Source organism: Mariprofundus erugo (genome assembly GCF_005818865.1).
Classification (GTDB): domain Bacteria; phylum Pseudomonadota; class Zetaproteobacteria; order Mariprofundales; family Mariprofundaceae; genus Mariprofundus; species Mariprofundus erugo.
This window is the reverse complement of record NZ_VBRY01000001.1, coordinates 345,736-403,406: the sequence shown is the minus strand read 5'-3', so window position 1 is coordinate 403,406 and position 57,671 is coordinate 345,736. Positions and strand designations below refer to the sequence as shown.

Sequence of the window (57,671 nt, the reverse complement as noted above, 5' to 3'; positions counted from 1 at the left end):
ATTAATACCGAGAATCGGCGTATTCGATCCGATAAAATGACGGGCGGCGTGCAACAGCGTGCCATCCCCTCCCAGTACAATCAACAGCTCGACCTGATCAGACATCTGCCTGAGCGGCACCCACTCACCAACGACAGCACAGCCGATACAGTGTTCCAGATGTTCATCGATGTAGACGGTGCATTGCCGCTCGGTCAGCCAGCGGTGCAGGTCGCACATCAACTGACAGGCGCGCTTGTCATGCGGCTTGACGGTAATCCCGATCCGGTTCAAGGCTTTCCTCCCGTCCAGCCCCTGGGCTGAGTATGACACTGAAAGCACTGCCCGCCCTGAATATGACCGGCCGGCTGCGGACGAACGCCTTCAGCCCCGTGGCAACTCATACATTGATCGCGCGAAGTCACCGTCCGGTGCGTCTCATCATCCGGCACGGCTTTGGTGGTGCGTTCACTGGTGCCATACACCAGCAACAGAATGACAGCGGCAACAATCGCCAGGAATACGGCATCACGCTTACCCGGACGCCACGCATTTGTCTTCCCGCCATTCATATCACCACCCCGACATTCGTGATTGCAACAGGCCAATACCCGCATGCATCGGCCAATGATGAACGAATTCCCGAAGGGATGCCAACAGCAGGCATATAGTGGTTAAAAAAGATCGTGTCAGCCCGGCGTACAACAGCTAGGGTGGTGCACAGCAACCTTGCCACACAACCTCAACTTGAGATGAAGGGGAATGCAAAAGTAATCATGACAGAACAGATCAGCCTCTTCGGTGTTTACCTCGTTCACATCCATCATTTCGACGAACAGCTGATTGATGAGGCCCTCGAGATCCAGAGACAGCAGCAGATTCCTTTCGGCAAGCTTGCACTGGAAACAGGCCTGATGCGCATGAAAGGCATTGTTCAGGTGCTGGCCATGCAGGCGGATCGAAGCGCTCACGGCTCCAGGTGCTACTTTGGTGAGCTGGCTGTTGAGGCCGGTCTGATTACCGACAAGGACAGGGAGCTACTGTTGGGCATCCAGATGGACCGGCGCAAAAAGCTGGGAGAAATTCTTGTCGACATGGGCGTCATCAATGAGCAGGAGCGCACCTCATTGCTGGAGCAGTATCACCTGTTTTTATCGCAGCCCTCATAAACAGCCAACCATTGCTGTACTTCCGGCCCAATCGCCCCGCCGGGCTGCCACAGCCCATTTATTTATTGACACACTTCGACACAATACTTGCACCAGTGGCCACTCATCACTACCATGCCGCGCCACTGCATACTGTGCAGTAACATAACCTTGCTCCGGACGCGCACATGGGTGCCGGGGCGTACACTGGTACACCAAGAGGAGCGCCGTTTGTATTACGAGACAATTTTTATCGTTAACCCTGACATCTCTCAGGAAAACACCGAAGCCATGATCGACGAGTTGATCGGCAAGGTGGAAAAATCCGGTGGTCGCATTGTAAAACGCGAAAACTGGGGTTCCCGCCCGCTGGCATACTCCATTGCCAACCGCAAACGCGGCAACTACATCCTGCTGGTCACCGACGGTGAACCGGAAGCCATCAAAACACTTGAGCATGCAATCAGCCTGGAAGAGCGCATTATCCGTACTCTGACCACCAAACTGAACGAGCTTTCCGACGAGCCATCTCCGCTGGCACGCCGCAAGAAGCCTGCAGAACCTGAAGCTGCTGCAGCTGCAGCAGGTGAAGAGACCGCTGCGGACAATGATGGAGCCGAAGCAGCCGCCTGATTTCAACCGCGCCCGCGTCAGCGGTCGACTGCAACAGCTGCGCAAACGCTGGACACCCGATGGTAGTCTCGCACTCATTGCAGAGCTGGTAACAGAAAGACCAAGACTCGGACCGGTTCGGGCAGGCGTTCAGGATGAACAACCCCTGCCACTTCGTGCAAGTGGCGACATCGTAAATCACATTGCCTCGCTCGAGGGGCAACAGGTCGTGATAGAGGGGTGCCTGCGCAGGCGCTTTTACAGCAGGGATGGACAACCTTGCTGGGGCCAGATGGAAATTTGGGTGGATCTTTGCAGGGCTGTTGAATCAGCCGGCGAATCCCACCGGACTAGAGATTGAGGAGATATCATGAGTGAAGAAGTAAAAGCAACAACCCGCCCGCAGGGCGCACGCCCACAGGGTCCTCGCCCGCAGGGTGACCGTCCGCAGGGTGACCGTCCGCGTCGTCCACAGGGTGACCGTCCGCAGGGTGACCGTCCACAGGGCGGCGCAGGAGCCGGCGGCCGTTTTCAGCGTCGTCGCAAGTTCTGCAAGTTCTGTGCAGACAAGAGCCTGAAGATCGATCATAAAGATCCTGACATGCTGCGCAGCTTTATTACCGAGCGTTACAAGATTCTGCCATCACGCGTCACCGGTACCTGCTCTGCACATCAGCGCAGCATCACCACCGCAGTCAAGCGTGCCCGTGTGATTGCACTGCTGGCATTCACCCCGCTTCACCACGACTGATCACATATCACTGGTGATCTGATGCAGGAGCCAACGCCATTACCAGCAGTGGCATCTCTGCTACTGACCCGGCGTCTGCCCTGTGCAGCGCTGCTACTGGTGATGTTGTCATCAGCCATCTGGCTGCCGGAGCTGATGCAGGGTGCTCCGACATTCCTGATCATGGTATCCACCCTGATTGGTCTGTCGCTGCATGTGCTGACCCCGGCCCTGGTTGCTGTGATCACCATCGGTGGTGGTGTCATGTTTGCAGGCCACGTGGTCGCATTGACAGCAATTGGAGCAACACTGCTGTCCGGCTTCTCGTTGCTGACCGGTTTTGTGACGTTAACGGTTTATGGCTTGCTGCCGCTGCTGGCGGCGGCAAGCCTGACAAAAGAACGTGGCATCCAGTCCAGTGCGAGAATACTGGCAACGGGTCTTGGGCTGGCGGTACTGATCGCAGTCACTGTTGGTGCGATCACGCACGACAGCGGTGTACGTGAGTTTGTCACCCAACTGATGGCCCCGATCTTTGACGAAGCGCAAAGACAGGTGCCGGCAGGAGAGCCCGATGCTGCACAGGTGGTGTCGCAAACCCAGCAGATGATGGTTTCCATCCTGCCCGGGCTTGTTGGCTTAAGCCTGTGGTTTGCCTGGTGGGGAAATATTGTACTGGCAAGAAACTTTGCCCGTCGATACAACTTCTATCAGGGGGACGACAGCAATACGCTGGAGCTCAGCTTTGGCAAACCGGTAGCTTACCTGTTTCTGCTAATGCTGGTGCTGGCCAACCTGGCATCAGGGGATATGCAGTATATTGGTATCAATGCTGCAATAATGGTCGGTGGACTACTCGCCGCCCAGGGAATCGCGGTCGGGCATTGCTGGCTGAAAGCCAAAGGCATGCTGCTGTCGATTTCAATGATGTATTTGATGTTATTTTTATGGTCGTTCATGATCGTCCCGTTCGTGATTATCGGCTTGATGGATATTTGGTTTGATTATCGCCGGAAGATTCCGGCTTCTGGAGGATAAAATGCAATTGATTCTACTGGAACGCGTAGAAGGTCTGGGAAATGTCGGTGATGAAGTCACTGTTCGCCCTGGCTATGGCCGCAACTATCTGGTTCCTAAAGGCAAAGCAACTCAGGCAACTGAAGGCAACCGTCGTGTATTCGAGCGTCGCCGCGCAGTACTTGAGCAGAAACAGCAGGAAGCCCTTGCTCTGGCAAAGGTCGAAGCTGGCAAGCTCGAAGGTCTGAGCCTGGAAGTGGTACGTGCCACCTCCGACAGCAAGCACCTGTACGGCTCTGTAGGCAGCACTGAAATCGCTGCTCTGCTGAGTGACAACGGCTTTGCTGTTGAGCGCCGCAACATTCTGCTGGATCAGCCGATCAAAGAGGTTGGTGAGCACTCATTCCGTGTTCGCCTGCATCCGGATGTGACCGCTGAGGTCGCTATTCAGGTTAAGTCTGAGCAGCATTGAGCCAACAAGTCCCCCCGCGCACCGACACGCTCAGAGAGCGCATTCCGCCACACGCCCGTGATGCGGAACTGGCGGTGCTCGGGGGGATTATGCTTGACCCTGAGGCCCTTGAACGACTGGAGGGCTCGTTAAGACCCGAGCATTTTTATGCTGAGGCCAACAGTCGGATTTTTCATGCCGTCCTTGACCTTTCATCCAAAGGTCAGCCGATTGATGCTCTGACCGTCAAGGATTACCTTGAACGGCGCGATGAGCTTGCTTCATGTGGCGGTGAAAGCTATCTGGTTGAACTGATCAGTACGGTCCCCACCTCTGCCAATGTACGTCACTACGCTGATATCGTCCGCGAACGGTCGGTACTGCGTGATCTTCTTTCTGTCTGCAGCAAAGTCAGCCGCGAGGTATATGAGGAAGCCGGACGCGATGTAAACGAGCATCTCGACCGCGCCGAAAAAGATATTCTTGCTGTTGCGGAAACATTCAACCGCTCCCGCCCCGCCTTCAACAAAATGAATGACCTGATGGTGGCCAGCTATAAGGAGCTGGAAGCCCGTTACGCCGAGAAGAAAGCTGTCACCGGTGTTCCCTCCGGCTTTGATGACCTTGATAAAATGCTCTCGGGCATGCAGCGCGGCGACCTGATTGTGGTGGCTGGACGTCCCAGTATGGGTAAAACCGCATTCTCCATGAACCTGGCGCAGAACGCCTCGATTCGATCGGATGATACGGGCGTGGTAGCTATTTTCTCCCTGGAAATGTCAGCTCAGCAAATTGCCATGCGTATGCTTGCTGTGGAGGCACGCGTCGACATGCAGCTGTTGCGTACAGGCAGCTTCACCTCCAGTGACTGGAGCCGACTTGCCGGTGCCAGTGGTGCGCTGGCTGATTCGGCCATTTTTGTCGATGACACCCCCTCCATTTCGGTGATGGAGGTGCGCTCCAAATGCCGCCGCCTCAAGCGTGAGGAGAAGCGACTGGACCTGGTTGTGATCGACTACCTGCAGCTGATGAGTGGCCGTTCGGACTCCGAGCGCCGTGAGCAGGAAATTTCAGAGATCACCCGTGCACTGAAAGGTCTGGCCAAAGAGCTGAATGTACCGGTGATTGTGCTCTCCCAGCTGAACCGCTCACTTGAAGCGCGTGCAGATAAACGTCCAATGATGTCCGACCTGCGTGAGTCCGGCGCGATTGAGCAGGATGCCGACGTCATCATGTTCATCTATCGTGACTGGGTGTATAACAAGAAACCTGAAAACGAGGGCATCGCTGAAATCATCATTGCCAAACAACGTAATGGCCCGACAGGCACCGTTAAACTGGCGTTCCTGAATCGCTACACGCGCTTTGAGAACTATGCCGGCAATGACTTTGACAGTTGATCGGCGCGCCCTGCAGCCATTGATTAAATTTTATTAAGAAACTGTTTGACCCCCTTCTATAACACCGTTAGAAAGCAACTGTTTCATCGCAAGACAATGCAAATTTCAATGGGAAGGGGAATCTCTTGAACGCAGCAGGCATCGATTACAGCAAACAGAACGAGCAGGCAGAATCAACACCACGGCAGAATAACAGCGATCAGGGCCAGTTCCTGATTCCTGAAATGAAACGTGACGGATGCTTTCTCATTCCGCACAAATAATAAAAAAAGGGAGCTTTAAGCTCCCTTTTTTTATGGCCGTTTAAATGTGCTTTTCTCCTGACAACCGTTCCCCGCCGCTCATTTCATCACCAGCAGCCTCCCGCTGCCCTGACTCATCGCTCATCCCGGCCACAATCAACTGTTTCAGTGTCATCTCGCCCATCACCCGCTTCACTGCTTCATCGCGCGCCAGCATCAACTGCTCAAGATGCTCGACCCGGGGCAGCGGCCACGCTGCAGATTGACTGCCCTGATGGAGCACCTCAATCAGCTGTGCGATATGCATCGTCTCCATATCCCGCGACGGCACAAATGGTGCAGGCTCATCCCTTGTTTGCATGATAAAGCCGGCGGCATGCAGCTTATCAACAATCTTTTCAGCCATATTCACCGGCACCCCCAGCCAGCGGGCCAGCGCATCCATCTGCCACTCGCAATGCTGATAGTAGTGACGCCCGATAAAGGTCATCGCCAACAGCGAAAGTTTCTCCTGCATCCCCGCACTTAACAGCGCCTGTTCAGGGCGCAGCAGCAAATGCTCCGGATGCTGACAATAGAAGGCGATACTTGTACCCAGCAGCAAAATCAGCCAGCTGACAAACAACCAGATCATAAACATGATCAGAATGGCAAAGCCGGAATAGATTGCCGTGTAGTTGCCTGAATTCACAACGAATGCGCCGAATGCCCAGCCAGCCGTCTCCCATGATATACCGGCGACAAGCCCGCCAATCAGTGCCGGACCAATCCGTACACGTGTATTCGGCATAAAGATATAGATAAAGGTAAAGGCGATCGTCACCAGCGCGTAGGGAATCAGCTTACCGATAGAGTGAACAATCATACCAAGCAGTGGTGTATCGGAGAGAGCCTGCACCACCGTGGAGCTCATCAGGGATGCCGTCATACCAAGAGCCGAGAACACCAGCAGCGGCCCGACCAGAATCACACTCAGATACTCACTGAAACGCTGACCGATCGGCCTTGCCTCTGCCACATGCCAGATATAATTAAAGGATACCTCGATCTTGTGCAGCAGTGAGATCACCGTATAGATCAACATGCCAAGCCCCAGTGAACCGAGTACGCCCACCTTGATATTATCGACAAAGCTGACGATCTGGCGGGCGACATCCTCCCCCTTGTCGCCCAGCGCTGACAGGGTATTCACCAGCAATGGCTCCAGCTGATTCTGGACACCGAAACCCTTGAGTACAGAAAACGTCAGTGCCAGCAGCGGCACCAGCGAGAGCAGCGTCGTATAAACCAGACTCATGGCCCGCAACGTCAGTTGACCCTCGAGAAAATCGCGTACAATCGCAAAGGAGACCTGCAACATCCGCGTCAGCACCAGCTTCCAGCCGGGACGGGATTCCATCTCCTGCGGCCAGAGCATATGCTGAAACGCAGCATTCACTTTCATCATCAGCTCATTCATAAGCCCCTCGCAGGAAACAATCAGTAAAGCGGGTCATGCTTGCTGCCGGGTAGAGTGAGACCATCATGGCCGGCATGAGAGCAGCAGATCTGCACCTCCCTCAATGTAGCAGAAGCACAGACCGCATGCATCATCAAGCGGCAATCCGCGCCAGTGACCGGCACTTACGAGCAACCGCGGGAGGCCCGCTTATCAGAGCTCAGGAAAGCTCATCCGTACCGGGCTGATCACGCCATGTTAACAGCTTGAGCGGCGTGCATGTCCAGCCAAGCCGATGTAGTTTTTTCAGAAACCAGCGGGCTTTCCGTTCACAATAGCCCTGTTTGTTATTCGCCCGCCACAGCACCTCAGTCTGCCCGTCTTTCTGATATTGCACTTCGCATGGCACCAGCTGGCCCGCATTCAGATAGACAACCTCGACAATTCTCTCATGCTCAGCCATCGTACAGAGATAAGCCGTTGGCTCTTCACTGCCCCCCGGCTGCACCCCCCCGGCATCATCGCTTACATTTTCCGCCACAGCGGAAAACGTCCCGATGGAACATAACAAACATAGTAATAACATTGATCGTATGATTTTCACTCCCCCCCTTCCATGGCGGAACATCCTGCCAATAGAGCATCGGCCGGCTCTACGCACTGATATCGATCCGGATCCGGCCACAGCGACAATATGACGTGCCCCGTCACGCCGACGAATGATGTCCATCACAGATCACGCCAGCGCTGATGTGTCAGTGCTTCCGCGCGGCCATCGACGGACGCCATCATCCGGTAGCATAGCCGGATTGGACGGCTTTGCCGCCGCCCGGTGAGCTGCAGGATACAGCGTATCAAATCAGACATGTAAGTGTTTGATTTGTAAGCAAAGGAAAAATGACTCGGGCATCATGCCCTCGCCCTGCGGGCAGCCTTTGGCCGTTCAATCGGCTTCCTGCCTCTTTGTCACGCTTTTGTCTTTGCGAACTGATTTTGCCAAGAGGGCAATCAATCAGCATCTCCCCGGATTATCGCGCGGAAAAAGCCCTCAGCAGCCCCTCCACCTTATGCTCTGTTTCAACCAGTTCATGCTCGGGATCCGAGTCAGCCACAATCCCGGCGCCGGCAGCCCAGCAAAGAGCACCCTGATGATGCCAGAATGTACGAATCAGAATATTCATATCAGCCGAGCCATCCCATGCCACATAGCCCACACCACCGGTGTAGGGACCACGGGCATGACCCTCAAGCTCATGAATAATCTCCATGCAGCGCACCTTCGGACAGCCGGTGATCGTTCCACCCGGAAACATGGCCCTGAATAGATCAACCACATCACAGCCTTCCTGCAATCGGCCACGCACATTTGAAACGATATGCTGAACGGTGGCATATTGCTCGACCACCATACGCTCATTCACTTCTACCGTACCGGCCCGGCAAACCCGGCCCAGATCATTGCGCTCCAGATCGACCAGCATAATGTGCTCGGCCCGTTCCTTCTCCGAAAGCAGCAGCTCGGCCCGGAGCGAATCATCCATCTCCCCCTCTGCCCGCCTTCTGGTACCGGCTATCGGCCTTGTATCCACCTCACCATCGGCATACATGCGGAAGAGCCGCTCCGGTGATGCCGATATCAGGGTTAATCCATCCATGCGGACAAACGAGGCAAAAGGAGCCGGGTTAACCTGGCGCAGCTGGTGATAAAGTGACAATAGCGCATGATCATCAAAGGGCATCGACCAGAAACGGGCGATATTGGCCTGGAAGATATCACCGGCTCCGATATATGCCTTCACCCGCTCCACAGCCTGTTTGTATGTATCTGCACCGGTGACCGTATCATCCGCCCGATAAACTGGAGTCAGGGCAGGAGACTTCTGCTCCACCTGATCCAATAGCGCCAGTACGGCTTGCAATACGGCCTCATCACAGGCGGCCAGATGAATGACGTCATCATCAAAACAGAGTGAAAACTCAGGATAAAAGGTCCACAACAGCGGACCTGGCAAGGCTGATTTCGCAGCCGGAAGCGACTCAATAAGCGACGCCGCCTCATAGGCCGCATAAAAAAGACAGCGAATGGCCGGTGAATCAAGCCGCTCTGCCTGTAACGCCAGCTTCCAGTGCTGAAAAAAGAGTGCTGACTGCTCATCATTGGCATGCTCATCCAGCGCTGCCGAATGGCCATGCGCGGACACAAGAAACTGTCGCCCGGCCCCGGACGGGTGCTCAAGAATCGCGGAGAATTGATCCGGAAAAGAAGAAAAAAGGCCGTAAGCGGTTAACTTACGGCCCTGGTTTGATATGACGCGGATATGCACGTCGCCTCACTATTACGCGTTTTGAATCAGTTGAACTTTCGAACGATCACAGATGCGTTTGTACCACCGAAACCGAACGAGTTGGAGACTGCGACATTGATGTTCGCCTGACGCGCCTCATGCGGCACATAATCAAGATCACATTCAGGGTCCTGATGATCAAGATTAATGGTTGGAGGAACCACACCATGATGCACAGCAAGCACCGAGAAAGCTGCCTCGATACCACCGGCTGCACCCAGCAGATGACCTGTCATGGACTTGGTCGAAGAGACCATCAGCTTGCTGGCATGATCACCGAATACAGCCTTGATTCCCTGCGTTTCCGCAACGTCACCGGCCGGAGTCGATGTACCATGGGCATTGATATAGTCCACATCCTCAGGATTTAGCTTTGCACGTGACAGTGCTGCACGCATACAACGGGCACCGCCTTCTCCGCCCGGAGATGGAGAGGTCATATGATATGCATCACCGCTCATGCCATAGCCGATCACCTCGGCCAGAATCACCGCACCACGTGCCTTTGCAGAATCAAGCGATTCAAGCATCAGCACACCAGCTCCCTCACCCATCACGAAACCGTCACGATCCTTATCCCACGGACGGGACGCACGTTCAGGTTCATCATTGCGGGTCGAAAGAGCCCTGGCTGCAGAGAAGCCGCCCACGCCCAGCTCGCAAATGCACGCTTCCGAACCACCTGCGATCATGGCATCCGCATCACCACGGGCGATCACTTCAAAAGCGTCACCAATCGCATGCGTACCGGTTGCACAGGCCGTTACAGTCGCCACATTCGGTCCCTTGGCACCAGTCATCATCGACACCCATCCGGATGTCATATTGATGATGGTCTGAGGGATAAAGAACGGGGAGATTTTGCGCGCACCACCGGCCATATAGGCACGCATGGTGTTTTCAATCGTCACCAGGCCACCGATACCGGCACCGACAGCAACACCGACACGCTCGGCATTGCTCTCATCGATCACCAGCCCGGACTGCTCCAGAGCCATCAGCGATGCAGCCACGCCAAACTGGATAAAATTATCCATTTTGCGTGCATCCTTGCGGTTAATGAAGTTCTCAACTGAAAAGTCAGGAACTTCACCGGCGATGGTACAGGCCATTGCCGTCGCCTCTGCATCGAAATGAGAGATACGACGGATGCCCGATTTACCGGCGATCAGGTTATTCCACGTGACATCAGTCCCGGTGCCCAGCGGCGTAACGAGGCCAACACCGGTGACGACTACTCGTCTGGTCATAGCTTATTCGGCTTTGGCAGCGATATAATCGATAGCGTTCTGTACGCTCTGGATGCCTTCAGCATCTTCGTCAGGGATTTCTACACCGAATTCCTCTTCGAAGGCCATGACCAGCTCAACGGTATCCAGTGAATCTGCACCCAGATCATCGACGAATGAAGAGTCAGGATTGATTTCGCTCTCATCCACATTCAACTGATCAGCAACGATTTTGATGATTTTAGCTTCGATTTCTGCAGACATAACGTCCTCCCGAAATAATAAATAAGGTGCGGCTTCTATCATATGGCCCGGAGCCGCACAAGTCCGGGACACATCCTGTTTGCCGGGTGGCAGCATACAGAATCTTTTACGAACAACCAGAAAACAATATACCGCTGTTTTCCATTCGAATGAGACTGAAACACCGCCTCATTTAATGCACCGGCTGCAACCGCTCGCACAGTTACGCCGGGCCCTTCCTGCTACGCCAGTCCCCCCTTCATCGGGGCACTGCCACAGCCTGATTTACATATACATGCCGCCGTTCACATGCAGTACCTGACCGGTGATATAGCCGGCTCCTTCACTCGCAAGGAAAAGAACAGCTGCCGCGATATCCTCCGGCTGCCCGAGGCGCCCCAGAGGAATCTGCTCGCTCAGGCGGGCGTGGGCTTCATCGCCCAGTCCTGCCGTCATATCTGTTGCAATAAAACCGGGTGCCACAGCATTGACCGTGATCCCGCGCGAAGCAACTTCACGCGCCAGCGATCGCGTCATCGCCTCTACACCGCCCTTGCTGGCGCAGTAATTCAGCTGACCGGGATTGCCCATACCGGCAACAACCGATGAAATATTGATAATCCGGCCGCTGCGGGCCCGCATCATCGGCTTCAGCGCTGCCTGCATCGCATTGAATACAGAGGTGAGATTGGTATCAATCACCGCATGCCACTCATCCTGCTTCATGCGCATGGCAAGGTTATCGCGGGTAATACCGGCATTGTTGACCAGCACATCCAGACGTCCGAAATGTTTGGCCGCCTCCTGTACAAAACCCTGCATCTGCTCACTGTTTGATACATCCACGGCCCGGGCCAATACCTCGACACCACAGGCAGCGCGAATTTTTTCTGCCGCCTGATCTACCGTAGCCTGACTGGTCGAACAGATCGCCAGGTTAAACCCTGCTTCCGCAAGCCTGGTCGCCACCACAAAACCGATACCACGACTCGCACCAGTCACCAGTGCAACTTTCACATCACTCATTTCTCTCAACCTCACGCGCCGGCAATCAGGGCCAGACTTGCATCAAGCTGATCCGGACTGACACTGACACCAACGTTCATTTGACGATCAATGCGTTTCACAAGACCGGACAACACCTTACCAGGACCCATTTCCACACCGGCAGTGACACCCGCTGCAGCAAGCTTCTGGACCGTTTCAGTCCAGCGCACCGGAGAAACAAGCTGCGCCACCAGCGCCTGACGAATATTGCTGACATCCTGCTCGGGGCTAGCCGATGCATTGCCCCAGACCGGGCAGGCAGGCACATTCAGTGTTATTTCCTGCAAACGCACCGCCATCTGTTCAGCCGCCGGCTGCATCAGAGGGGTATGTGAAGGGGCACTGACTGCCAGCGGCAGGGCACGCTTGGCACCTGCTGCCTTCGCAGCCTCCATCATACGCTCAACTGCTGCCGCATGACCTGCGACCACCAGCTGTCCGGGACAGTTGTAGTTTGCAGCCCATACCTTTTCCTGATCCCTGGAGGAGGAAAGACAGAGCTCTTCGATTACGTGGTCGTCCAGCCCGAGAATGGCTGCCATACTACCGACACCGGCAGCTACTGCCCCGGTCATCGCGCGCCCGCGAAATGCCACCAGCTGCACGGCATCGGCAAAGCTGATCGTACCGGCAGCCACAAGAGCCGAATATTCACCGAGCGAATGGCCTGCCACATGAGCCGGCGCACCACCACCGCGCTGCTGCCACAAACGCAGCATGGCGGCAGAAGCCGTCAACAGCGCCGGCTGAGTGTACTCGGTCTGACCCAGCTTGTTCTCTGCATCATCACGAATCAGCGCAGCCATATCATAGCCTAATGCATCCGATGCCTCTTCCAGGGTACGGCTGACCACATCGATACCATCAAACGCATCCAGCATACCTTTGGACTGGGAGCCCTGACCTGGAAACAGAAACACAAATTCAGCCATTTTACATCCTATCAAACAAACATTTCGGTAAAGAGGAATAACACTGCGAACAAAACACAACAGCCGTTTCCTTCATGAAAAGCATGACATCCACATCTTTCTGCTTGCCGACCTTTCTGCCGTTACCTGCGTCACACTTCATGCTGTACGGTGAATGCGCTTGCAGCCTTTATTTGGACCAGCGCACGAGGTTGGCACCCCAGGCAAAGCCGCCGGCAAATGCCTCAAGCAGAATCAACTGGCCCTTCTCAAGGCGGCCATTGATATAAAGGTCGTTCAATGCCAGCGGCACACTGGCTGAAGAGGTATTACCATGACGGGCAACGGTCAGAGCCACACGATCAAGATCCATTTTCAGTTTTTTTGCCGTAGCCTGAATAATTCGGATATTGGCCTGGTGCGGAACCAGCCAGTCAATGTCGCAATCGTTCAACTCATATCGGAGCAGAATCTCCCGGACCACATCACCCAGCTTGGTGACGGCCACACGAAACACCTCATTGCCTTTCATCTCAACCGCCGCAGCACCTGCAGAGTCAATGGCAAAATCGACCGCCTCATGGTGCAACTCGGGACTTGATGGCGGATGCGGGTGGTGCGCCTTGAGCAGGTCACGGAATGCACCATCAGCATGCAGCACCGAACCGATCATACCGTTTTCCGCATCTGACGGCCCCGCTTCGAGCACGACAGCACCGGCACCATCACCAAACAGGATACAGGTTCCGCGATCCTTCCAGTCAACAATGCGGCTCATCGCTTCCGCACCGATCAGCAGTACGCGCCTGAACATCCCCGCACGCATCATACCTTCGGCCTGGGCAAGTCCGTAGACAAAACCGGAACAGACAGCCTGAATATCCCAGGCCGGAAAATCCCTGCCACCCAGCTTGCTTTGCACAACCGTGGCAGTCGAAGGAAAAATAAGATCAGGTGTGGTCGTTGCCACGATCAAAGCATCAATATCATCAATGGTAATGCCGGCATCGGCCAGAGCGATACGGGCCGCTTCAACGGCAAGGTCAGAGGTCATCTGATCCGGCGCAATAATATGGCGCTGCTCGATACCTGTGCGTTCACGGATCCAGGCATCCGTCGTGTCCACCAGCTTTTCCAGCTCGGCGTTGGTCATGATACGTTCGGGCAGATAACCACCAATACCCGTGATATGAACTGAGGCCAGACTCATGCTTCCATCAGCTCCTGTACCGATTCGGTAATCCGATCGGTGAGATTTTCGCTCACTTCCCTGCAGGCGACAGCAATGGCGCTGGAAAAACTTTCAGCATCCGCACCACCATGGCTTTTCACCACAATACCGTTAAGCCCCAGCAACGGGGCCCCGTTATACTTGCCAGGATTCACCCGGTCCTTGAAACGCCTGAGCGCACTGCTTGCCAGCAGCGCACCGGCTTTGGCCACCACACCGGAGGTCAGCTCCGCCCTCATCGCCTGTGCGAGAAAACGGGCCGTTCCTTCCATGGTCTTGAGCGCCACGTTGCCAACAAAGCCGTCACAGACAACCACGTCGACATCATCGCCGAACAGATCCGTACCTTCCACATTACCGATATAGTTCAGTCCGCTTTCAGCAAGCCTTGCAGAGGTCAGTTTGATCACATCTGTGCCCTTGATCTCTTCACTGCCGATATTCAGCAACCCGACACGGGGAGCCTCGATACCTTCAGCCGCCTGCATATAGCAGGAGCCCATGACAGCGAACTGAACCAGATGCTCGGAGGTACACTCGGAGTTGGCACCGGCATCCAGCATCAGCGTCCGCCCGCCATTTACAGCGGGGATCATCGATGCAATGGCAGGGCGATCGATTCCGGGCAGTGTTTTCAGCACCAGCCGGGATACCGCCATCAGCGCCCCTGTGTTACCGGCACTGACAAATGCGTCCCAGTAACCGTCACGAACCATGCGTGCACCGACATGCATGGAGGAATCCTTCTTCCGGCGCAGGGCCTGGGAAGGACTGTCACACATGCCGATCACCTCGCTGGCCGGCACAATCGTCACCTTATCGACAATTCCACGCTGCTCCAGCAGCGGGCGCAACAAATCCTCCTGCCCGACAACCCCGAGAGTGAGGCTGCCGGTATAGCAGGATGAAAAAGCCGATGAAAGGGCAATTACAAGGGCATCAAGGACCATGGTCGGGGCATCATCGCCACCATGACCATCGACCAGAATGCGGATCCCCCGCCCGGCAACGTGCTGTTCGGACAACTGGCTCAAGAGCGCACCGGATACAGCGCGTCACAACTGCCTATGACGGGGAAAAACATGCAGATTACTCTTCTACAGAGATAACTTCACGACCCTTATAGGTACCGCAGTGTGGGCAAGCGTGATGCGGACGCATCATTTCGCCGCACTCCGGGCACTCGGACATGCCGGCAGGCACAATACGATCATGGGCACGGCGCATATTACGCTTGGATGCACTGGTCTTTCTCTTAGGTACTGCCATTTTCTTACACTCCTTTCACCCACAGGGTGAACTTGCTGACAGGATTGCGGGCAATCTGCCATTCATTATCATTTGAAACAAAACGGCCCGCTCTGCAGCTGGCCGTTAACTTCACATCGATCCATCATCCAGCTTCAGCTTGCGCAATATGGCAAACGGATGATCATCGTTATCTTTTTTGCAACTGCATGTGCCTGTATTCAGATTACTGCCGCAATCGGCGCACAACCCTTTACACGAATCACTGCATATCACATCTGCTTTCCAGGTCAGCCAGATATCTTCACGCAGAACATCCAGCAAGTCCAGCTCACCGGGCTCTGGCAGGTACTCATATACACCTTCAGGATCATCAACATCCTGTGCATCAGCAACTTTCGCGATACCCAGCTGATAAGCCCGTTCCAGTTCGCCTTCCGCCTGCCATTCAAACGGCGCCGTACACCGACTGCATGTCCGTTTGATCAGACAGCGCCAGTGACCGGTCAGATAATATACATTACCTTTGTGCACCAGCGAAAGTGACAGAGGCACATCACCGGCAAGCCCTGCAATCGCCTCTACCTGTCCTTCATGCACATCCGAAAGATCGTGGGCAGATACAACCGCATCCCAGCTGCGACCCGATGCCGGAAGCCCCTGCAATGTCACCAACCACTGCCGCATGCTTACCTCCAGCCGTTTCAAAGCAGCGCGCATTATCAATAATGCTCATAACCGGTCAAGCTTGCCGTTACACCCCCCCTTCATGCAACTGTTTCAGCAAATCAACCTGTGACAACCATCACTGCAACAGCCGACAGCTGCAGTAGCATTCCCTTACAGCGCGGACGATAGTGGCATATCCATTGCTTTATCTTGGAATATCGCTACGTTGCGCACGTAACATGCAACAAGGGAGAGTGCAGATGCAAAACAAAATACGATCATGCATACTGATTTTCAGCCTGCTCGCCATCGCCCTGCCTGCCTCTGCCAGCCCGCTCACCGCCCCCCTTCCCGCCATACGACAAGCGCCGGATCATCAGTTACAACAGCAACTTGAGCAGCGAATCGCCCGACTTCACCTGAGCCAGGCGGTCAGGGACAAACGGCTTGCCATTGCACTGGTTGACCTGAGTAACCCGGCGACGCCGGCACTTGCACAGGTGAATGGTGATGAAATGATGTATGCGGCCAGTCTGCCTAAAATAGCCGTTCTTCTCACCGCATTTGAACTGATCCAGCAGGGCAAGCTGCCTCTGAATGAAGAAACCCGCACCACCATGACCCGCATGATCCGTTACTCTTCCAACGCCGATGCCACCGCCATGATCAACATGGTCGGCAAGGATTACATCAACCAGGTCATGGAATCACCCAAATACCGCCTCTATGACCCTGAACACAATGGCGGACTCTGGGTCGGCAAAGAGTATGCCCAGGGCGTGCCGTTCCATCGCGATCCCCTGCATCACCTCTCGCATGGCGCCACCGCCATTCAGGTCGCCCGTTTTTACTATATGCTGGAAAAGGGGCGCCTGGTTTCCCCTCGCTATTCGGCTGAAATGAAAGAGATCATGTCCAACCCGGGTATCAACCACAAGTTCGTCAAAGGACTTGATGCCATGCATAACCCGGATATCCAGATGTATCGCAAATCCGGTTCATGGCGCAACTGGCATGCCGACAGCGCCCTGATCGAACATCATGGCCACAGCTACATCGCTGTAGCACTGGCTGATGACCCCCGTGGCGGCGTATGGATGACAAAACTGATTCGTGAAATGGATGATATTATCGAGTCACCCCGTGCAAGCTTTGTAACAGCCCGTGTATCCGCGTCGCCAGCTCGCGGTGATCAATCGCGGAATTCTTCTTCAGTACATTTGATGTAATCGCCACCAGATAATGCAGGCGCGGCGCGCCGGCCGGGTATTCGATGATGGCAACTGAATTCATCAGATTCAGCGCATTGCCCTGATACTTTTTACAGACGAATCCGGCCTCATCCCTGCACTTGTAAAAAGACCCTGACTTGAAGTAGACAGCGGCATCAGCAAGGGCCGGAGCTGCAGCATAGCGAATCCGCCGCTCGGTCATATACAACAAGCGTTTCAGCTGCAGGCTGGACCAGCGATCAACCAGCCGCCCCTGCTCCAGCAACAACATATAATGCATCAGCTCACGGGCACTGCAAATACTGCCGGTCCCCGGCACACGCCGCTTGCCTTCATGCGAGAAAAAGCCCCCCTGCCGGAGCTGCCCGGGATCAAGTCCGTTATCAGCCACCGGCTGTTGCAACGCAGCAAGCAAATCACGACTCAACTCCTTTTTCGGCGTCTGGCTGAAGTAGGCCTGCTGCAGTGAGCGGCTGACCGGATAGGAACGACCAAAACGACGCAATAACATCACCTGCTCAATCACCATACTGGCTGCAGCATTGGAGCTGGCCGACAGCATCCAGTCCAGATAGCTCCACAAATTGGCCTCATCACCTTCCGCCAGTCGCCGCTTTTGCAACCGCATCTGCTCCGGCAGCCAGAATGGCACCTTGTGGTGATCGGAACGGATCAATGCATCCGCCACCACCATAGTCGACCGTAACACCCGCTCGCGGGCAGCAGTATCATCCGGATAGAGATCAGCCAGTGCCTGAAACAGCGCCAGTGCCACAACCAGCTTGCCAACGCTGCCGGGATTCCGCAGTTGCCCGCCCTGATACTCGGCATAGCGCGGATGAGCAGGATCACTCAGATCCAGCAGGCTGATACCATAGCCACGGGCATCAGCCCCGAGCAGGTCAACCAGCTTCCTGCCCAGATAGGGATCCGGCATACTCAGCAGCGCCTCGCTTGCACCGCCGGCATTGAGCACCACCTGTGCCGTTGCCAGTTGCGCCCCCGGCGACAGCAGGTTACCCGCCACCCGCCCCTGCTGAGCCAGACGATACCCCTCGAGCCGACTGATACCGGTCATATCCGCGCCATCCAGCGGATAGGCCCAGGCCGTTGCCGAATAGCCACACAACATCAACAGCAGCAGAACATGCCTCATGGCCCCCCTCCTTCAACGGCCGGCACCCCGGCCAGATCAATGCCATGGTCAAAAAAGAGCGGCCACTGTCTGTCCATTGCGCTGAGCACCTCACTTTGTCTTGCCCGACGGCTCTCAACAAAGGGACGCAACTGAAACAGTGCCAGCTTGCCACCGGCAAAGCCGAATTCGATATCTGCTGCCATCATCTTTCCGGTTTCATCCATCGGCAAAGGAAAATCACGCTCAACATCAGCCGCAAGATCCCGCAACTGTCTGATTTCGGCATCGCTCAACAGCTGCTCGCGGCCGCTGGCGGCCACCTTTTCACTGCCGCCTGCAGCAAGCAGATGCACTCGCCATGGTGCGGTTGCCTGGGCCAGCAGACGCACCCGGCCGCTTGCCCGCTCTACCACCACCTCTTCAGCGGCCTGCCCCTCTACAGCTCCCCCCACCCCTTCACTGGCAGCAATGGTCAGCCAGCGCCGGTCACCGCTCTCTACATCCGCTGTTACCATGACCCCTGACTTTTCAGAGTTAACGCTCTGCAACAGCAACACTGCCGGGTAGACATGTTCCGGGTGCTGCATATGCGCCTGACGCCAGGCGAAGGCGCGCTCGGAAAACGGAGAGGCCCAAACCAGCTTGACCGCATTGACGATCGATTTGATACCAACCACATTCGACAAGGTCAGATTCAGCCCCGCACCACTGAAGCCCGGCAGGTCTTCCACATTGGTATCGCTGCGCACAAATACACCAACCGGCTGGCCACTTCCGAATACACGTCCGAAACCAAAGCGAAGCTGCTGCCTGAACTCCTCACCCGGATCGGTTGCAAGAATCCATTCACGCAGGCGAGCAAGAAACAGCCGTGTCTGCCGACGGCGATCCGCCTGATCCGGAACACCCTTCAGTCGCGCGTATTCCGCACTCATCCAGTCAAACACCGATGGACCGCCGGCAAATAGCGGCTTATCGAGATGGCGACGAAACACGCCGAATGGAATCACCAGCCCGGGCGGCACCAACTCAGGATAATGACTGCCGAGCTCTCCGAGATTGGCGGCCTTCGGTCCGACAATACGACCGGAATCATCTGCATGAATCCGGCGCAAGGCATGCAGGGCATGGTCGTGCAAATCCAGCCGCTCCAGATTCGCATCAATCGGCACATTCAAACCTGCCTCCATACCGAACACTTCATCCCATTGCGGCCCGTCCGCTTCAATCGACACTGCTCCGCGCCGACTCACAGCCAATACCACCCTGTCACCGACATGACGGCCAAGCACCTGCAGCAGCGCATCATCCGCAACCAGGTTTGGAATGCCCATATTGCGCGCCAGCAGCTGTACATGCGAGAGAGAGCTCCCTTCACCGCTGGTGATAATACCGGCAACCGGCGGCAGATCCTCGGTCGTGGAGGGCAAGATGTAGATACCATCCGGACGGAATGGCACCCCCTGCACTGGCGGCATCAGCAAAACACCCCGGCTCAGACCCGGATTCAATGCACGCAGGCTGCTGGCCAGCTCCTGACCGAATATATGGTGACTGATTCCGGTCATGCGACTGGCATCTGCCATCAAATGATCAAGAATACGGGTAAAAGGCAGCACCGGACTTGCACGCAAACGGTCGGGAACAAAATGAGCGGCCAGCGGCGTTAACTCCCCCCAGCGCCCGACCGTTGCTGCATAATGAAACTCAAGTGAGCGCTGGGCCCACTGCGGTGTACGCCCGAGATAGCGCAGGCTGGCATAATACTCTCCGGCTGAGGGGTGCAAGCCAGCTGCAGTCAAATGACCACACTCCTCCAGAAATGCATCCAGCTGCCGCTGTGAGAGTAAGCCGGCCCCGGCCAGAGCCTTTTCCAGATGCCGCAACCAGCCCAGTCGCTGTGCCCGCCCGGCCTGAGGAAACAGCAACGGCAGGCGATTTGCGCGCACAAACACCTCCCGTTCCAGCATCAGCGAAGCCTGAAAAAGACGCAGCCTGTCTTCAGGTGAGTCACTGCTTTTTTTCTGCAACAGGATGCGCCATGCCAGCATACGGTCGGCCAGAGAGGCCATGACCTCAACCTCGTCTCCGCCAGCTGCCAGCATCGCACTCGCGTCCTTGATCCGGGCCTTGATATCACGACTGGAAGTATCCTTTGCCAGCTGCTGCAGCTGATCTTCAGCCGTATGCGGGGCATAAAAGGCATCCAGCAGATCAGCAAATCCGGCATACACAGGTTGCAACGAAGCAAGCCCTGAGTCCCGTGCATAGGCCCTGACCCTTTCAGCATCGCCGCTATCCGGAAGGCCATGAATCTTGATGCGCAGGGCGGCAAACCCCGGGTCCTTCTCTTCAAGACTGCTGGCCGCCTGACGCACCGATGTCGTCAGCTGCAGTGCCCCGGACGGAAGCAGCAACCGCACAGCCTCACGCAGCAAAAGAAAGCGCTCGGGGCGCCTCCACTCAGGATCAGTCAGCAACGCCCGCAGAATCCGGCTGGCCGCAACCTGCTCATCCTCGCTCTGTATCGCCCCGCGATAAAAACGGGCTCGCCGGAACACCCAGCCATCATCGGCAGCAACCAGATAACGTTCCAGCAGAATCTGCCTGAGCTGTTCAAGCTGCGCGGCCGGGCCGGTAAAGCCGGCGGGATCAAGACCGGCCAGCACATTGGCAATCAGATAGCCCTGATCACGCAGGGCAAGTGTCTGCCTGCTCCACTCTCCATGCTGGTAGCCGCCACCGTGTGTGCTGCAAACATATTCGCCCGTTGGCAGGTTACTGCCATCATTACAAAACCAGCGGATACGTCTGAATGGGCCACGCGGCTCCTGCTTCATCTTCTCAATGATCGCAGACAACGATGCGTCACTGCTGACAGCTGCCGCAGCGGCTTCATATCTGCAAAACGGAGATTGCCACAGCAAACACAACATAAAGATGCCCAGGTGAGGCATGAAACGGCGAATGCATGCTGTCAACATGGGCAGATTATAGCCGGAAAGCACGCCACATCACATGCATGCTGTCACTACAGCCTGCATCGATCACGCCACAATCGGGCAGGACGCCGGCTGCGACTGCTTTCTTTGCCACCGCCGCGCACGCGATGCAACAGATCACATCAAGTGCGGCAGTGGCTGGCTGGCAGATGTTTTGCATCGATGACAATCATCAGCATCGCCCGGAACAACAGATTACAGCGCTCAGCCACGCCGGGAAATGCGCTGCAGTACAGGTACCGAAACCCCTGTCTCTGCGGCAATGGCCAGCGCACGCTGCAACCGCGCGGGTGCGGAGCGCCCCATACAACCATGATCCGGATCGCCATCAAACGCTGCCAGCAGCCCCTCCATCAACGCCCTGCGATCAAGTTTCCGACCAATCAGAGACTCCTGAATATCCAGCACATCATCTGCCACGTCGCAGGCCAGATCATTATGTTCAAACCACAGGTCACGCACATTGCCACCGCACTCAAGGCCGGCAATATTGGTGGTCAGGATATAGAGATTTTTCAATACCAGCTCGAACAACAACTCGGATTCACTGCCCAGTTCACGCACAGGAATATCGAGCGTGGCCAACACCTCTTTCAACAATGCGGCATGCGGCCCGTAAGCGGGCGAGGCAATCACCACCTTCGAGTCCATCCCTTTCTTCTTTTCAAACCAGACCGAGATGACGGTCGGATGGTCAAAGCCAAAAGGCTGCCAGTCACGCGGCAGAAGCTCATTCTGCAACAGCACAAGACGATCACACCATACATCGGGAATCTGCTTCAGTGTGGCCTGCAGATCTTTTTCAGCGACCGCCACCACCACCAGCTCCGGCGCAACCACCTCAGCCGCTACAATGGACAGGTCCATTTCACGCGTCACCGGCACAATCGGATAACCCAGCTTCATAAAACCCCGTGCAAAGACAGATCCGATCTCACCGATACCAATCACGACTACAGGTTTGTTCATGCCCAACTCCCAACCGTTTTCAGCGCAGTATGCGACCTTCGCTACCGATAAAAAACCATTGGAAGGGTGCGGAGGAACGCCCCCCCGCCATCCGGCAGGATGCAGCGAGTTAAACCGGACAAGCAAAATCTGACGTATGGCACTGACAAAAACAGGGACGGATCGTTACTGCCCGGAGCTCTCCGCTCGGGCGGCAAGCATGGCATCAACGACCCGGGCAAATGTGTCCATATCAAACGGTTTGGAAACCATTGCACTGTTCCCTGCCAGTTCATCCGGAATCACTACCTGCTCCGGATCGTAGCCGGTCATGAAGATCACCGGCAGATCGGGCCTTTGAAGTCGCATCTTTTCCACCGTCTGGAATCCCCCCATGCGGGGCATCACCATATCACTGATGACCAGATCAACGTCCGCCTGATGGTGCTGAAAACAGGCAAGGGCATCCTCACCATCATCAGCAAGCAACACCTCAAAGCCCAGCTGCAACAGCACCTCGGAGCAGAAATTACGGATATGCTCATTATCGTCGACCAGCAATATCGTTGCAGATTGCTGGCTGCCGGGTACTGAATCGGGGAGCGGCATATTCGTTCGCCTGACCGGTTCCACAACCTGAATCAGCGGCAGATACAGATGCACGGTTGTGCCCTGGCCCACACTGCTCTCCACCTCAATAACACCATGATGCGTCTGCATGGAACCGTAGACCATGGCCATACCAAGCCCGGTACCTTTACCCACCTCCTTGGTCGTATAAAACGGCTCAAAGATGTGTGCCAACTGCTGCTCGGCAATCCCACAACCATTGTCGGTGACTGTAATGTGGCCCAGCTCATTCGTTTCCAGTTGCGGATGCGCCTGCATAAATGACCGGTCGGCCTGCCAGTAGTCAAGCCGACAATGAATTTGCGGCAACTCACACCCGTCAATCGCATCGCGGGCATTATTCAACAGGTTGAGCATCACCTGCTGCAACTGGGTCGCGTCTCCGCGAACAAATAGACGCCTCTCACAAAGCTGCATATCAAATTCAATGTTTTCCGGAATAATCGAGCCGATCAGGCACTCCAGCTTCATAAACAGATCGGAGAGAGACAGCTCTGCCATCTGCACCATCCCTTTGCGGGCAAAAGTGAGCAGCTGCGTCACCATCTCTGCAGAATGACTCAGTAACTCCTGAATCACATCCAGCTTTGTCGTCACCGGCACATTGTCACCGTTATAGCGCTGCGCCAGATAAAGATTACCCTGCATCGCTGCCAGGGTATTATTAAAATCATGCGCAATACCACCCACCAGTGTCCCGATCGCCTCCATTTTCTGCGACTGCCGAACCTGCTCCTCCATCTTGCGCTGCTCGGTAATATCGCTGAACACACCGACATATTCACTTACCTTTCCCGCCTCATCGCGGATCACCGAGATGGATAGCCACTCCTGATAGATTTCACCGTCCTTGCGGCGATTCCATACCTCCCCCTTCCAGTTACCATGGCTCCTGAGTCGCTTCCACATCGTCTCATAGAATGCCGCATCGTGGTGCCCGGAGCTGAGCACATGCGGATTTTTACCGATCACCTCTTCCGGCGTATAACCGGTCACCATCGTAAAGGCCGGATTCACGGCCTTGATGACTGCGCTGCTGTCAGTGACAACAATCCCCTCTCGGGCCGCATTGAATACCGTGGCCGCCAGTTTCTGAGCCTGTTCGGCGCGTTTACGCTCGCTAATATCGAGCACAAAGCAGACGCCGGCATCCTTCGAATCCGTAAACAGGGCAGCACTCAGGTAGGCGGTAAGACGATGACCATCGCGATGCAGATACTGCTTTTCATAGGGGGTACAGCTGCCCCGTTCGTATAGTTCCTGTAGCGCAGCCTCGTCCTCCCCCCGGCCCTCCTCCGGAGTCAGGCCATGCCAGTTCACCCGGCCCTGCTCAAGGTCCGTGCGGGAATAACCGACAATATCGAGAAATGCGTCGTTGGCATCGAAAATCGTGCCATCCATATGCCAGAACATGATACCGATGATATTGGATTCAACGACATGGCGAAAACGCGATTCGCTTGCCTCAAGTGCCTGCTGGGCACGTCTGAGGCCGTGCACAACCTGCCATGACAGGCTGATACCAGTCATCAGCAACAGCAGAGCCGCAATCAATAACAACCTCTCTGTCAGCGTCTCCATCTTGCGGGCAGCATGACCAAGCGTCGCCGAAAACCTCCGCTCAAGTGCATCCACTTCATCATGCACATGATCAATGTCCCCGAGCAGCACTTCAATGCGCCCGGCATCGCGCGGCGTCACCTGCAATATCTGATGCAGCTGCTCGCCGAGCCCCATCAGCTGATCGATTTTGCCATCGGCCTCGGTCCAGATGACAATCGCCTGCTTCATATCGCCTACTTCGCTAAAATGGAGAAAAAAGGAGATGAGGTGATCGACATCATCCGGATGGTTCTGACCACCCAGAAAGCCCTTACGGGCGGCAGCGATATCCGCTTCACCGGCCTGCAGAGCCAGCCTTGCCTGCCGGTCGCCCTGGTTAATGGCCATACCCGCCAGAAACTTCCGGTAGTCGTTTTCATCCGCAGAACCTGCATAACGCACAAGGTGGTAAACAGCATCCTTCTGCCCTTTCGACCAGAACCCCTCGCCAGCCACATAGGCCCTGACCGAATCAAGCACATAGGCCTGAAACCGGTCCAGCACCAGCAGGGAGGCGACAATCAGTACAAACAGTGAAATCACCAGAAAGAATTTGCGCGCAATGATATCGCTCTGACTGGATGATTGCAGAAATTGCCTGATTCGCTCCACCGGCACCTCCATCACGGATGTATCCACCGGTCATGCTGAAAATTAAAGCCGGTCACAATAAATCACATAGCAAGGCCCGTGCCTTAAGCCTGCTACTCATCGCAACCATCGCCTTGGGAAGCGCTGATTCATTCGGCGCTTCCGAGCGAGCCATGGACGGACGCCACAATCCGGCAGGATAGCCGGATTGGACGGCTCTGCCGCCGCCAGGTGAGCTGCAGGATGCGGCGAGTCAAATCAGACGCGAAAGCGTCTGATTTGTAAGCAAAGACAAAACCACGCTTTTGTCTTTGCGAACTGATTTTTTCCCGGAGGGCAATAAATCAGCATCGCCTTGAAAAAGCATGCGCCAAATTTGCCCGCCCATGCAGGAATGCATGGCGACAACAGGGAAAAAACGTGGTTCTTTTTGGAGCCAATCTTGCTACATTGATGATCAGTATACATCGGCAACAAAAGGCAGGCGCATGACCGTAGACGTTAAAGAAGACCCGGCCAATGACTCCAGAGCGTTTTCAGATTCAATCCAGTTGCTCTATGCATCCACCGTGCAATCTACTGCTGCTGCGGTGATCGGTTCGGTTGCTGTTGCCTATTTTATGCTCGATATCATTGCTGCAAAGACCGTCTATACATGGCTTGCCTGTATGCTCACCTTTGCCGCCGGCCGGTTTGTGCTCAGCCTGCTGTACACAAAACAGCAACCTCAACAGCATACGCTATACAAATGGGCGCATCTCTACGCCCTGCTTGCCGGCCTGATCGGAGCAGGCTGGGGCGTGGCCGCATACTTTTTTTTATTGCCGGATCAGGCCAGCTATCAAACCACGTTAACCCTCGTCATTGTCGGCTATATGGCCGGCTCCGTCACAACACTATCCACATTCCCGCCTGCTTTTTGGGCCATGGCACTGCCATCACTGCTGGCACTGGCGCTGCGTACATCAGAACTCGGTGGCAATATGAACTACGGGCTGACGTTTATGATACTGGTGTTCCTTGCCTTTCTGCTGGCTTCTGCACGTCGCATGCATGACAGCCTGATGACCTCACTTACCCTCCGCTATGTCAACGAGAATCTCGTGACCAGCCTGCATGACAAACAGCGGGCAACCGAGGAGTTAAACCTCTCTCTCTCCAGAGAGGTTGAAGAGAGAAAACAGACCGAGGCAGCCCTGATTCAGGCCAACAAAGAGGTCAAGGCCGCAGATATCGCCAAATCAACCTTTCTGGCCAATATGTCGCATGAGATTCGCACCCCGATGAATGCCATTATCGGCATGTCGCAACTGGCATTGCAGAGCAACCTCGATGTCAAACAACGCAACTACGTTGAAAAGGTCAACCGATCGGCCATCGGCCTGCTCGGTATCATCAATGATATTCTCGATTTTTCCAAAATCGAAGCGGGCAAACTGAACCTCGAAAATACCGATTTCAGACTGGAGGATGTATTCGACAGCGTCAAAAATCTCATCGAATACAAAGCTGAAGAGAAAGGCTTGAAGCTGATCGTAATGCAGCCGGATGATCTTCCTACCGCCCTGATCGGGGATCAGCTGCGACTCGGACAGATTCTCGCCAATATCGGCAACAATGCTGTGAAATTCACCCACAGCGGTGCCATCACCATCAGCGTGGATGTGGTCGAACAGAGCCAGGATCACGTCATGCTGCACTTCTCTGTCAGTGATACAGGCATCGGTATGAGCGATGAGCAACAGCAAAATCTCTTCCGTTCCTTCTCCCAGGCCGACAGCTCCATCACAAGGGTGTATGGCGGCACCGGTCTTGGCCTGGTCATCTGCCAACAACTGACCAGCATGATGGGAGGTGAAATATGGGTTGAGAGCCGGGAGCATATCGGTAGCACATTCCACTTTACCGCCCGTTTCCAAAAGCAGCAGGGTGAGCCATCCAAACAGCTGTCGCTGAACCGCAATATCAGCCACTCCTCCCATGCGCAGAACAGCGCCAGACTGCACGGGGCACGGGTACTGCTGGTCGAGGATAACGAGATCAATCAGGAGCTGGCAGAGGACATCCTTGTCCGCCACGGTATCAGCGTCACCCTTGCCAACAATGGTGAGCAGGCGCTGAAACGACTTGAGCACGGCACCTTTGATTGTGTACTCATGGATTGCCAGATGCCTGTGATGGATGGTTATACAGCCACCCGGAAAATTCGTGAGCAGGAGCGCTTTGCCACGCTACCGGTACTGGCCATGACGGCCAATACCATGACCGGAGACCGTGAGAAGGCACTGGCTGCGGGTATGAATGCCCATATTGCCAAGCCCATCGATGTTGATGAGATGCTGCACACCATGGCCAGGTGGATTGATGTGGCGACACCGGCAAACGTGGAGGCAACCCAACCGGCAAGCGACAACGAGCTGGCAAACCTGCCCGGTATCGACATTGCCGCCGGCCTTAACATCGCCATGAACAAGGAAGCACTGTATCGCAGGCTGTTGATCAAATTCCGTGACACATATGGCGGTTTCGAGACTGATTTCCGTGCTGCAGTGGATGGCATTGACCCCGATGCCCCGGCAAAAGTGGCCCACTCGCTCAAAGGTGTCGCCGGCAACCTGGGCATGCATGAGCTGTATCAATCGCTGCTGCAGCTGGAAATGGCGTGCAAAAACCATGAGCCCCAGCTGGAGAAAAAGCTGCAACAGGTGACAGATAAGCTGGCAACGGTGATGACCGGCCTGAAAAGACTGGGGCCAAGAATCTGAGCGCCCCGGCCTTCACCATCATGCCAGTCACAGTTCCCATTCCCCGCCGGGAATATGACCCTTGGCTTGCGCGCCAAAGCCAACCATTCCGCTCAAAACACCCAAATGTCATACCTGACCCCGGCACAGGCTTTTTTACTGGAAAGCCCGTCTGATGGTATCTGTTGGCAAATACAGGCACAGCGGATCGTCCGAACATGGCGAAAATCCATACTTACGGTAAAAACATGCGGCCTGGTCATCTTTGGCATTTACGAATAGCGCGGACATACCCACCACGCTCTGCGCTTGCAGAAAACTCTCCATGGCATGAATCAATAATTTCGTACCAAAATGCTGACCTCGAAAATCCCTGGCAACAGCGAGCCTTACTAGTTTTGCGGCAGGAATGGGATGGATTTTCGGCAGCGGTTTCGAGTCATCGCTTGCAAACTGGTCAAACTTAACCTCACACACCGTCAGGGTGTAAAACCCGATGATGATGGTTCTGTTCTCTTCCGGCACCATCACAAAAGTCCGTGATATGCCTTTGTCGGCATGCTGCATTGCCACTTTTCCCAGAAAGTAATCAAGTTCACCCACACCACATTGAAAGCCCTTTCGATTATGGCATCTCGAAAGGGGCTCAATGATCGAGTTCAATTGTTCCTGTACTCTCTCACGGCAGCAATCAATGCAGCGTTCGGCTGAGGCGGATTATCCAAAGCGGCAAAGAAGGAACGGGCGTAAGACCGGGAAATCGTCACCGTTTGTTCTCTCTCAATAATACGATGGGCTTCCTCAAGGGCAGCAGCAATCAGGAAATCAGCAACCGACAAACCGGCAAGATCAGCAGCTTGGTGAACCAGGGCGCGATTTTCTTCAGATACACGTGCAGATATGCGATGAAGCGATGACATTCGGTTTCCTCCTGCAAGCGCAATGATACGCATACATATAAAACCGGTCCACATCTGGATCCAATATGGAGCCAGATTACAGTGAGAGCATTTTCATAACACTGGCATCCGGGTCAGCAGGAATCACCTAACACCGCAAATGCGCCAGACAAGACCTAACCCTGGCCTCCTAATTTTTCAAACACCCAATTGTCAAGCCTGACCCGGACGCAATTTTTCAAACACCCAATTGTCAAGCCTGACCCGGACGCCAAAGGTGTCGCCGGCAACCTGGGCATGCATGAGCTGTATCAATCGCTGCTGCAGCTGGAAATGGCGTGCAAAAACCATGAGCCCCAGCTGGAGAAAAAGCTGCAACAGGTGACAGATAAGCTGGCAACGGTGATGACCGGCCTGAAAAGACTGGGGCCAAGAATCTGAGCTCCCCGGCCTTCACCATCATGCCAGTCACAGTTCCCATTCCCCGCCGGGAATATGACCCTTGGCTTGCGCGCCAGAGCCAACCATTCCGCTCAAAACACCCAAATATCATACCTGACCCCGGCACTATCGGATTTGGCTCCAACTATGCCTGCGTGTGTTCTCGGAGAAAGGTCTACAAGTTCGCCAGGGCCGGGAATATTTAGGGCCAACCACCGGACAAGCAGGTCAGCCTGCTCCTGCGGACGCGGGAGCGGGCGCAGCAAGATTTCTTCGATTGTCGAAGTGGAAAAACACACTTCGGAATTCACTTCCTGCGCTCGGTGAAGCGCGTGACTCAACTTTGCAGCAGCATCCGGGGTTGATGCAAGTGTATGCGGTAGTGTTGCGATCAGTGTGCCTGTAAGGACAAATCTTCCGCATCTTGGGCAAGAAAATTGCGTTGCATCTCTTCCGCCAGCATTTAAGGGTTGCGCCAGTAAAGGCGTATTGCAAACCGGGCAGCTATTGCTCATAGAGATAATTCCCGCGACGTATAACGCTAAGCTAAAAGGCGCCAATGGAGCGCAGCGGAATTGGCGTCCATTTTGAGCGTAGTGTTAGGCGTTACATCTCTCACTGTTACCCTAAATCTTTGAGCCACACGTGATGCTACCTATCTTGCTATTGTTGTACTGCTGCAAACCAATTCCCATTATTGTCACTGAAAGCAAAACTATTAGAACCAAAATGATTAGCAATGTCAGTTGCCTGCACACCTCTTTGCACCAAAGATTCTCTTAATCCAGTTAGGTCTGCGGTAGAAAAACAAATCGACGGCGTCCCCAAATTTAGATTATTCGGATTATCTTTCATCAATTCGAGAGGCACTAGCTCGAATGCAAAATCCTGATCGGGAAAACCAATTTTGTGGATTTTAAAACCACCTGCTTCCTTCATGCCTTTTGATATCATTCCAGCTTTTTCTTTCCAGAATTTTAGGCTTTCTTCTGCATCTTTTACATATAGAACTACATAATAAACTTTCATAAAACCACCTAGTTGTGCACGGAACGATTTAGAGACAAGGAGTTAATTCTCCCGGATTTCATATAAATATAATTTTTCAAACCTTACGCCTAACGCCGAGGCTCAGGGGCAGCGGCGCGATAGCGACGATGTCCCTTGAAGCCTTTTGTTATGTAATTCATTGAGACGCCACTTGTAGCAAATGCACAAGCTCACCTTCAGAAATTGCATCGGCTTTGCTTAACTCCGCTGTGGACATCGCATTCTTTATTTCATCAAAGCGTTTGGTTATGTCGGTATTCGAGATATATCGGCCACCATTAAATTCACAACAAAAGAAAATTGATTTTCCTTTTTGGGCTTCAACGACACTCTTTATCAGGGCATATGCCAATACATTATCTTTCTGAACACCACGCCCATTAAGATAAAACTCGGATAGATTGTATCTGGCCATATAAGCATCGCTATTTTGGTTGAAATACCCCGGTTTGCCGGTTGCACCAACGATTTTGCCATTTGCCCAGTCACCTTCAGCTATTTGGATTGATGCCTTCGCGTACCATTTGGCTGCTTCTGAGAAGTTTTGCTCTACTCCCCAGCCGTACACATAGAATATCCCTAATCGCAGTTGAGCCCACGGTTGCCCCAATTCAGCTTTCTCTCGAACAAGAGGCCAATCCTTTACATAGTTTCCTGATGTCCACCCAACATCAGTAATTCGCTCTCCAGGATTTGGGTTTGGGCCTGATGCACATGAACTTAAAATTCCAACCAACAGAATGAGTATTAATCTATACACGAGTATCTCCTATAAGAGTGAATAATTGAGGTGAATGTATGAAATGGCAGGCTAATCGACGAAACCTGTCAAGACATAACGCCAAGCTAAAGGGCGCAAATGAAGCGCAGCGAAATTTGCGTCCATTTTGAGCGCCTTGTTATGCGGCATTTCGCTTCACCCATGGTAAAGCTACCGCTTTTACTAACTGAGACCCCTCAAACTCAAAACCAAATGTAAGACTATGATGCATGTTAGTCACTTCGTAGCCAGTAGTGCCTGCAACCGCAAGATGGCCCAAAGAGTCTACAGAGTAGATTTTAAGATCTAACTCTCCTGGTGAAATAGAACTTAGAGTGGCTTCACCTATTCTTTCCTTTTCCAACTTTACTAACGAAGCACAAAACTCTTGCAACCCTTCAGCACTAACCCATAAATCGTTTTTTCCACTAAAGCCATTTGAATTGACTGAAATAATGACATAAGCATCACCGTAGCTTGGAAGTGTTTCATCTTCCTCGAGTGACACTTCTAACTCCAAATAATTATTCCCATTCTCAATCTTCATGGTTGTACCGCATAACTTATTAATAGGTATAAGTATCTTTTTGTCGGCAAAATCATCATGACTCCCTCCCCAGGTAGACCTTCTCAAGGTAGCGGGGCATTCGAGCATTGTCAAAAGGTTGAAATGACAAGGGGTTTACTAATCAGCTATTGGATCACCCGTGTTAGGTATTGATATATCTAACACGGGTGATCCAATATCCAGGCATTATGGATAAGATTCATGCGATTGCAGAAACGTATCGCCCGTTCCTGTTGGCGAAGCGGTTCGCAACTACGAAAACAGCCGCATATATGCAGAGCTGGGTGGAACAATTTCTGCATTCCGCCTGTGATTATCGGGGAGAATCTTTCGAACAGGTGTTGCCCCGTTTCGGGATCAAAGGGAAAACTCCCTGAATATGGGACAAACGGGCTTCCCGACGTAGAAGCGTAGGGCCAACAGACTCATTGCATGAACAAACAAGCCCCCCCGGCCTACTCCGCAATGGCTTCCTGTCCATCCTTCTGATCAGAGGCAGCATCCAGCGCCGGGCTCTCTTCAGCAGGAGAGAGAGCCAGATTGCGACACAGAACAGTGCATCGATCCAGCAAACAGGGCGGCCTTATGGCCGCCCTCTTTCCCGGTACCGGTTTTACTTCACCAGTTTTTTGTATTTCAGACGATGCGGCTGAACGGCATCGTCACCAAGGCGACGCTTCTTGTCCGCCTCATACTCTTCGAAGTTACCCTCAAACCATTCGACATGGCCTTCGCCTTCAAAGGCAAGCATGTGGGTAGCCACACGATCGAGGAACCAGCGGTCATGCGAGATCACTACGGCACAGCCGGCAAAATCGAGCAGTGCCTCTTCGAGCGCACGCAGGGTTTCCACATCAAGGTCATTGGTCGGCTCGTCGAGCAGCAGTACATTGCCGCCCTCCTTCAGCATCTTGGCCAGATGGACACGATTGCGTTCACCGCCGGAAAGCATGCTGATCTTTTTCTGCTGATCACCGCCCTTGAAGTTGAACCGCCCGCAATAGGCCCGGCTCGGCACCTCTGTTTTACCCAGGTACATCGAATCGGAACCGCCGGAGATCTCCTCCCATACGGTCTTGTTATCGTCCAGAGCATCACGCGACTGATCGACATAGGAGAGCTTCACCGTCTCACCGATGGTCAGCGTACCGGAGTCAGGCGTTTCCTGACCGGTCAGCATACGGAACAGCGTCGTCTTACCGGCACCATTGGCACCGATGATGCCGACGATACCGCCGCGCGGCAGATCAAAGTTCAGATCCTCCACCAGCAGACGATCACCAAAGCCCTTGCTGACATTCTCCGCCCTGATCACCGTATTGCCCAAACGCTCGCCGGATGGAATAAAGATCTGTTTGGTGGCGTTACGCTCCTGCACTTCACGGCTGGCCAGCTCATCAAATGCCTTCAGTCGGGCCTTGGACTTGGCATGCCGCCCCTTGGTGCCGGCCCGTACCCACTCAAGCTCCTGTTTCATCGCCTTCTGACGGGAGGACTCCTGCTTCTCCTCTACAGCCAGACGCTTCTCCTTCTGCTCAAGCCATGATGAGTAGTTGCCTTCAAACGGAATACCGCGACCACGATCCAGCTCCAGAATCCAGCCGGCCACATTATCCAGGAAGTAACGGTCATGGGTCACGGCAACCACGGTGCCCGGATAGTCGTGCAGGAAGCGCTCAAGCCAGGCAACCGACTCGGCATCGAGATGGTTGGTCGGCTCATCGAGCAGCAGCATATCAGGACCCGAGAGCAGCAGACGGCAGAGCGCCACACGGCGGCGCTCGCCACCGGAAAGTTTGGTCACATCCGCATCCCACGGCGGCAGACGCAATGCATCGGCAGCGACACCCAGCTTGCGATCCAGGTTATGCCCGTCACTGGCTTCGATAAACGCCTCAAGCCGTGCCTGTTTGGCAGCAATCGCATCGAAATCGGCATCAGGGTCCGCATAAGCAGCATAGACCGCATCCAGTTCGGCCAATGCATCCTTGATCGGCTGCACAGCTTCCTCAACATTGCCGCGCACATCCTTGGCCGGATCCAGATCCGGCTCCTGTGGCAGATAACCGACACGAATGCCCGGTGCCAGCATCACCTCACCGAGAATATCACTGTCCAGCCCCGCCATAATGCGCAGCAGTGTCGATTTACCCGAGCCATTGAGGCCCAGCACACCAATTTTGGCCCCCGGGAAGAAAGAGAGATAGATGTCTTTCAGAATCTCTTTTTTACCGGCAACCACCTTGCCTACACCCTGCATTGAATAGATATACTGATAATCGGCCATATGAACCCCTGAATGAAGATCGGCAAAGCATAGCAGCTGTTGACGCGGCTGAAAGGTCGCAAGCATCAAAGGATGACCATATCAGCGCTCCGGGAGTATGGAATCAGTCGCAAACGACCATTTAAGCTGTACTACGCCAGCTCCCCTGCGTACGCTGCGCTGCGAAAATACAGTTACTGCTTATTTGCAACACGGGAGGGGAGACAGCATGTCATCAGAGTTCAAGGATCGCATCATCATGGTCACGGGGGCATCGGACGGCATCGGCCAGCGTGTTGCCGTGGCGCTTGGTGAAGCCGGAGCCAATGTCATTGCCCTGGCACGCAAGGAAGATGGCCTGCAGCAAACCCGTGACCGGATTGAAGAGCTGGGCGGCCGCTGCCTCTGCATCCCGTTCGACCTGATGCGCTTTAATGATTATGGCAAGCTGTTTCTCGCGCTCAAGGATCAGATCCCGCACCTCGATGGCATTGTACACTGTGCCGGCTCCATTGATCGCTGCACTCCGATGCAGTACGTCAAGCCCGACACCTTCCGCCAGATGCTGGATATTCACCTGACCGCCCCGAACATGCTGACCCAGATCATGCTGCCCCTGCTCAGGCGTGCCAATGCAGCCTCTGTCATCTTTACCAGCTGCGACATGATCAATGAGGATCAGGCCAACTGGCACGGCTACGGCCTGGCCAAACGGGCTCTCGGCTATGCTGCTGCCATGTGGCAGATGGAACACCCGGATGCCCCCTACCGCTTCAACACACTCAATCCCGGTCGCGTGCGTACAGAGCTGTTCAAACGAGCCTTTGGCGGCACGCATCCGAAAGAGGTGCCGGCAGTGAGCAGCGTGGTACCGGCCTACCTTTATTTGTTATCGGATCAATCAAAGGATTTGCGCGGTCAGTCGCTGCAGGCCGCCGATCTCAATATCACCGCATAGAAATCTGCACCACGATCTCCTATACTGTACCGGTGCATCAGGTCAGGAGGTGATATGAAACAGTTATTATGCCTGTTACTGCTGTCAGCGCTGTTTGCCGGTTGCCACACCGACACGGCAGATAACCACCTCAGCGGCAGTGATGCCGTGCAGATCAAGCGACTGAATGTGCAAATTCAATCGACCGGCCAGTTTGTTGTCCTGACCGGCCGGGGAGACAAAAGGTTTGATAAGGGAAAACCGCAGGATTATGTCGGTGCGGTTTCTGATGCTGCCGGAGTCATGGCCGAGATGGCCAGTGCCATGGCCACCGGCTCGCCCCCTGATGCCCACCGTTTTGAACCTGAACGCAACATCGAGCAGGAAGATAAAATTCGCCACCGCCTGAGCAGTATCGCCCCGACTCAGGATTTCCCCTCCACCCTGCTGCAGCAACTGCGCACCCAGAAATTTATCTCCATCCATGAAGGCAATGACAGGGTCGTACACCAGGGACGCGATTCGGTACTGCGAATCGACATTCTCGACTGGGGACTGAAAAACACGCCGTTCAAACGGAACCTCCACCTTGTACGCCCGTTCATGCTCTATCATGCCAGCATCACCCAGTATGATACAGGCAAGGTACTGATGGATGTCGACCGGATTGTCTACGCCTATGAGTTTGGCAAACCTTTTTTTGCCTATGAACACGATATCAACTCCCTCAAGGGCGATTTCCACCGTCTGTTCGACAAGGCGGCATATGAGCTGGCCGGAGAGATCGTTTTTGCCATGCAAAGCGCAGACTACTGATGGATGCATACGGATATTCACCATACCGGCGACAACAGAAAAATTCGCACTCTCTACCGAAACCCTTGGAAGCCGCCGGCCCATTCCGTAGCATGCATGCGCTATGAAGATACCTGTAGCCATCCTTGGTGCGACCGGATACACCGGCGCCGAACTGATAAGACTGATTGACGGTCACCCCCGCTTTCGCATTGCCCACCTTGCCGCCCACTCTCAGGCAGGCAAACGTGCCGGCTCCGTGCTGCCCGGCTGCGGTGGTCACATTGCCGACATCATGCTGGCTGCGGCAGATGCACCACTCCCTGATGATGTGGAACTGGTGTTTACCGCTCTGCCGCATGCGGCTGCGGCGGCCAGTGTCGCCGCATGTATCCGGCAAGGCAGAAAGGTCGTCGATCTTTCCGCTGATTTCCGTCATCAAACGGCTGCCGTCTACCAGCAGGCCTATGGCATCGAGCACCCTCACCCCGAACTGTTTGAACAGGCCGTCTACGGCCTGTGTGAACATGCCCGTGAACGGGTGGCCGGCGCAAGCCTCGTTGCCAATCCCGGCTGCTACCCTACCTCCACACTCCTGCCTCTGATTCCGCTACTGAAGGCTGGCGTCCTTGCTGATGCCGCCATCATTGTCGATTCAAAATCGGGCACCTCCGGAGCCGGACGCAGTGCCAAAACAGACCTGCTCTATTGTGAAATCAATGAGTCGGTCAAGGCTTACGGCCTGCCAAGGCACAGACATGCATGGGAAATGGAGGAGTGGGCCGAAGGTTTTTCAGGCAAACAGGTCCGCGTCCGTTTTGTGCCGCACATTCTGCCCATGAACCGTGGTATGCTGACCACACTGCACCTCTCCGGGCAGGATACCGGCAACTGGCATGCACTGCTTGCTGCAGCCTATCAGCATGAACCATTCGTTCGTCTGCTTCCGGTCGGAGAGCTCCCCTCCACAGCCGGAGTCAGCGGCAGCAACCGCTGTGATATCGGCATCTCGCTGCTTAGCGACAATGAGGCAGTGATTGTCAGCTGCATCGACAATCTGCTCAAGGGGGCAGCAGGCCAGGCAGTTCAGAATGCCAACCTGATGTTCGGACTTGATGAAGCCATGGGTCTGCCTCTGCACGCGTGCTGGCCATAAGCACAGGTCCGGCTGCATGAAATCTGCACTGCAGGCATGCTTCTCCCGCTTTATCGTCTCGCTTTCACGTCAGGGTAGCCAGTCAGGCCTACACTTTCACATCCGCCCTGCCACTTTGCTGGCAGGGTTGGCTGTGGTCGTTACCCTGTTATTGCACACAGGCGCCCGACTGTTTCCGATCAACAAGCCGGACAGCTCACACCTGCAGATCAATACATTGATGCAGGCGCAGCAACAGCTGCAAACACAGCTGGCCAACAGCGAGGCCGAGCTTGCCCTCAGGGAAGAGCAGGTCTCCAACATGAAAGAACAAATCCGCCAGGATATCAAGGACAGGCAACTGATGCGTCAACGCCTGGCCATGTTCGATGATGTGCTGGCGGCCCGCACGGTTCGCGGTGTCCATATCCTTCACCCTGAAGCGCGCTGGCGAAAGGACGAGGGGCTCATCGATTATCAGATGGTGCTGGTCAAGGGAGAAAACTATCCCCGCTGGGCTCTGGGTCATATGGAGTTTTCGACCAGGATGCCCGATGGCAATATCATTGCCCTGACGACCACAGGCGGTAAAAGCAGCATCAAATATGAGATGACCACCCATATGTTCATGGAAGGAACATTGCAATGGCATAGCAAAACCCCTCCCCCTCCGCTGCATGTGACCCTGATCAATCATCTGAACAAAAAGATCCGCCAGGCTGATTTTCCGGTCCATATCGTCACCACCATTACCGAAGAGGAGGCCAAGCCATGATCAAACCGTTTCTTCACTGGCAGCCTGCGATTGCAGAGAGTGCATTCATTGCCGAATCCGCCGATATCATTGGCCGGGTCACCATCGGGGCACAATCCGGTATCTGGTATCAATCGGTACTGCGTGGCGATGTGTGTGATATCCGCATCGGGGAACGCAGCAATATTCAGGATCATTGCATGCTGCATAACAGTGCGGATACCCCTTGCATCATCGGCAATGACGTCACCATAGGCCACCGGGTTATTCTGCACGGTTGCGAAATTCAGGACCTGTGCCTGGTCGGTATGGGCTCCATCATTATGGATCGGGCCGTACTGGAGGAGGGCTGTCTGCTTGCTGCCGGCTCACTGGTCACCGAGCGCAAGGTCTTGCGTAGCGGCTACCTCTACGCCGGTAGTCCTGCCACAGAAAGGCGCCCGTTAAGCGATGAAGAGAAACGTTTCCTGCGCTATTCAGCCAGCCACTACGTCGAGCTGGCACAGGAGCATATGCATGGCTGACCGTTTTGCCGCTATCGATATCGGCTCCAACACCTTTCGCCTGCTCATTGCCGAACGATCCACACAATCTGGTCATACACCGTGGAACACCGTCTGCTATACCCATCGGATCATTCGTCTGGGAGAGGGGCTGCACCATACCGGCATGCTGGCCGAGACTGCCATGCTGCGGGCACTCAAGGCCTTTGCTGAATTTTCGACCCTCCTGCAGCAGCACGGCGTCAGTACCACCCGCACCTTTGCCACTGCGACTGCCGCCATGCGAGAGGCTGCAAATGGCGCCGACTTCAGAGACAGGGTCAAACAGGAAACAGGGATCGATATCCGGATCATCGATGGTGAAAGGGAGGCGCGCCTGTCACTGTCCGGTGCGGGGGCCGTCCTCACCCCTTCGACCCGCAACGATATGCTGCTGTTTGATATCGGCGGGGGCAGCACTGAATTTATTCGCGCCAGCCACCAGCTTTGTCACGATGCCATCAGCAGAAAACTCGGCGTGGTCCGGCTGGTAGAGGCTCACCTGCACAGTGACCCGCCATCGGCCGCTGATTACCAGGCCATGCTGACCACCATCGATACGCACCTTGCCGAAGTCGAATCATTCTGGCGCGATGGCAAAGCACCTGCATACCTGGTCGGCACTGCCGGCACAGTCACCACGCTGGCTGCAACCGAGCTTGATCTTTGCCCTTATGATGCCGGGGTGATTAATAACCATCGCATGAGCCGCTCTGCATTCGAAGCTCTGCGCGATCGGCTCATGCGGATGAATCATGCTGAACGTCAGACCATCCGGACGATCGAACCCGGTCGTGCCGACCTGATCATTGCCGGGCTGGCGATTATTGATGCCATCTTCAGACGCTGGCATTATGACTGCATGTATGTGGTCGATGCAGGCCTGCTGGAAGGCGCCTGGATGGAGATCAGCGGCAGCTGATCGCTGTTCTTTCAGGAGAAAAAGCTGTCGGCCCTTTGCTGTGCCTCATCCATGGCCTGCTGCACACGCCTGAGCGACTCGTCCACACCCTCTTCTGCCGTTAACCAGACCGGCTCCCCCATCACCATCACGCCGCGACTGAATGGTTTGGGAATGTAAAAGCGATCCCACGAGCTGTTAATACGCCAGTGGCGTTTGGTTGCATAGCAGACCGGCAATACAGGAATCCCTGCTTTCAATGCCATCTGCACCGTCCCTCGCTGCACCACCTGAGCCGGCCCCTTCGGGCCATCCGGTGTAATCCCCAGGTGACGATTTTCATCCCGCACCGCCCGCACCATTTGCAGCATGGCCCGTGCCCCGCCACGGGTCGTTGAGCCGCGAATTGTGGAGATACCCAACAGATGCATCGTATCGGCAATAAAGCCACCATCCCGGTGACTGGAGATCAGCATATAGCCAAACCATGTACCAAGCGGACAGATCCGCGGTATCATCAACATGCGCGCATGCCAGAACGCCAGCAGATAGCGTTGCGGATCGGCCGGTGAAAACGGCTTGCCAACGATCTGCCAGCGCGTCGTATACATAAAAAACAGGATGAGCAACCTGACCACCCTGGGAACAAGCCAGACAATCAAACGCTCTTTCACGCTACAGCCCCGCCGCTAACCTCTTCCCTGCTTCCCTCTGCATGTGACTCGAACTGTAAATGGTAGAGCTCGGCATAGAGCCCCCCTTCGGCAAGCAACTGCTCATGGCGCCCCACCTGTACCACCTTGCCGTCATCCAGCACCACAATACGGTCAGCATGGCGAATGGTGGAGAGGCGATGGGCGATGACCATCACCGTGCGTCCATGCATCAGCCGCTCGATTGCCTGCTGTACCAGCCGCTCGGACTCTGTGTCCAGTGCACTGGTCGCCTCATCCAGAATCAGAATCGGGGCATCCTTCAACAGCGCCCTGGCAAGTGACAACCGTTGCCGCTGTCCGCCCGAGAGGATCACACCGCGCTCACCCACCATCGTATCATAGCCTTGCGGCAATTTGACAATAAACTCATGTGCATTGGCGGCCCGGGCAATCGCTTCAACCCGCTCCCGATCAATACTTTCGTGGCCGTAGGCGATATTGTTAATCACCGTATCGTTAAACAGCACAATATCCTGTGTCACCAGAGCCATTTGCGCCCGCAGCGACTGCTGACTGAGCCTGCGCACATCGATACCATCAATCAGAACCCTGCCACGGCTCGCATCCATAAAACGGGGGACCAGATTCACCAGTGATGTTTTTCCGGCACCGCTGCGCCCCACCAGTGCAACCACTTCACCGGCAGCAACGGTAAAATTGATACCATCAAGCACAGGCCGGCCACTGCCCGCATAATGCAGCCCCACCTCTTCAAAGCTGATCGATCGTGAAAATGGCCCGGCAGTTAGTGCATCCGGCGCATCGGATACAGCAACCGGTTCATCAAGCACTTCGAAGATCCGCTCTCCGGCCGCAAGTCCCTGCTGAATATCATTGTTGGCCCGTGACAACCGTTTCACCGGCTCATAGAGCATGATCACCGCAGCAAGAAATGAAACCAGTGTGCCGGCCGTCGTCTCACCTGAGGCCACACGCATGCCTCCATAAAGCAGTACACCGGCAATACCGAAACCGGCCAGCAACTCCATAATCGGAAACGAAAGGGCATTCACACGGAACACCCGCAACTGATGAGCCATAAAGTCACCGGTAAAGCGGCGGAAACGGGAGCGCTCGTAATCCTCCATACCAAAGGCCTTGACCACACGGATACCGCTCACCGTCTCCTCAAGAAGACTGGTCAACTCACCCATGGCCGCCTGACCATCGAGCGTGGCATGACGCATCTTGCGACCGAAACGGGCAATCGGATAGATCACCGCCGGGAATACCAGCATCGCAATCAACGCCAGCAACCAGTCCTGAATAAAGACAACAGCCAGCAGAAACACAATCGATATCGCATCGCGCATCAGTGCCGTGACCGCCGTACTGACAGCCGACTGCACCAGCGATACATCATAGGAGAGGCGGGCCAACAGCTCACCGGTTTTGCGGTGGGCAAAAAAGGAGAGCGATTGTGCAGTCAGGCGGTGGTACAAAAGGTTGCGCAGATCATAAATCACTCGCTGACCGATAAAGCCCATCAGATAGGCCTGACCAAAATAGGCCGCCCCCTTGATCATGTACAACCCGATGATCAGCAGCGGGATCAGATATATCAACTCCTTGCTCTTACCCGTCAGCGCCTCATCCAGCACCGGTTTGAGCATCCATGCAATCGCTGCCGTACAGGCAGCCAGCACAACCATGCAGGCAATAGCACCAAACAGGCGCCCTTTATATGGCATAAGAAAAGTCAGTAGCCGACGATAAAGTGTCATCGATGTCATCAGTGCATCATCCAGCTCAGCATATGGGAAATCCGGCAGTCAAATGCACTGCCAATCAGTGTTGTCATAGCGGGCGCAGGAGCCTAAAGACCGGCATAGACAAGCGCATCAGTCGCCTCGCTGCCCCCTGCACTGTAGGCGCTGGAAGCACTGTTTTTCAGGCGTCCCATTTTTTCAAAAAAGCGAACCGTGGCATCGAAAAGTGCCGAAGCCAGTCGCTCCTGATAGGCACCGTTGGTCAGCTTTCGCTCCTGCGTGGGATTGGAGATATAATCCAGTTCAACCAGCACACTGGGAATCTCCATCGCCAGCAACACAACAAATCGGGCCCGTTTGGGCGTCGGATATTTGATCGGCCCGGCCTGCTTCAGGTTACCAAGCATCTCTTCGGCCAGCATTTGGGAGCTGTTCAGGCTGTCACGACGAAACATATCGCCGAGAATCTGGCTCACCAGCGGATCAGCCACCTGATCCAGCGGCGTCACGCCACCCACCTCGTCGGCAGCATTTTCCTTGGCTGCCAGTGCCCGGGCAGCCCGATCCTGTGTCGCCCCTCGCTCGGAGAGCATATAAACACTGGCCCCTTTCACATCGCCGGTACGTACCGAGTCGGCATGAATGCTGATCATCATATCGGCATGGGCCTCACGAGCCAGCGAAACACGGCGCCCCAGCGGGACGAAATAGTCACCATTGCGGGTCAGCACCGCACTCATACCGGGCTTCTGGTTGATCGCTGCGGCCAGCTTGCGAGCCACAGCCAATGTCACATTCTTCTCCATCGCCCGGTGCGGACCAATGGCACCGGGATCTTCGCCGCCGTGACCGGCATCAATGGCAATCACAATACCTTTCTTGGAATGGGTAGCCGAGACAGCCGCCTGCCTGGCCTGTTCCGGGCGGGTTAAATCCAGTACCAGTCGATAGGGTTTCCCCTGCATGGGCTTGAGCAAAAACGAACGGGGCTGAACTTTCTCTTTCACGTCCAGAACAAGGCGCAACACACCGCCCTCGGCAGTGCTATAGCGAACCGACTGCAATACAGGATCAGGCAAGCCAAGCTTGTCGAGCCCGACTTTCATGCGGGTCGCATTCAGATCGATCACAATACGCTCGGGGTTATGCAGGCGGAATAATTTATAATGAATATTCTGACTGAGATCGAGCACAAGACGGGTATTGTCGGGCGCAGTCCATAAACGGATATCCTGCACCACAGCTCCTGCTGCCGAGGCCGTGTGAACAAAAAGCAGCGACAGAGCAGCAACCAGAAAAAGATGAATGCGCAAAAACCTCATAGCGCTACATACTCGCGGCGTGCCCGGTCATTGCAAGGACCGGTGCAGCGCCGCGATTTGTCAGACAGCGACAAGAGTTACTTAACGCGGCCGTATGTATCCTCAAAACGCTGGATATCATCTTCACCGAGATAGTCACCCACCTGTACCTCAATCAGCTGCAGAGGCACCTTGCCGCGGTTTTCAAGACGGTGGGTTTCACCGATCGGAATATAGGTACCGCCATTTTTAGGAACGGTTCTGACCAGATCACCACAGGTAATCGTGGCAGTACCCGAAACAACCACCCAATGCTCAGAGCGATGCTGATGCGCCTGCAGACTGAGTCTGGCGCCCGGATTCACATCGATACGCTTGAGTTTATAGCCGTGACCGGAATCCTCCAGCACGGTATAACTACCCCATGGACGCCTTACGGTGACATGCTCAATATGGAAGGTGCCGTTGGATTTCTTCAGTGCATCCACAATCTCTTTCACGCGCTGACTGTCGCCGGACTTGGCCAGCAGGATCGCATCCGGCGTCTCGACGACAATAATATCTTCAAGACCGACCGCCGCCAGCAGACGCCCCTCACTGCGTAACAGAGAGTTTTTACAGTCAATCGCCAGCACATTACCGCTGATGTCATTACCATTCTCGTCATGACGGGCGATTTCATGAACAGCATCCCAGCTACCGACATCCGACCAGCCGATATCAGCCTCAACCAGCATCACGCGGGATGATTTTTCCATCACACCATAGTCAATCGAGATATCAGGCATATTCGCGAACTCGGCGCGCACGACCTCCTGCCAGCGCTCACCGGCCTGCCAGCGCGCCCGCATACGCTCAACCACCTGCCACACATCAGGCAGATGCTCTTTGATCTCTTCCAGAATGACCGAGCCCTTCCAGACAAACATACCGGAGTTCCAGTAATAGCCGCCCTCTTCCAGCATCTGCTTGGCTGCAGCAAGGTTGGGCTTTTCAACAAAGCGCATCACCTTGTGAATGGTGCCCTCACTCTGTTCAGCCTGGACATAACCAAAGCCGATTTCCGGTGTTTTAGGCACAAGGCCGAAGGTCACCAGATGCCCTGCCTGGGCCACTTCTACCGCCTGCTGCAGACAAGCCTGAAATGCCTCTTTTTTGGTAATCAGGTGATCGGCGGGCAACACAATAATCACAGGATCTTCTTCGCTGAAGTCGCTGAGTACAGCAGCAGAGACAGCAACAGCCGGGGCCGTATTGCGACCGCAAGGTTCCAGAATCTGGTTAAGCCCCTCAAGCTCCGAAAATGCCTCACCGGTGGCATGTGCCTCGCCGGTAATCACCCATGCATCCTTGCGATCAACCAGTGGAGAAAGCCTGGAGATGGTTGCCCCCAGCATACTCTCCTCGCCATTCAACCTGAGAAACTGCTTGGGCAGCTGCTGGCGTGACAATGGCCACAATCTGGTACCAGATCCGCCTGCAAGCACGACTGCCTTGATTGCACTTTTCATATTCCCCACCCTTATCATGTTAAATTAATACCGAAAGACGCCGATCCATGGCTGTTTCGGTAAAGGCGCCCTGAACGATGCGGGCACCAGCCACGGCCCTCACTGGCCGTTCGAAATCTGCATTTGCAATCACATACTGCGTAGCATCAGTGGCTATTTCCCGATCTGTTTCCCGTAAAACACGCCGGCCATGCCACTCCACACTTTCCATACATCGCCACAGCTAATCAAGCCTGGCGTAGCCATGCTCCTCAGCCTGCTGGCTTCGATACTTGAATTTGCGACTGACCTTGATCGTCACAAGCAACCATAACAGACACAGGACAACGTTGGTACCCACAAGATAGACCGGTGGCAGTCCTGCGAAATTGATCGTCAGATAAATCATGCCACCCTGAATCAGATCACCAAAACGGGTGAAGAAGGTGTTAATCGCCAGCATCCCCTCATAGCGGGTAAAACGATCAAGAGGCAAAAACAGAATCTGTTTGGTCGTATTGGCAACCGAATAGTCGATACTGTTATCGGCAATTTTCACAATCGTAAACCAGGCAAGGAACGGCAAGAACAGAACTGACAAATACATCGACAGATTGATGACAGCCAGGCCTATCAATGCTCCGCCAACACCCACGACCTGATAAAGGGGCCGCACCACAAACGCCTGCAACAGCAGCGTAGCAATATTCACATAGAGATAGAAGGTCGCATAAAAGGCACCAATCTCTTCGCCATGTTTTTCTGCCGTGACAAAATCGGCAAGAATAAACTCACCCGTCGAGTTAATCAGATTAAGCAAAACCACCGAGACGGCAATCCAGCGCAGATAAGGCACATCCATGACCCGTTTGAGTCCCCCCAGCAGATGCTGAATCGACTCCTCCTTGCTCTCATGACTTTCGCGCTTGCGGGTAAAGTCGGTGCTGGGCACAAGCACTGCAATGACAAGCATGGCAATCGCAACCAGCATCAGGCCATAGGTACCAAGCTGAATATACATGAACTTTGCCACCATGGCACCGATCATCGCACCCAGTGAGCCACCGATAGCGATATAGGAGGTAAGCTGTTTGCCTTTTTCAACACTGTGATAGTCACTGACCATCGTCCAGAACTGGGAGATCTGCACCACTGAAAAGATACCGAGCCAGATAAAGAAGAGGACGCCAATGTGCATACCAACAGAACCGGCGAAATAGAAGAGCATAATGTTACCGGCGAGAAACATCGTGACCCAGTGAAACAGCCTGTCACCATGCAGACGGCGTATCAGGATACTGTAAAACGGCACCAGCATCAGCAGCACCGTTGCCTGCGCTGCCAGTGCATAACTGCGGATCTCGGCACTGCCGCCATCGAGAATGAGCCCCTCTCGCACAGGCTTCATCAGATAGTAGGCGAAAAGAATCAGAAACAGTCGCAGGGCAAAGCGAAAGGTCTCCTTGCCTTCCGGGCTGTTCATATCAGCCCAGAATGTTTTCAGCAACCCGCCAATCTTCATCGTATATAAATCCCGTAATACAGTATCGGACCACAACAGTCCGCCATTCCAAAGCCATTGCAGGCATCACACATGCCTTACAAACGAAAACCCTCCCGAACAAGGAACCATTCCGGAGGTTGTGACATCCTGTCTGCAGAACAGCCAGCCGCCAAATAATTGGCAGCCGCTTCATAGATACGTATTAGCCTGATAAACGGGGCCCCGACCCTGCGCTCGATTTCTATCACTAGAACGGGCTACAGGCAACAAAACGCTTGGGTTCATCCGCATTCAGACTGACGCCTCTGGCCGTCAATGTATTGGAATACTCATTGGTATTTGTCTTCAGCATTTTCCAGTGATTACCCTCAAGCTCCCAAAGCTCCAGCAGCTCCTCATGCAATGTGGCCGGTGCTTCCGTACGACGGCTGTTCTCCTGAATATACTCAAACATCAGATCACCGCGTACCGATGCCCCCGGTGTTTTCGTTGATACCACCCAGGAGCGTTCGATACACCGGCTCGGTGTCATCGTCGGTGGCAAATATTTGGGACTTTGCCCCCCTTCAATTTTCACATCAAAGGCCACCTCACTCTTCAATGGCTCCTCAAGGTTCATATGGGCCACAAAATAGCCCCAGGCAGGATCGACCATATGAAAGTGGTCACCACCGGCCTTGATCGTCGCGCTACCATTGAGCTCCTTGGCCAACGGCTCATTAATCAGCGGCAGGTTCGGCTCTGCCGGCTCCCACGGATAACTGCCGAACAGCTTGTACTTCAGGAAATAGTCATGCGATTTGACATAATGCATCAATGCCTCGTAGGCATTGGCAAAGTCAGCTTCCGTATAACCGATGACCGTATCCTTATTCACCTCTTTACCCAATACCGCGGCGATATTGCCGATACGGGCCTCCATCACCGTAGGTGAGTACCAGCCGAAGGTCTCCTCAGGACCATTCGGTTCCATACCGGTGAGGTGACGAATCTTCGCCTCGATGCGGGCCCGCATGCGCGGATTACGCAACGACTTGTCTTTGACCGGGTTACCCGCACCCACATCCGGTGCATAGTAGTACTGGAAATTCTCGTTAAAGACCGTAAATGGTGCCACTCCGAACGGATCGTAGGTACGACCCATGGTCAGGTTGTAGTCCCATGGCACCACCGTCCACTTGCCCGCCGGCTGGTGGTAGAGCCAGTAGTTCTTGTTGTAGGTATCACCATTGGTCACCAGCGAGTTGCCGACAATCCAGTTCAACACCGTCTCACTATCAAAATACTGTTCCAGCACCTGATCAATGTTTTCCGGTGTTGCATTCACGACTGCCCTGGCCATGTCCGATATCGAACTGTAATCGCCATCCTCCGGTGTGATCTTGTCAAAGCAGAGGTTCATGTGCTCGGCTGTATAGAGATCACCGCAGTGAGCCGCGTCATTCGGCTGGAAGAACTCGCCTCTTGGATCCAGCCCGTTGTCGGTAAAGAACTCCTTACCCATCCAGCCGATGGAGAGATACAACGTTGTTTGCTCGCTGTGATTGAAACGGACACGGGCAAAGTGCACCTCAGGCACCTTCATCCCCATCGCTGCCAGCAGCTTCCACGACAGATACTCTCGCATCATCGATTTATCCGATGACTGGGTACGCAGCGCGATATGACGACGCCCGTACCAGCGGCCGCCCTGCTTATCCAGCTTGATCAGCAGCGATTTCTTGCGGAACACACGGGTCGAACTTCCCAGTACGCTGACCTCGCCATGCAACTTCATCTTGCCCATATGCAGATTCACGTCGAAAGCGGATTTATCATACATACCCTTACGATAGAGGCCTTTAAGGTCCGGCTCCGACATCACCATATCAATCTCTTCAACCGGCACCGGGTAAAGAGCCTGCTCAAGTGCCGAGTATGAAAAGTTAAACACCTCACCATGCGAGATACGATCCTTATAGCTTTCATAAGGAATCGAACCACCAATAATATTGCGTCCCACCAGATTGGCCGGCTTCATCAGCTTAAGATAATCGGACTGGATCCACCCCGCCTCTTTCCCTGTCTGCAGCGGGCTGACATGCGTCCAGCCACCTTCACTGGCAAGCACGGAGACCATTTCACCACGGGCCACCCAACCACTCATATCGGCATCAGATGCTGCTGTCCGGCGCAGCGTTGAGGTCACCAGCACACGCGCCCGCTGAGGCTCACTAAAGGCATCGGGCTTACGCTGCTCAACAGGCTTTTTATCCTCTTCAAGTGCAATCGTCGTCGGACCAAGCACTGCCGTCAGCAGCGTTTCCGGCACCCAGCCTGACTTGCCACTGATGGTCATCTGCACCTTGCGCCAGTCGCCCTTGCTGCCAATGACCCTGGCCGACTCATTGCGGCCCACCCAGCCGACCCGCTCAAAGGCCTGCCCTGGCCCCCCCAGCAAATCACTGGTTTGTTTGAATATATAGAGATTACCCTTATTGGCAGCGGTCTGTGCAGATGCAGTGGATGTATTCGCAGCAAGCGCTTGCGGACTACCCGCCCAGGGTGATGGCACACTTGCAGTCACCACGACAGGGCGCTCGACCGAACCACTGTCAATCCATCCCTGCCGCCCCTTCTCCTCAAGGCGCACATTGACCCAGCCTCCCTGCTGATTCAGCGGCATGATATCCACACCCTTGCCGACCCAGCCACGCACCTCAAAGGCTGTGCCCGGACCGCTGCGCACCACCGTCGTTCTGGATACCTGGTTCTTCACAGCAGCCAAAACCTGCATATCACGCACAGGAGCTGCTGCTTCCTCCGTAGTTGTAAGGTTCACGGAGGCTGCCTCCACATGTACCGGCGGACGCCGCATCACAACCGGAGCAATGGCCTCACCATTCACCGGTTCAAGTGCTGCCAGCAACAGGCTGCGCGGCACCCAGCCTTCGGCACCACTGATGGTCATCTTCACCTTGCGCCAGTCACCCTGACTCTCAAGCACCGTGGCCGACTCATTCTGCCCGACCCAGCCAATACGCCCGGCTGCATCCGACGGACCAGCCTGAAGATTACTGGTCCGATTAAAAAACCAGAGCTTGCCGACCTCATCGGTCGCCGCCATTGCAGGTGCTGCTGCCACCCGGGCAGCCGTCTGCTGCAATGGCACCAGTGGCATCGCCGCTGCAACCTCACCCGTTTTCACCACCGGCAACTGCAGCAGTGGCGCCTCAATCCACCCGTCCCGACCACCATCATGCAGACGGACATGCACCCAGTCACCCTGCTGACTGAGTGTAACAAGTGCGGCATCCTTACCCAGCCAGCCACTCACCTCATACAACGGACTCGGACCACTGCGCATCGCCGTCGGGTGGGCTACACGATTATCCGCACCAACCAGCATCTGCATCTCGGTCGGGGCTTCAGCCACCTTTGTCTCAACAGCTTTAACTGCTGCCACAGGTACCACTGCCGCCGTTTCAACCTGTGGCTTTTTCACCTCGGCCAGCGGACGTTTGACCACAACCGGAGCAATGGTCTCACCATTCACCGGTTCAAGTGCTGCCAGCAACAGGCTGCGCGGCACCCAGCCTTCGGCACCACTGATGGTCATCTTTACCTTGCGCCAGTCACCCTGACTCTCAAGCACCGTGGCCGACTCATTCTGCCCGACCCAGCCAATACGCCCGGCGGCATCCGACGGACCAGCCTGAAGATTACCGGTCCGATTAAAAAACCAGAGCTTGCCGACCTCATCGGTCGCCGCCACTGCGGGTGCTGCTGCCACCCGGGCAGCCCTCTGCTGCAACGGCACCAGTGGCATCGCCGCTGCAACCTCACCCGTTTTCACCACCGGCAACTGCAGCAGTGGCGCCTCAATCCACCCGTCCCGACCACCATCATGCAGACGGACATGCACCCAGTCGCCCTGCTGACTGATTGCAACAAGTGCGGCATCCTTACCCAGCCAGCCACTCACCTCATACAACGGACTCGGACCACTGCGCATCACTGTCGGATGGGTCACACGATTATCCGCACCAACCAGCATCTGCATCTCGGTTGGCACTTCAGCCACCTTTGTCCCAACAGTTTTAACTGCTGCCACAGGTGCCGCTGCCGCCGTTTCAACCTGTGGCTTTTTCACCTCGGCCAGCGGACGTTTGACCACAACCGGAGCAATGGTCTCACCATTCACCGGTTCAAGTGCTGCCAGCAACAGGCTGCGCGGCACCCAGCCTTCGGCACCACTGATGGTCATCTTCACCTTGCGCCAGTCACCCTGACTCTCAAGCACCGTGGCCGACTCATTCTGCCCGACCCAGCCAATACGGCCGGCGGCATCCGACGGACCGGCCTGAAGATTACTGGTCCGATTAAAAAAGCAGAGCTTGCCGATATCCGCCGACGTCTCTGCCGGCAGAGCCGCTTTTTCGACTGGTTCAGGAGCCACAGTTGGCACCGTTGCATCAGAGGCTACAGGTCTGACCTCTGGTATCGCCATTGGTAATGGCGCACTCTGAGGAACCACCACAGCCTGCTCACGCAATGCCGCCGCATCGATCCAGCCGACCCTGCCGCTCTCACGCATGCGGACATTCACCCATTTGCCCTGACTGGCCAATGGCACAACAGAAGCACCGCTACCCGCCCAACCGAGTACCTCAAACAGGGACCCCGGACCACTGCGAATAGGAGTGGTCTGCATAATCATATTTTCCTGGCCGCTCACTGGTTGAGAACCAACCGTATCGGCTGCAACCACAGCAACCTCTTTCGGCGCCGGTGGCAGTGCATCAACCGCCGCCATATCCGGGGATCGCTGTGCCATCACAGCAGCTGAATCACCCTGCTGTTCAGCAATCTGACTGACAGGCTCGGTTGTGGCGGGTTGTTTCCCGGAAACAGCCACATCAGGTGTAATGACCGTAGCCGCCTCAGGCGGCCAGCCTTGCCCGGCCACCTTTTTGGATGCAGCAGCTACTGCATCAACTGCGCTATCTGCGGCAGCAGGCGTACCAACTTCAGCCGGGACAAGTGGGGATAAAACGCCTTTATAGACCCAGCCGCTACGTTTGCTGACCTGCATCTCGACCTTGATCCAGTCGCCCTGGCGCTGCTGCTCGCTGGCCAGTGCATCAGCACCTGCCCAACCGACAACTTCATCGTTTGCATCCGGTCCGCTACGAAGCTTCGACCTGCTGCTAAAACGGTACAATGGCCTTGCCTGCACGGCATCGGTTCCGACAGATGCTGTTGCAGGCTGATTCTGTGTCTCGCCACCACTCTGACTGGTTTCGACCGCCTGATGTGGTTCACCCGTCGCAACCGGCATTGTTTCTGCAATCGTCGGACCTGCAGAGCGATCAGGAGAAGTGATCTGTGGCTGAGCGGGAACAGCCTGTTCTGCTGTATCTGTTTGCAGACCGGGCAGGACAGCAGCAGGAGTCTCTGCTACCCGCGCAGGTGCCCCTTCCCCGACCACCGGGACCGGTGGCTCGCTGCTCACGGCCAGATCATGTGTCGCCAGATCATGTGCCGCCAACTCAGGCGCTGCCTTAGGCAACACAGCCGGATTTACATTCGCATCAACGGCTGACGGAACCTCTGTCACAACGCCTTTATAGACCCAGCCGACGCGTTTGCTGACCTGCATCTCGATCCTGATCCAGTCACCCTGACGCTTCTGCTCGCTGGCCAGTGCATCCAAACCGGCCCAACCGACAACATCAAAACCGGAGCCGGGGCCTGCACGCAGCCTGGACCTGCCGGTAAAGCGATAAACAGGTTTGATGGCCTGACTGGCGGGTACTGACACTGCCGGAGAAACCTCCGGCTGAACGGGTAGCTGCGGCAACGATCCGGAATCGATCGCTTCAGTTTTCTGTGGCAATGCCATGGTCAGGGCTGAAGCCATACTGCCTGAACCTGTATCCTGTTCTGTCGATGCATGCTCAACTGTTACCCCGGTGTGAACCGGTACAACCTCAGGGGCTCTATTCACAGGCACTTCGGCAGCTACAGGCACGGCTTTGGATAACACATCAGCCACATTGACCTGTTGCGCTGCCCCCCCCCTTTTCTTCGGCGGGGTGCTTTCCTCCGGGTTGGCTGCAACGGCCATAGCCTGAGATGGTACCGGCGTTAATACCTGACTATATACCCAGCCTGTCCGCCTGCTGACCTCCATCTCGACTCTGACCCAGTTTCCCTGACGCCCCAGCTCACGGACATAGGCATCCTGACCGGCCCAGCCAATGACATCGGAGCTGGCATCCGCTGCCCTGCGTAATTTACTTCTGCTGTTAAAACGATATCGCGCCGATACTGTCGGCATCCCCGTCTGCAATGGTTGCGATGTTTGCTTGCCGGCATCACCCGACCGGGCATCTGCACCGGTCGCCGCTGCGACAACGTCCTGCGATGCCGGAGATGCGGCAAACGGATCGGTCGCCATCGCCATCCGGGAGTTAGCATGACCAACGACTGAAGAGGCCTCTTCCACAGTATGAGATCTGGATAACGTGGCTTTGTCCGCAGCCGTTGCGACAGCAGAGTCTTTCTCTTGCGGCTGTTGTGCAGCAAAGACGGCATCATCCCATAGCAGTGGTGTCAGAGCGGGATCCGGCAATGGAGACTGCACTACAGCAGGCTCGCGGGTGAGGACTTTCTTGCCGGTTGACCGGAAAGATACTGTTGGCGTGGTTTCAAGCGGAGCAGCGACCATGGCAAACGGATCAGCCACCACTACGTCCGGAGCAAGCCGCTGTTTTGACGATTGGCGTGTCGTTGACGATGATGCAGCTGCAGGCAACCGTTGCAGGGATGCAGCATAAAGCCAGCCCTCCTGCCCACCTTCCTGGCGTACCTTGACCCAGTCGCCGGCAACCGCAATCTCGCGCACCCGGTCACCACTTTTCAGCGTGGCAATCGGGGAGTAATCACTATCCGGACCATTACGCAGGCTTGATGCATCCACCACGACATAGACATCGCCGTCGGCTGCATACAACGCATGCGCGGGCATTGCTGCAAGCAGCAATGCCGCAAACCACATCGATTTGCGACTATACACTTAATCTTTCCAACGGTAGCTCACACCTAATCCAAGGGTGTAATCAATCGGCGTATTTCTACCGAAGAAGGCCTTGCCGATATGGGCGCTTGTCGACAATCCGGTACTGAATGAATGGCTGTACTTCAGCTGCAACACCGTCTGATCGGAGTTCGTCATACTGTTCGGCACCTGGTTGAAAAAGATCTGCTGCTGCACACCACTTAAGGCAAAACCGGTGGAGTGCGCCAGACGAATCTCGCCAAAATCGCCGGTCTGCTCAAAATTGGTGTCGGTAAGGGCATATTGGGCGGCAATAAACGATTGCAGCGTATTACCCTTGCCACTGAAGTAGTAGGTAAAGCGACTCCCCAGCGACCAGCCCCATGGGTTCGGATTACTGTTCACCGAATAGGGCAGTGATGAAAACAGTAAACCAACGCCTAATCCCAACGCCCCGCGCCCCAGCCTTGCTGCACTGTTGTTATCGTAACCCGTCGGAATCGCCAGCAAAATTTCCCACGAGGCCGTATCGATATGATTCAGGCGTGTTCTGACGCCTACCACCACATCGCCGAGTCCCATCGATTGGCCCGCAAGAATGGTATAGCCGGGCCTGACCCGCCAGGTTAAAGGATTGATTCTGGCGGCACGGTTAATCTGGCCGCATTTACGATAGGCAAAGGCCACTGAAGCAAATACGGTGTGAAAATAGGAGTAGCCATACTCATAGCCCTGCACAAGACTGGCATTACGACGCTGACATATCGATGGGATCACCTTGCGCTGCACATCCCAATGGTGACTTCCCCCGGTGACTCCCAGACTGGTTGAAGAGAGGTTAAACCCCTCCCCCAGCATGCCAACGCCGGCGTGTGCCGGCAATGTGGTGATGACAAGTGCGGTCGCGACAGCGAGCAGTCGCTGCAGTAAACGGGTAGCCGGGCGTACAGCGTCAGATATCATTTCCACCACTCCTTATCATCTCCAGTATCGCCGAATAATCGCTTCGGCAGGCTTGTTTTGCGGCGTATAATCAGCATCATTCAATGTTCCGGACTTCGCATCGCTATACCAGACCCATATAAATGCACCATCCACCCAGGGTTTGTCGAGTGCCCGCAACCAGATGTCGATCGCCTCTTTTTGCACTGTCATATCGACGCGGGCATTGTGCAGATCTCTCCACTCCCACGGACGGGCTGATGCCCCTTTTGCCGATGGCATACCGAATTCAAGCACCCAAAGCGGTTTATTCAGGCTGCCAGTGGCCTGTTGCAACTCGGTGACCGCCCGGTCGACATACTGCTGCATCTCATCACGCTGACCGGTGACGCCGAGCGATGGGTAAAATGTCAGCGATACGGTATCCAGCAGGTTCCAGTATGGAAATGCCTTCAAGCCATCCACATTGTGTGCCGCATAGGTAATTTTACCCGGGTACGGGTACACCTGCCGAACCTGACGAATCAGGGCTGGCCAGTTGACGTGTTTGCTCGCATGCACCAGCTCGGTGCCCAATACCAGTGCATCCACATGCTCTGCAGCGGCAAATCGGGCATAGCGAACGATCTCACGCGAATAGGCATCGAACCACTGTTTCCATCCATCTTCACTGCCGGGGTCAATCTCACCCGCCCATGAACCGGGCACCAGCATCTGCGGCTTGAGAATGGTATACAGGCCGAGCTCATGAGCATAGGCAATGGCCCGCTTCAGTTCACTATCCCGAACCGCGCTCGAGCGCGAAACATCGACAGAGTCCGGCCGCGACTGCTTGAGAAAGCCAATCAGCACAACCGCGTTAGCCCCCGTCGATCTCATATCCATCAGAGACTGACGTGCATAGGGGTGTTCCCAGGACATCGATGCATGCTGCATCACATTAAATCCGCGTTTCATCGCACTGTTCTGAATCAATCCGGGCGCTGCACAACTGGACAGAACAAGGGCAAGCAGCAGTGTCGGCAATAATCTGCGCATATCAAACATGGCTCTTCTTCCTGTAGACGCGCCAGCCAAGGTGGTCATAGACCAGTCTGTAGCCGGTCATCCCATACTCATACATATGGGGAAAACGTCCATTCACCCAGTCCTTGCGGCCCCGCAATGTATGTGGGTCAGGCAGAGCGATCTGCTGCATATCCGGCACACGCTGACGCAGATTGGATTTGAATTCATTGCTGAATGAAAGGAACAGATTGTTCGTATTTCCGCGTGCGGCAATCACCTTGTAGGCATATTTCTCGAACAGAATGGTGGGTTGCGGGTTGTCTTTCAGCCACAAGCCGAGAGCAAGATCGGTATCCTCTTCCGCCGTTCTGACAACAGGTCCCTGCAATGCCTGCATCCACTCCTTCATCTGCGCGTTGGATGTTTCCGCAAACAACCACCAGCCGCCAACCACACTGACAAGCATGAACAACACCAGAATCACGAACTCACGTCTGGTCTGCATTTTTACATAGGTCAATTCAGCCATCAGGCCGGCACTGATCAGACTGAGAATTTCAAACGGATGCGACAGATATTCCTGGCTGGTCGCAATGGCAATCGCCACCAACGGATGCAACAACAGCACGAATGAGGCGCGAAAACGATAACCGTTATCAATCGTGTCGAGCAGCAGATAGATAGAAACCGGGTATGCCACAAGCATGTATCCGGTCGCGGCCAGAAACGGCATCAGCAACTGGCCTCCGTACTGCATCAGCCACGGAAACTCCTCGATATGTAACTTGCCACCAAGATAGGCGGAGTCGGCATTGGTAATAAAGTGGAGAAAACTGCCCTCAAAAATCCAGTTCATGTAGGCCCAGGTTCCGATCGCAAAAGCAAGCGGCGTTCCCACAATCAGATAGAGTCCGGATGGCGAAACCATCACCGTTCGGATCGGGGCCACCACCACAATCAGTGGCAGCAGTGCCACGAAGATGAAGATCGCAGCGCTATCGACAAAAAAGTAGGCCATGAACACCACGGCGAGCATGATGTAAGAGTGAATATCGTGATCTGAAATAATGTGCTGACAGCCGCGGTAGAGCAGGTAGAAGGCGATCATACTCATAATGAGATAACCACCGGATGTTGCTGCCCATAAAAAGCAGGGGTGAATGATAATCAGCAGCGCCAGCGTCACATGCCGGAACGGGCTGATTTCCACCTCTCTCAAATCGCGATCCCACATAAACAGCAGAACCGTTGCACCAAGCACTGAAACCAGATAAGGCGCCGCTCCGGTATCAAGACCGGGGATATAATAGAACGGCATCAGTACATATAAAGGAAAATGCGGCTGCAAAAAGGTAAGATTCTGTACTGCGATCTGGGCGGCACCCAGCGTACTGATCACCAGCGCCCAGCGCTTGGTTGCCTCCTCCAGCATAAAGCCGTTTGACAGGATCATGATCGTCACTGCCAGCAGGCCAAGGGTCATGGCGACAAGGATCAACTTGCCTTCAAAACCCTTAAGATGGCGCTCTTTCAGCCTCATGATTTCTTTTCGCCTTCGCCCACGTCATGCGATGCCGTAAATGATGTCAGACCATGATGGGTCTTTTCCCAGTAGAACGGTTTGTTGATCAGCTGCCACAGCCCTTTATAGCCGGCCCAGGACTGCAGAAACCAGTAAAATGGTACGGTCAATGACCATGGAATCAGTCCAAAGTAACGGCGTTTAAAGCCACTGAGCATAAACAGATAGATCAGCATGCCATTGGCGATCAACAGGTTAAACAGCGTCAGATAGAGCACAAATGGCGGGAAATAAGGGTTGAATGCGAGCGTATCTGTAACCAGCCAGATAAAATACATCAGAAACATCACCGGTGTCAGCAAGGCACTGACGATGGTGCCGCCGATGAAAAACTGGAAGCCCCAGAAACCGACCGCCCCAAGCTCCTTGTAAAGCTTGATCGGCGTACGCGTATGTACGAGAAAGCTCTGCATATAGCCTTTCAGCCAGCGGGAGCGCTGACGCAGCCAGTTCGGGATCGAGTTATTTGCCTCTTCAAAGGTGGTCGAGTTCACCACGCCCACTCGATAGCCGTTCTGTGTCAGCCGCACGCCAAGGTCGCAGTCTTCGGTCACATTATAAGGGTCCCAGCCCCTGAGCTCACGCAACACCTCGATCTTGAAGTGATTGGAGGTCCCTCCGAGCGGAATCGGAATATTCAGAGCATCCAGCGCAGGCAGGTAAAAATCGAACCACAGCGAATACTCCATGGTAAACATACGGGTCAGCCAGTTCTCAGCCACGTTGAAATAGTTCAGACGTCCCTGGATCACCGCCATATTTTTCGGCCCCTTCCGGAAGGCGATCACCATCTTTTTCAGCTGATCCGGCTCGGGAGCATCCTCACCATCATAGATGGTTACCAGCTCGCCACGACAAAAATTCATCGCATAATTACAGGCTTTGGGCTTGGTTTTCGGCAGGCAGTCAGGAATACGGATGATCTCGAAAATACCCTCCAGACCGAGATCCTTTGCCGTATTAATCGTTTCATCATCGTCCTGCTCAAGTACCAGTTTGATATCGAGCTTGGCCAGAGGATAATCGAGTGAGCGCAGTGCCTGGGCGATATGCGGCAGCGTCGCCGACTCATGATACATCGGCAGCAAAATGGTATAAATCGGCAAGGTCTTGTCATCGAGTGCCAATACCTCTTCGTCGGTGACCACCTGATCGTAACGCTTATCACCGCCCACCCATGTCAACACCATGCGCAGCATAAAGTTCAGAATCAGAAAGATCGAAATAATAACGTTGACCGCGATCAGCGTACCGACCGGCCAGAAGTACATCGACACCACAAAGACGGCGATCATAATCGCCAGAACCAGCAGCTGCCGGTCGGTAAACACACGACTGGCCGAAAACTGCGGCAAAACGTTGGCCAGCTCGTGTACAGCCCTGAAGCCGTAATAGAGATCGCCGACCTCCTGAACCATCCAGATAATATCAAATTTGGAGGTCAGTACAAAATCGAACGGCTCTCCGACAGTCTCGCTGACCGTAGTCAGCAGATCCGGTGT

Annotated in this window: 52 protein-coding genes (2 of these 52 only partly in view); 19 read left to right on the top strand and 33 right to left on the bottom strand. The window is 54.8% G+C overall.

All coding sequences use genetic code 11. From position 1 onward, the window contains the following. Together FEF65_RS01850 and FEF65_RS01845 are read right to left on the bottom strand one after the other, a co-directional pair. On the bottom strand, positions 1–273 hold the beginning of the coding sequence (locus FEF65_RS01850) for an NAD(+)/NADH kinase (protein WP_138238062.1). 603 nt of this gene lie to the left of the window's left edge; only the first 273 of its 876 coding nucleotides appear in the window; it begins with the start codon at positions 271–273; its stop codon lies off the left edge, out of view. Further along, a complete protein-coding gene (locus FEF65_RS01845) occupies positions 270–551 on the bottom strand; it encodes a hypothetical protein (protein WP_138238061.1) in 282 nt (93 codons plus the stop codon). Before FEF65_RS01845 ends, FEF65_RS01850 begins: the two co-directional genes overlap by 4 nt. Before the next feature lie 204 nt (positions 552–755). Here FEF65_RS01845 and FEF65_RS01840 point away from each other — a divergent pair, with 204 nt between their 5' ends. From FEF65_RS01840 to FEF65_RS13340, 8 genes are all read left to right on the top strand, one after another. Further along, complete coding sequence (locus FEF65_RS01840) at positions 756–1,148, top strand: hypothetical protein (protein WP_138238060.1); 393 nt, start codon at positions 756–758, stop codon at positions 1,146–1,148. Positions 1,149–1,358: 210 nt separating this feature from the next. Beyond that, on the top strand, positions 1,359–1,760 hold the full coding sequence (rpsF, locus tag FEF65_RS01835; protein ID WP_138238059.1) for a 30S ribosomal protein S6: 402 nt from the start codon (positions 1,359–1,361) through the stop codon (positions 1,758–1,760). After that, complete coding sequence (locus FEF65_RS01830) at positions 1,735–2,100, top strand: hypothetical protein (RefSeq protein ID WP_138238058.1); 366 nt, start codon at positions 1,735–1,737, stop codon at positions 2,098–2,100. Before rpsF ends, FEF65_RS01830 begins: the two co-directional genes overlap by 26 nt. A 9-nt stretch (positions 2,101–2,109) precedes the next feature. Then, positions 2,110–2,490, top strand: coding sequence for a 30S ribosomal protein S18 (rpsR, locus tag FEF65_RS13775; protein ID WP_138238057.1), 381 nt, complete (start codon positions 2,110–2,112; stop codon positions 2,488–2,490). A gap of 21 nt (positions 2,491–2,511) precedes the next feature. Next, positions 2,512–3,507, top strand: a complete 996-nt coding sequence (locus FEF65_RS01820; protein WP_138238056.1) for a DUF2232 domain-containing protein — start codon at positions 2,512–2,514, stop codon at positions 3,505–3,507. A gap of 1 nt (position 3,508) precedes the next feature. Beyond that, positions 3,509–3,958, top strand: coding sequence for a 50S ribosomal protein L9 (gene rplI / locus FEF65_RS01815; protein WP_138238055.1), 450 nt, complete (start codon positions 3,509–3,511; stop codon positions 3,956–3,958). Continuing rightward, complete coding sequence (dnaB, locus tag FEF65_RS01810; RefSeq protein WP_138238054.1) at positions 3,955–5,337, top strand: replicative DNA helicase; 1,383 nt, start codon at positions 3,955–3,957, stop codon at positions 5,335–5,337. Before rplI ends, dnaB begins: the two co-directional genes overlap by 4 nt. 125 nt (positions 5,338–5,462) lie before the next feature. Beyond that, positions 5,463–5,600: a hypothetical protein gene (locus tag FEF65_RS13340; RefSeq protein ID WP_161595156.1), complete on the top strand. Its 138-nt coding sequence runs from the start codon at positions 5,463–5,465 to the stop codon at positions 5,598–5,600. 40 nt (positions 5,601–5,640) lie between these two features. Here the strand turns inward: FEF65_RS13340 and FEF65_RS01805 are convergent, their stop codons facing one another. The 11 genes from FEF65_RS01805 to FEF65_RS01755 all read right to left on the bottom strand — a co-directional run bounded on the left by FEF65_RS01805 (position 5,641) and on the right by FEF65_RS01755 (position 15,958). After that, the gene (locus FEF65_RS01805; protein WP_138238053.1) at positions 5,641–7,038 is read right to left on the bottom strand and encodes a YihY/virulence factor BrkB family protein; all 1,398 of its coding nucleotides are present in this window, start codon (positions 7,036–7,038) and stop codon (positions 5,641–5,643) included. Between the two features lie 199 nt (positions 7,039–7,237). Then, positions 7,238–7,603, bottom strand: coding sequence for a hypothetical protein (locus FEF65_RS01800; protein ID WP_161595155.1), 366 nt, complete (start codon positions 7,601–7,603; stop codon positions 7,238–7,240). A gap of 442 nt (positions 7,604–8,045) precedes the next feature. Further along, the gene (locus tag FEF65_RS01795) at positions 8,046–9,341 is read right to left on the bottom strand and encodes an anthranilate synthase component I family protein (protein ID WP_138238051.1); all 1,296 of its coding nucleotides are present in this window, start codon (positions 9,339–9,341) and stop codon (positions 8,046–8,048) included. A gap of 26 nt (positions 9,342–9,367) precedes the next feature. Continuing rightward, positions 9,368–10,612: a beta-ketoacyl-ACP synthase II gene (fabF, locus tag FEF65_RS01790; RefSeq protein ID WP_138238050.1), complete on the bottom strand. Its 1,245-nt coding sequence runs from the start codon at positions 10,610–10,612 to the stop codon at positions 9,368–9,370. 3 nt (positions 10,613–10,615) lie between these two features. After that, on the bottom strand, positions 10,616–10,855 hold the full coding sequence (gene acpP, locus FEF65_RS01785; RefSeq protein WP_138238049.1) for an acyl carrier protein: 240 nt from the start codon (positions 10,853–10,855) through the stop codon (positions 10,616–10,618). A 264-nt stretch (positions 10,856–11,119) separates the two neighbouring features. Further along, positions 11,120–11,860: a 3-oxoacyl-ACP reductase FabG gene (gene fabG, locus FEF65_RS01780; protein ID WP_138238048.1), complete on the bottom strand. Its 741-nt coding sequence runs from the start codon at positions 11,858–11,860 to the stop codon at positions 11,120–11,122. Between the two features lie 11 nt (positions 11,861–11,871). Next, positions 11,872–12,813, bottom strand: coding sequence for an ACP S-malonyltransferase (gene fabD, locus FEF65_RS01775; RefSeq protein ID WP_138238047.1), 942 nt, complete (start codon positions 12,811–12,813; stop codon positions 11,872–11,874). 169 nt (positions 12,814–12,982) lie between these two features. After that, positions 12,983–14,002, bottom strand: a complete 1,020-nt coding sequence (locus tag FEF65_RS01770; protein WP_138238046.1) for a beta-ketoacyl-ACP synthase III — start codon at positions 14,000–14,002, stop codon at positions 12,983–12,985. After that, positions 13,999–15,057 carry a phosphate acyltransferase PlsX gene (gene plsX / locus FEF65_RS01765; RefSeq protein WP_238701110.1) on the bottom strand — a complete coding sequence of 353 codons (1,059 nt, stop codon included), beginning with the start codon at positions 15,055–15,057 and terminating at the stop codon, positions 13,999–14,001. The genes FEF65_RS01770 and plsX overlap by 4 nt, the downstream gene beginning before the upstream one ends. 55 nt (positions 15,058–15,112) lie before the next feature. Beyond that, positions 15,113–15,292 (bottom strand): 50S ribosomal protein L32, encoded by a 180-nt coding sequence (gene rpmF / locus FEF65_RS01760; RefSeq protein ID WP_138238045.1) that lies wholly within the window; start codon positions 15,290–15,292, stop codon positions 15,113–15,115. Between the two features lie 111 nt (positions 15,293–15,403). After that, the gene (locus FEF65_RS01755; RefSeq protein ID WP_138238044.1) at positions 15,404–15,958 is read right to left on the bottom strand and encodes a YceD family protein; all 555 of its coding nucleotides are present in this window, start codon (positions 15,956–15,958) and stop codon (positions 15,404–15,406) included. Positions 15,959–16,200: 242 nt separating this feature from the next. Here FEF65_RS01755 and FEF65_RS01750 point away from each other — a divergent pair, with 242 nt between their 5' ends. Further along, a complete protein-coding gene (locus tag FEF65_RS01750) occupies positions 16,201–17,169 on the top strand; it encodes a serine hydrolase (protein ID WP_138238043.1) in 969 nt (322 codons plus the stop codon). Here the strand turns inward: FEF65_RS01750 and FEF65_RS01745 are convergent. The 4 genes from FEF65_RS01745 to FEF65_RS01730 all read right to left on the bottom strand — a co-directional run bounded on the left by FEF65_RS01745 (position 17,069) and on the right by FEF65_RS01730 (position 25,131). Then, on the bottom strand, positions 17,069–18,328 hold the full coding sequence (locus tag FEF65_RS01745) for a serine hydrolase (protein ID WP_138238042.1): 1,260 nt from the start codon (positions 18,326–18,328) through the stop codon (positions 17,069–17,071). The genes FEF65_RS01750 and FEF65_RS01745 overlap by 101 nt on opposite strands. After that, positions 18,325–21,294: a PEP/pyruvate-binding domain-containing protein gene (locus FEF65_RS01740; RefSeq protein ID WP_138238041.1), complete on the bottom strand. Its 2,970-nt coding sequence runs from the start codon at positions 21,292–21,294 to the stop codon at positions 18,325–18,327. The genes FEF65_RS01745 and FEF65_RS01740 overlap by 4 nt, the downstream gene beginning before the upstream one ends. A gap of 222 nt (positions 21,295–21,516) precedes the next feature. Then, the gene (locus FEF65_RS01735) at positions 21,517–22,281 is read right to left on the bottom strand and encodes a hypothetical protein (protein ID WP_138238040.1); all 765 of its coding nucleotides are present in this window, start codon (positions 22,279–22,281) and stop codon (positions 21,517–21,519) included. Positions 22,282–22,446: 165 nt separating this feature from the next. Then, positions 22,447–25,131 carry a PAS domain-containing hybrid sensor histidine kinase/response regulator gene (locus FEF65_RS01730; RefSeq protein ID WP_138238039.1) on the bottom strand — a complete coding sequence of 895 codons (2,685 nt, stop codon included), beginning with the start codon at positions 25,129–25,131 and terminating at the stop codon, positions 22,447–22,449. A gap of 5 nt (positions 25,132–25,136) precedes the next feature. Between FEF65_RS01730 and FEF65_RS13335 the strand changes: the two genes are divergently transcribed. After that, the gene (locus FEF65_RS13335) at positions 25,137–25,286 is read left to right on the top strand and encodes a hypothetical protein (protein ID WP_161595154.1); all 150 of its coding nucleotides are present in this window, start codon (positions 25,137–25,139) and stop codon (positions 25,284–25,286) included. A gap of 285 nt (positions 25,287–25,571) precedes the next feature. Then, entirely contained in the window at positions 25,572–27,848 is a 2,277-nt protein-coding gene (locus tag FEF65_RS01725; RefSeq protein ID WP_161595153.1) for a response regulator, read from the top strand. Between the two features lie 135 nt (positions 27,849–27,983). Here FEF65_RS01725 and FEF65_RS01720 read toward each other — a convergent pair whose 3' ends face one another. Continuing rightward, a complete protein-coding gene (locus FEF65_RS01720; protein WP_238701109.1) occupies positions 27,984–28,430 on the bottom strand; it encodes a GNAT family N-acetyltransferase in 447 nt (148 codons plus the stop codon). Between the two features lie 56 nt (positions 28,431–28,486). Further along, on the bottom strand, positions 28,487–28,747 hold the full coding sequence (locus FEF65_RS01715; RefSeq protein WP_138238037.1) for a type II toxin-antitoxin system TacA family antitoxin: 261 nt from the start codon (positions 28,745–28,747) through the stop codon (positions 28,487–28,489). Between the two features lie 276 nt (positions 28,748–29,023). On the opposite strand from FEF65_RS01715, the gene FEF65_RS13330 reads away from it, so the two are divergent. Further along, positions 29,024–29,167 carry a hypothetical protein gene (locus FEF65_RS13330; RefSeq protein ID WP_161595152.1) on the top strand — a complete coding sequence of 48 codons (144 nt, stop codon included), beginning with the start codon at positions 29,024–29,026 and terminating at the stop codon, positions 29,165–29,167. A 663-nt stretch (positions 29,168–29,830) separates the two neighbouring features. Here the strand turns inward: FEF65_RS13330 and FEF65_RS01710 are convergent. The 3 genes from FEF65_RS01710 to FEF65_RS01700 form a co-directional block, all read right to left on the bottom strand. Beyond that, positions 29,831–30,196 (bottom strand): VOC family protein, encoded by a 366-nt coding sequence (locus tag FEF65_RS01710; protein WP_138238036.1) that lies wholly within the window; start codon positions 30,194–30,196, stop codon positions 29,831–29,833. 157 nt (positions 30,197–30,353) lie between these two features. After that, positions 30,354–30,977, bottom strand: coding sequence for a tetratricopeptide repeat protein (locus tag FEF65_RS01705; RefSeq protein WP_202978206.1), 624 nt, complete (start codon positions 30,975–30,977; stop codon positions 30,354–30,356). A 139-nt stretch (positions 30,978–31,116) separates the two neighbouring features. Continuing rightward, a complete protein-coding gene (locus FEF65_RS01700; RefSeq protein ID WP_138238034.1) occupies positions 31,117–31,524 on the bottom strand; it encodes a WapI family immunity protein in 408 nt (135 codons plus the stop codon). A gap of 209 nt (positions 31,525–31,733) precedes the next feature. Between FEF65_RS01700 and FEF65_RS01695 the strand changes: the two genes are divergently transcribed. Then, positions 31,734–31,922 carry a hypothetical protein gene (locus tag FEF65_RS01695; RefSeq protein WP_138238033.1) on the top strand — a complete coding sequence of 63 codons (189 nt, stop codon included), beginning with the start codon at positions 31,734–31,736 and terminating at the stop codon, positions 31,920–31,922. Between the two features lie 236 nt (positions 31,923–32,158). Here FEF65_RS01695 and ettA read toward each other — a convergent pair whose 3' ends face one another. Next, positions 32,159–33,832, bottom strand: coding sequence for an energy-dependent translational throttle protein EttA (gene ettA / locus FEF65_RS01690; protein WP_138238032.1), 1,674 nt, complete (start codon positions 33,830–33,832; stop codon positions 32,159–32,161). Between the two features lie 208 nt (positions 33,833–34,040). Here ettA and FEF65_RS01685 point away from each other — a divergent pair, with 208 nt between their 5' ends. The 6 genes from FEF65_RS01685 to FEF65_RS01660 all read left to right on the top strand — a co-directional run bounded on the left by FEF65_RS01685 (position 34,041) and on the right by FEF65_RS01660 (position 38,896). Further along, entirely contained in the window at positions 34,041–34,769 is a 729-nt protein-coding gene (locus tag FEF65_RS01685; RefSeq protein WP_138238031.1) for an SDR family NAD(P)-dependent oxidoreductase, read from the top strand. A 54-nt stretch (positions 34,770–34,823) separates the two neighbouring features. Continuing rightward, on the top strand, positions 34,824–35,564 hold the full coding sequence (locus FEF65_RS01680) for a hypothetical protein (protein ID WP_138238030.1): 741 nt from the start codon (positions 34,824–34,826) through the stop codon (positions 35,562–35,564). A gap of 103 nt (positions 35,565–35,667) precedes the next feature. Next, the gene (argC, locus tag FEF65_RS01675; protein ID WP_138238029.1) at positions 35,668–36,699 is read left to right on the top strand and encodes an N-acetyl-gamma-glutamyl-phosphate reductase; all 1,032 of its coding nucleotides are present in this window, start codon (positions 35,668–35,670) and stop codon (positions 36,697–36,699) included. Positions 36,700–36,715: 16 nt separating this feature from the next. Further along, positions 36,716–37,453, top strand: coding sequence for a hypothetical protein (locus FEF65_RS01670; protein WP_238701108.1), 738 nt, complete (start codon positions 36,716–36,718; stop codon positions 37,451–37,453). Then, positions 37,450–37,956: a gamma carbonic anhydrase family protein gene (locus FEF65_RS01665; RefSeq protein WP_138238028.1), complete on the top strand. Its 507-nt coding sequence runs from the start codon at positions 37,450–37,452 to the stop codon at positions 37,954–37,956. Before FEF65_RS01670 ends, FEF65_RS01665 begins: the two co-directional genes overlap by 4 nt. Beyond that, a complete protein-coding gene (locus FEF65_RS01660) occupies positions 37,949–38,896 on the top strand; it encodes a Ppx/GppA phosphatase family protein (protein ID WP_138238027.1) in 948 nt (315 codons plus the stop codon). The genes FEF65_RS01665 and FEF65_RS01660 overlap by 8 nt, the downstream gene beginning before the upstream one ends. Before the next feature lie 11 nt (positions 38,897–38,907). On the opposite strand, the gene FEF65_RS01655 is transcribed toward FEF65_RS01660, so the two are convergent. From FEF65_RS01655 to FEF65_RS01610, 10 genes are all read right to left on the bottom strand, one after another. Next, positions 38,908–39,549, bottom strand: coding sequence for a lysophospholipid acyltransferase family protein (locus FEF65_RS01655; protein ID WP_138238026.1), 642 nt, complete (start codon positions 39,547–39,549; stop codon positions 38,908–38,910). After that, the gene (msbA, locus tag FEF65_RS01650) at positions 39,546–41,315 is read right to left on the bottom strand and encodes a lipid A export permease/ATP-binding protein MsbA (protein ID WP_138238104.1); all 1,770 of its coding nucleotides are present in this window, start codon (positions 41,313–41,315) and stop codon (positions 39,546–39,548) included. The genes FEF65_RS01655 and msbA overlap by 4 nt, the downstream gene beginning before the upstream one ends. 92 nt (positions 41,316–41,407) lie before the next feature. Continuing rightward, complete coding sequence (locus tag FEF65_RS01645; protein ID WP_170304403.1) at positions 41,408–42,622, bottom strand: N-acetylmuramoyl-L-alanine amidase; 1,215 nt, start codon at positions 42,620–42,622, stop codon at positions 41,408–41,410. 77 nt (positions 42,623–42,699) lie between these two features. Beyond that, a complete protein-coding gene (locus tag FEF65_RS01640) occupies positions 42,700–44,112 on the bottom strand; it encodes a mannose-1-phosphate guanylyltransferase/mannose-6-phosphate isomerase (protein ID WP_138238025.1) in 1,413 nt (470 codons plus the stop codon). Positions 44,113–44,335: 223 nt separating this feature from the next. Next, the gene (locus FEF65_RS01635) at positions 44,336–45,613 is read right to left on the bottom strand and encodes an NTP/NDP exchange transporter (RefSeq protein ID WP_138238024.1); all 1,278 of its coding nucleotides are present in this window, start codon (positions 45,611–45,613) and stop codon (positions 44,336–44,338) included. 229 nt (positions 45,614–45,842) lie between these two features. Next, entirely contained in the window at positions 45,843–52,655 is a 6,813-nt protein-coding gene (locus FEF65_RS01630) for an SH3 domain-containing protein (protein WP_138238023.1), read from the bottom strand. Then, positions 52,656–53,600: a hypothetical protein gene (locus tag FEF65_RS01625; protein WP_138238022.1), complete on the bottom strand. Its 945-nt coding sequence runs from the start codon at positions 53,598–53,600 to the stop codon at positions 52,656–52,658. A gap of 15 nt (positions 53,601–53,615) precedes the next feature. Further along, positions 53,616–54,626 carry a glycoside hydrolase family 113 gene (locus FEF65_RS01620; RefSeq protein ID WP_138238021.1) on the bottom strand — a complete coding sequence of 337 codons (1,011 nt, stop codon included), beginning with the start codon at positions 54,624–54,626 and terminating at the stop codon, positions 53,616–53,618. Next, positions 54,619–56,127 (bottom strand): hypothetical protein, encoded by a 1,509-nt coding sequence (locus FEF65_RS01615; protein WP_138238020.1) that lies wholly within the window; start codon positions 56,125–56,127, stop codon positions 54,619–54,621. Before FEF65_RS01615 ends, FEF65_RS01620 begins: the two co-directional genes overlap by 8 nt. Next, a protein-coding gene (locus tag FEF65_RS01610) for a glycosyltransferase family 2 protein (RefSeq protein ID WP_476703439.1) crosses the window boundary here: on the bottom strand, positions 56,124–57,671 show its 3' portion. 273 nt of this gene lie beyond the right edge of the window; 1,548 of the gene's 1,821 nt are visible here — the last part of the coding sequence; the start codon falls outside the window, past its right edge — the gene reads right to left on this strand; it ends in the stop codon at positions 56,124–56,126. Before FEF65_RS01610 ends, FEF65_RS01615 begins: the two co-directional genes overlap by 4 nt.

Excerpts from the sequence above, each read along its gene's own strand:
- FEF65_RS13335 (WP_161595154.1), top strand. The coding sequence starts at position 25,137 with ATGCTGAAAATTAAAGCCGGTCACAATAAATCACATAGCAAGGCCCGT.
- fabG (WP_138238048.1), bottom strand. The coding sequence starts at position 11,860 with ATGAGTGATGTGAAAGTTGCACTGGTGACTGGTGCGAGTCGTGGTATC.
- FEF65_RS01750 (WP_138238043.1), top strand. The coding sequence starts at position 16,201 with ATGCAAAACAAAATACGATCATGCATACTGATTTTCAGCCTGCTCGCC.
- FEF65_RS01725 (WP_161595153.1), top strand. The coding sequence starts at position 25,572 with ATGACCGTAGACGTTAAAGAAGACCCGGCCAATGACTCCAGAGCGTTT.
- FEF65_RS01635 (WP_138238024.1), bottom strand. The coding sequence starts at position 45,613 with ATGAAGATTGGCGGGTTGCTGAAAACATTCTGGGCTGATATGAACAGC.
- FEF65_RS01640 (WP_138238025.1), bottom strand. The coding sequence starts at position 44,112 with ATGAAAAGTGCAATCAAGGCAGTCGTGCTTGCAGGCGGATCTGGTACC.
- FEF65_RS01680 (WP_138238030.1), top strand. The coding sequence starts at position 34,824 with ATGAAACAGTTATTATGCCTGTTACTGCTGTCAGCGCTGTTTGCCGGT.
- FEF65_RS01685 (WP_138238031.1), top strand. The coding sequence starts at position 34,041 with ATGTCATCAGAGTTCAAGGATCGCATCATCATGGTCACGGGGGCATCG.
- FEF65_RS01740 (WP_138238041.1), bottom strand. The coding sequence starts at position 21,294 with ATGTTGACAGCATGCATTCGCCGTTTCATGCCTCACCTGGGCATCTTT.
- rpmF (WP_138238045.1), bottom strand. The coding sequence starts at position 15,292 with ATGGCAGTACCTAAGAGAAAGACCAGTGCATCCAAGCGTAATATGCGC.
- FEF65_RS01620 (WP_138238021.1), bottom strand. The coding sequence starts at position 54,626 with ATGTTTGATATGCGCAGATTATTGCCGACACTGCTGCTTGCCCTTGTT.
- acpP (WP_138238049.1), bottom strand. The coding sequence starts at position 10,855 with ATGTCTGCAGAAATCGAAGCTAAAATCATCAAAATCGTTGCTGATCAG.
- fabD (WP_138238047.1), bottom strand. The coding sequence starts at position 12,813 with ATGGCTGAATTTGTGTTTCTGTTTCCAGGTCAGGGCTCCCAGTCCAAA.
- argC (WP_138238029.1), top strand. The coding sequence starts at position 35,668 with ATGAAGATACCTGTAGCCATCCTTGGTGCGACCGGATACACCGGCGCC.
- FEF65_RS01665 (WP_138238028.1), top strand. The coding sequence starts at position 37,450 with ATGATCAAACCGTTTCTTCACTGGCAGCCTGCGATTGCAGAGAGTGCA.
- rplI (WP_138238055.1), top strand. The coding sequence starts at position 3,509 with ATGCAATTGATTCTACTGGAACGCGTAGAAGGTCTGGGAAATGTCGGT.
- FEF65_RS01615 (WP_138238020.1), bottom strand. The coding sequence starts at position 56,127 with ATGAGGCTGAAAGAGCGCCATCTTAAGGGTTTTGAAGGCAAGTTGATC.
- msbA (WP_138238104.1), bottom strand. The coding sequence starts at position 41,315 with ATGACACTTTATCGTCGGCTACTGACTTTTCTTATGCCATATAAAGGG.
- FEF65_RS01830 (WP_138238058.1), top strand. The coding sequence starts at position 1,735 with ATGATGGAGCCGAAGCAGCCGCCTGATTTCAACCGCGCCCGCGTCAGC.
- FEF65_RS01710 (WP_138238036.1), bottom strand. The coding sequence starts at position 30,196 with ATGAAAGTTTATTATGTAGTTCTATATGTAAAAGATGCAGAAGAAAGC.
- fabF (WP_138238050.1), bottom strand. The coding sequence starts at position 10,612 with ATGACCAGACGAGTAGTCGTCACCGGTGTTGGCCTCGTTACGCCGCTG.
- FEF65_RS01700 (WP_138238034.1), bottom strand. The coding sequence starts at position 31,524 with ATGAAGATTGAGAATGGGAATAATTATTTGGAGTTAGAAGTGTCACTC.
- FEF65_RS01735 (WP_138238040.1), bottom strand. The coding sequence starts at position 22,281 with ATGAACAAACCTGTAGTCGTGATTGGTATCGGTGAGATCGGATCTGTC.
- FEF65_RS01840 (WP_138238060.1), top strand. The coding sequence starts at position 756 with ATGACAGAACAGATCAGCCTCTTCGGTGTTTACCTCGTTCACATCCAT.
- FEF65_RS01805 (WP_138238053.1), bottom strand. The coding sequence starts at position 7,038 with ATGAATGAGCTGATGATGAAAGTGAATGCTGCGTTTCAGCATATGCTC.
- FEF65_RS01660 (WP_138238027.1), top strand. The coding sequence starts at position 37,949 with ATGGCTGACCGTTTTGCCGCTATCGATATCGGCTCCAACACCTTTCGC.
- FEF65_RS01745 (WP_138238042.1), bottom strand. The coding sequence starts at position 18,328 with ATGAGGCATGTTCTGCTGCTGTTGATGTTGTGTGGCTATTCGGCAACG.
- FEF65_RS01670 (WP_238701108.1), top strand. The coding sequence starts at position 36,716 with ATGAAATCTGCACTGCAGGCATGCTTCTCCCGCTTTATCGTCTCGCTT.
- FEF65_RS01770 (WP_138238046.1), bottom strand. The coding sequence starts at position 14,002 with ATGAGTCTGGCCTCAGTTCATATCACGGGTATTGGTGGTTATCTGCCC.
- FEF65_RS01820 (WP_138238056.1), top strand. The coding sequence starts at position 2,512 with ATGCAGGAGCCAACGCCATTACCAGCAGTGGCATCTCTGCTACTGACC.
- FEF65_RS01625 (WP_138238022.1), bottom strand. The coding sequence starts at position 53,600 with ATGATATCTGACGCTGTACGCCCGGCTACCCGTTTACTGCAGCGACTG.
- FEF65_RS01645 (WP_170304403.1), bottom strand. The coding sequence starts at position 42,622 with ATGAGGTTTTTGCGCATTCATCTTTTTCTGGTTGCTGCTCTGTCGCTG.
- FEF65_RS01695 (WP_138238033.1), top strand. The coding sequence starts at position 31,734 with ATGGATAAGATTCATGCGATTGCAGAAACGTATCGCCCGTTCCTGTTG.
- FEF65_RS13330 (WP_161595152.1), top strand. The coding sequence starts at position 29,024 with ATGCATGAGCTGTATCAATCGCTGCTGCAGCTGGAAATGGCGTGCAAA.
- ettA (WP_138238032.1), bottom strand. The coding sequence starts at position 33,832 with ATGGCCGATTATCAGTATATCTATTCAATGCAGGGTGTAGGCAAGGTG.
- rpsR (WP_138238057.1), top strand. The coding sequence starts at position 2,110 with ATGAGTGAAGAAGTAAAAGCAACAACCCGCCCGCAGGGCGCACGCCCA.
- FEF65_RS01800 (WP_161595155.1), bottom strand. The coding sequence starts at position 7,603 with ATGTTATTACTATGTTTGTTATGTTCCATCGGGACGTTTTCCGCTGTG.
- FEF65_RS01755 (WP_138238044.1), bottom strand. The coding sequence starts at position 15,958 with ATGCGGCAGTGGTTGGTGACATTGCAGGGGCTTCCGGCATCGGGTCGC.
- FEF65_RS01845 (WP_138238061.1), bottom strand. The coding sequence starts at position 551 with ATGAATGGCGGGAAGACAAATGCGTGGCGTCCGGGTAAGCGTGATGCC.
- FEF65_RS01715 (WP_138238037.1), bottom strand. The coding sequence starts at position 28,747 with ATGTCATCGCTTCATCGCATATCTGCACGTGTATCTGAAGAAAATCGC.